50 protein-coding genes and 1 pseudogene (1 of these 51 cut by a window edge) are annotated in these 57289 nt (G+C 67.3%); 18 read left to right on the top strand and 33 right to left on the bottom strand.

Annotated features, from left to right (window positions below):
- From MMB92_RS23980 to MMB92_RS23965, 4 genes are all read right to left on the bottom strand, one after another.
- Positions 1–915: the 5' portion of a succinylglutamate desuccinylase/aspartoacylase family protein gene (locus MMB92_RS23980; protein ID WP_058902388.1), read on the bottom strand. It extends 201 nt beyond the left edge of the window; the window shows 915 of its 1116 coding nt (coding positions 1–915); its start codon is at positions 913–915; its stop codon lies off the left edge, out of view.
- Between the two features lie 225 nt (positions 916–1140).
- Positions 1141–1923: an ABC transporter substrate-binding protein gene (locus tag MMB92_RS23975; RefSeq protein WP_006489206.1), complete on the bottom strand. Its 783-nt coding sequence runs from the start codon at positions 1921–1923 to the stop codon at positions 1141–1143.
- Between the two features lie 226 nt (positions 1924–2149).
- Positions 2150–3070 carry a LysR substrate-binding domain-containing protein gene (locus MMB92_RS23970; RefSeq protein ID WP_006489204.1) on the bottom strand — a complete coding sequence of 307 codons (921 nt, stop codon included), beginning with the start codon at positions 3068–3070 and terminating at the stop codon, positions 2150–2152.
- A 66-nt stretch (positions 3071–3136) separates the two neighbouring features.
- Positions 3137–4084, bottom strand: coding sequence for a helix-turn-helix domain-containing protein (locus tag MMB92_RS23965; protein WP_277562985.1), 948 nt, complete (start codon positions 4082–4084; stop codon positions 3137–3139).
- A gap of 106 nt (positions 4085–4190) precedes the next feature.
- Here MMB92_RS23965 and MMB92_RS23960 point away from each other — a divergent pair, with 106 nt between their 5' ends.
- Both MMB92_RS23960 and MMB92_RS23955 read left to right on the top strand, forming a co-directional pair.
- The gene (locus MMB92_RS23960) at positions 4191–4499 is read left to right on the top strand and encodes a DUF3817 domain-containing protein (protein WP_006482618.1); all 309 of its coding nucleotides are present in this window, start codon (positions 4191–4193) and stop codon (positions 4497–4499) included.
- Positions 4496–4897 carry a CopD family protein gene (locus MMB92_RS23955; RefSeq protein WP_277562984.1) on the top strand — a complete coding sequence of 134 codons (402 nt, stop codon included), beginning with the start codon at positions 4496–4498 and terminating at the stop codon, positions 4895–4897. The genes MMB92_RS23960 and MMB92_RS23955 overlap by 4 nt, the downstream gene beginning before the upstream one ends.
- 9 nt (positions 4898–4906) lie before the next feature.
- On the opposite strand, the gene MMB92_RS23950 is transcribed toward MMB92_RS23955, so the two are convergent.
- The 3 genes from MMB92_RS23950 to MMB92_RS23940 form a co-directional block, all read right to left on the bottom strand.
- Entirely contained in the window at positions 4907–5500 is a 594-nt protein-coding gene (locus MMB92_RS23950) for a hypothetical protein (protein WP_060265476.1), read from the bottom strand.
- A gap of 213 nt (positions 5501–5713) precedes the next feature.
- Entirely contained in the window at positions 5714–7102 is a 1389-nt protein-coding gene (locus MMB92_RS23945; RefSeq protein WP_006494183.1) for an NCS2 family permease, read from the bottom strand.
- Positions 7103–7632: 530 nt separating this feature from the next.
- On the bottom strand, positions 7633–8310 hold the full coding sequence (locus tag MMB92_RS23940; protein ID WP_277562983.1) for a TetR family transcriptional regulator: 678 nt from the start codon (positions 8308–8310) through the stop codon (positions 7633–7635).
- 48 nt (positions 8311–8358) lie between these two features.
- Here MMB92_RS23940 and MMB92_RS23935 point away from each other — a divergent pair, with 48 nt between their 5' ends.
- Positions 8359–9024 carry a class I SAM-dependent methyltransferase gene (locus MMB92_RS23935; RefSeq protein WP_006494185.1) on the top strand — a complete coding sequence of 222 codons (666 nt, stop codon included), beginning with the start codon at positions 8359–8361 and terminating at the stop codon, positions 9022–9024.
- Positions 9025–9146: 122 nt separating this feature from the next.
- Here the strand turns inward: MMB92_RS23935 and MMB92_RS23930 are convergent, their stop codons facing one another.
- The 7 genes from MMB92_RS23930 to MMB92_RS23900 form a co-directional block, all read right to left on the bottom strand.
- Positions 9147–9665 (bottom strand): DUF3455 domain-containing protein, encoded by a 519-nt coding sequence (locus MMB92_RS23930; protein WP_080331379.1) that lies wholly within the window; start codon positions 9663–9665, stop codon positions 9147–9149.
- Positions 9666–9801: 136 nt separating this feature from the next.
- Positions 9802–10764 carry a cyclase family protein gene (locus tag MMB92_RS23925; protein ID WP_277562982.1) on the bottom strand — a complete coding sequence of 321 codons (963 nt, stop codon included), beginning with the start codon at positions 10762–10764 and terminating at the stop codon, positions 9802–9804.
- A 19-nt stretch (positions 10765–10783) separates the two neighbouring features.
- The gene (locus MMB92_RS23920; protein WP_277562981.1) at positions 10784–11899 is read right to left on the bottom strand and encodes an alkene reductase; all 1116 of its coding nucleotides are present in this window, start codon (positions 11897–11899) and stop codon (positions 10784–10786) included.
- A gap of 69 nt (positions 11900–11968) precedes the next feature.
- Entirely contained in the window at positions 11969–12775 is an 807-nt protein-coding gene (gene dkgB, locus MMB92_RS23915) for a 2,5-didehydrogluconate reductase DkgB (RefSeq protein WP_034178340.1), read from the bottom strand.
- Between the two features lie 151 nt (positions 12776–12926).
- Positions 12927–13877 carry an LLM class oxidoreductase gene (locus MMB92_RS23910; RefSeq protein WP_006482591.1) on the bottom strand — a complete coding sequence of 317 codons (951 nt, stop codon included), beginning with the start codon at positions 13875–13877 and terminating at the stop codon, positions 12927–12929.
- Positions 13878–13893: 16 nt separating this feature from the next.
- The gene (locus MMB92_RS23905; protein WP_277562980.1) at positions 13894–14217 is read right to left on the bottom strand and encodes an adenylate cyclase; all 324 of its coding nucleotides are present in this window, start codon (positions 14215–14217) and stop codon (positions 13894–13896) included.
- Between the two features lie 29 nt (positions 14218–14246).
- Positions 14247–15449, bottom strand: a complete 1203-nt coding sequence (locus MMB92_RS23900) for an MFS transporter (protein ID WP_006482611.1) — start codon at positions 15447–15449, stop codon at positions 14247–14249.
- A 101-nt stretch (positions 15450–15550) separates the two neighbouring features.
- Here MMB92_RS23900 and MMB92_RS23895 point away from each other — a divergent pair, with 101 nt between their 5' ends.
- Positions 15551–16492, top strand: a complete 942-nt coding sequence (locus tag MMB92_RS23895) for a LysR family transcriptional regulator (protein ID WP_006482606.1) — start codon at positions 15551–15553, stop codon at positions 16490–16492.
- 69 nt (positions 16493–16561) lie between these two features.
- Here MMB92_RS23895 and zwf read toward each other — a convergent pair whose 3' ends face one another.
- Complete coding sequence (gene zwf / locus MMB92_RS23890; RefSeq protein ID WP_006482600.1) at positions 16562–18037, bottom strand: glucose-6-phosphate dehydrogenase; 1476 nt, start codon at positions 18035–18037, stop codon at positions 16562–16564.
- Between the two features lie 201 nt (positions 18038–18238).
- Here zwf and MMB92_RS23885 point away from each other — a divergent pair, with 201 nt between their 5' ends.
- Together MMB92_RS23885 and MMB92_RS23880 are read left to right on the top strand one after the other, a co-directional pair.
- Entirely contained in the window at positions 18239–18817 is a 579-nt protein-coding gene (locus MMB92_RS23885) for a TetR/AcrR family transcriptional regulator (RefSeq protein WP_105866598.1), read from the top strand.
- Between the two features lie 153 nt (positions 18818–18970).
- On the top strand, positions 18971–19846 hold the full coding sequence (locus MMB92_RS23880) for an SDR family NAD(P)-dependent oxidoreductase (RefSeq protein WP_277562979.1): 876 nt from the start codon (positions 18971–18973) through the stop codon (positions 19844–19846).
- A gap of 28 nt (positions 19847–19874) precedes the next feature.
- Here the strand turns inward: MMB92_RS23880 and MMB92_RS23875 are convergent, their stop codons facing one another.
- Complete coding sequence (locus MMB92_RS23875) at positions 19875–20786, bottom strand: LysR family transcriptional regulator (protein WP_060264860.1); 912 nt, start codon at positions 20784–20786, stop codon at positions 19875–19877.
- A 236-nt stretch (positions 20787–21022) separates the two neighbouring features.
- Here MMB92_RS23875 and MMB92_RS23870 point away from each other — a divergent pair, with 236 nt between their 5' ends.
- Complete coding sequence (locus MMB92_RS23870) at positions 21023–22366, top strand: serine hydrolase (RefSeq protein ID WP_034203220.1); 1344 nt, start codon at positions 21023–21025, stop codon at positions 22364–22366.
- 118 nt (positions 22367–22484) lie between these two features.
- Here the strand turns inward: MMB92_RS23870 and MMB92_RS23865 are convergent, their stop codons facing one another.
- The 4 genes from MMB92_RS23865 to MMB92_RS23850 all read right to left on the bottom strand — a co-directional run bounded on the left by MMB92_RS23865 (position 22485) and on the right by MMB92_RS23850 (position 25669).
- A complete protein-coding gene (locus MMB92_RS23865; protein WP_077021382.1) occupies positions 22485–23063 on the bottom strand; it encodes a peroxidase-related enzyme in 579 nt (192 codons plus the stop codon).
- A 33-nt stretch (positions 23064–23096) separates the two neighbouring features.
- Complete coding sequence (locus tag MMB92_RS23860; RefSeq protein ID WP_059722110.1) at positions 23097–24080, bottom strand: MDR family oxidoreductase; 984 nt, start codon at positions 24078–24080, stop codon at positions 23097–23099.
- Between the two features lie 45 nt (positions 24081–24125).
- Positions 24126–24764, bottom strand: coding sequence for a TetR/AcrR family transcriptional regulator (locus MMB92_RS23855; RefSeq protein ID WP_006494195.1), 639 nt, complete (start codon positions 24762–24764; stop codon positions 24126–24128).
- 89 nt (positions 24765–24853) lie between these two features.
- On the bottom strand, positions 24854–25669 hold the full coding sequence (locus MMB92_RS23850) for an IclR family transcriptional regulator (RefSeq protein WP_062910209.1): 816 nt from the start codon (positions 25667–25669) through the stop codon (positions 24854–24856).
- A gap of 113 nt (positions 25670–25782) precedes the next feature.
- Here MMB92_RS23850 and MMB92_RS23845 point away from each other — a divergent pair, with 113 nt between their 5' ends.
- Together MMB92_RS23845 and MMB92_RS23840 are read left to right on the top strand one after the other, a co-directional pair.
- On the top strand, positions 25783–28128 hold the full coding sequence (locus MMB92_RS23845) for a cytochrome P450/oxidoreductase (RefSeq protein WP_062910210.1): 2346 nt from the start codon (positions 25783–25785) through the stop codon (positions 28126–28128).
- Between the two features lie 66 nt (positions 28129–28194).
- Positions 28195–29529 (top strand): MFS transporter, encoded by a 1335-nt coding sequence (locus tag MMB92_RS23840; protein WP_062910211.1) that lies wholly within the window; start codon positions 28195–28197, stop codon positions 29527–29529.
- A gap of 172 nt (positions 29530–29701) precedes the next feature.
- Here MMB92_RS23840 and MMB92_RS23835 read toward each other — a convergent pair.
- Positions 29702–29815: pseudogene (locus MMB92_RS23835) on the bottom strand (IclR family transcriptional regulator); the annotation flags it as partial.
- Between MMB92_RS23835 and MMB92_RS23830 the strand changes: the two are divergent.
- Positions 29811–30596 carry an MFS transporter gene (locus MMB92_RS23830; RefSeq protein WP_277562978.1) on the top strand — a complete coding sequence of 262 codons (786 nt, stop codon included), beginning with the start codon at positions 29811–29813 and terminating at the stop codon, positions 30594–30596. The pseudogene MMB92_RS23835 and the gene MMB92_RS23830 sit on opposite strands and share 5 nt — an antisense overlap.
- A 10-nt stretch (positions 30597–30606) precedes the next feature.
- Here MMB92_RS23830 and MMB92_RS23825 read toward each other — a convergent pair whose 3' ends face one another.
- The 5 genes from MMB92_RS23825 to MMB92_RS23805 form a co-directional block, all read right to left on the bottom strand.
- A complete protein-coding gene (locus MMB92_RS23825; RefSeq protein WP_277562977.1) occupies positions 30607–31635 on the bottom strand; it encodes a LysR family transcriptional regulator in 1029 nt (342 codons plus the stop codon).
- A gap of 866 nt (positions 31636–32501) precedes the next feature.
- Positions 32502–33884, bottom strand: coding sequence for an MFS transporter (locus MMB92_RS23820; RefSeq protein ID WP_277562976.1), 1383 nt, complete (start codon positions 33882–33884; stop codon positions 32502–32504).
- 452 nt (positions 33885–34336) lie between these two features.
- On the bottom strand, positions 34337–35971 hold the full coding sequence (locus MMB92_RS23815; protein ID WP_062910214.1) for a GMC family oxidoreductase N-terminal domain-containing protein: 1635 nt from the start codon (positions 35969–35971) through the stop codon (positions 34337–34339).
- A gap of 3 nt (positions 35972–35974) precedes the next feature.
- Positions 35975–37471, bottom strand: coding sequence for an aldehyde dehydrogenase family protein (locus tag MMB92_RS23810; RefSeq protein WP_277562975.1), 1497 nt, complete (start codon positions 37469–37471; stop codon positions 35975–35977).
- Between the two features lie 19 nt (positions 37472–37490).
- Positions 37491–38399, bottom strand: coding sequence for an MBL fold metallo-hydrolase (locus tag MMB92_RS23805; protein ID WP_062910216.1), 909 nt, complete (start codon positions 38397–38399; stop codon positions 37491–37493).
- Between the two features lie 334 nt (positions 38400–38733).
- On the opposite strand from MMB92_RS23805, the gene MMB92_RS23800 reads away from it, so the two are divergent.
- Entirely contained in the window at positions 38734–40389 is a 1656-nt protein-coding gene (locus tag MMB92_RS23800) for a methyl-accepting chemotaxis protein (protein ID WP_277562974.1), read from the top strand.
- Between the two features lie 84 nt (positions 40390–40473).
- Positions 40474–41253, top strand: coding sequence for an enoyl-CoA hydratase/isomerase family protein (locus tag MMB92_RS23795; RefSeq protein WP_277562973.1), 780 nt, complete (start codon positions 40474–40476; stop codon positions 41251–41253).
- 30 nt (positions 41254–41283) lie between these two features.
- On the opposite strand, the gene MMB92_RS23790 is transcribed toward MMB92_RS23795, so the two are convergent.
- The 7 genes from MMB92_RS23790 to MMB92_RS23760 form a co-directional block, all read right to left on the bottom strand.
- Positions 41284–41487 carry a hypothetical protein gene (locus MMB92_RS23790; protein ID WP_277562972.1) on the bottom strand — a complete coding sequence of 68 codons (204 nt, stop codon included), beginning with the start codon at positions 41485–41487 and terminating at the stop codon, positions 41284–41286.
- Between the two features lie 56 nt (positions 41488–41543).
- Positions 41544–42275 carry a LysR family transcriptional regulator gene (locus MMB92_RS23785; RefSeq protein WP_277562971.1) on the bottom strand — a complete coding sequence of 244 codons (732 nt, stop codon included), beginning with the start codon at positions 42273–42275 and terminating at the stop codon, positions 41544–41546.
- A 230-nt stretch (positions 42276–42505) separates the two neighbouring features.
- Positions 42506–43687, bottom strand: a complete 1182-nt coding sequence (locus tag MMB92_RS23780) for a CoA transferase (protein WP_062910218.1) — start codon at positions 43685–43687, stop codon at positions 42506–42508.
- An 18-nt stretch (positions 43688–43705) separates the two neighbouring features.
- Positions 43706–45661 carry an AMP-binding protein gene (locus tag MMB92_RS23775; RefSeq protein WP_277562989.1) on the bottom strand — a complete coding sequence of 652 codons (1956 nt, stop codon included), beginning with the start codon at positions 45659–45661 and terminating at the stop codon, positions 43706–43708.
- Between the two features lie 12 nt (positions 45662–45673).
- A complete protein-coding gene (locus MMB92_RS23770) occupies positions 45674–46879 on the bottom strand; it encodes an acetyl-CoA C-acetyltransferase (protein WP_038454915.1) in 1206 nt (401 codons plus the stop codon).
- Between the two features lie 84 nt (positions 46880–46963).
- Positions 46964–47713, bottom strand: a complete 750-nt coding sequence (gene fabG / locus MMB92_RS23765) for a 3-oxoacyl-ACP reductase FabG (RefSeq protein ID WP_062910220.1) — start codon at positions 47711–47713, stop codon at positions 46964–46966.
- Between the two features lie 24 nt (positions 47714–47737).
- Complete coding sequence (locus MMB92_RS23760; protein WP_062910221.1) at positions 47738–48613, bottom strand: MaoC family dehydratase; 876 nt, start codon at positions 48611–48613, stop codon at positions 47738–47740.
- Between the two features lie 241 nt (positions 48614–48854).
- Here MMB92_RS23760 and MMB92_RS23755 point away from each other — a divergent pair, with 241 nt between their 5' ends.
- From MMB92_RS23755 to MMB92_RS23730, 6 genes are all read left to right on the top strand, one after another.
- A complete protein-coding gene (locus MMB92_RS23755) occupies positions 48855–50006 on the top strand; it encodes an acyl-CoA dehydrogenase family protein (protein ID WP_009692199.1) in 1152 nt (383 codons plus the stop codon).
- A gap of 242 nt (positions 50007–50248) precedes the next feature.
- Positions 50249–50443 carry a hypothetical protein gene (locus MMB92_RS23750; RefSeq protein WP_062910222.1) on the top strand — a complete coding sequence of 65 codons (195 nt, stop codon included), beginning with the start codon at positions 50249–50251 and terminating at the stop codon, positions 50441–50443.
- 273 nt (positions 50444–50716) lie between these two features.
- Positions 50717–54235, top strand: coding sequence for a pyruvate carboxylase (locus MMB92_RS23745; RefSeq protein WP_277562970.1), 3519 nt, complete (start codon positions 50717–50719; stop codon positions 54233–54235).
- 471 nt (positions 54236–54706) lie between these two features.
- A complete protein-coding gene (locus tag MMB92_RS23740) occupies positions 54707–55459 on the top strand; it encodes a helix-turn-helix domain-containing protein (RefSeq protein WP_009692201.1) in 753 nt (250 codons plus the stop codon).
- A 7-nt stretch (positions 55460–55466) separates the two neighbouring features.
- The gene (locus MMB92_RS23735) at positions 55467–56255 is read left to right on the top strand and encodes an IclR family transcriptional regulator (protein WP_062910224.1); all 789 of its coding nucleotides are present in this window, start codon (positions 55467–55469) and stop codon (positions 56253–56255) included.
- A gap of 93 nt (positions 56256–56348) precedes the next feature.
- Entirely contained in the window at positions 56349–57062 is a 714-nt protein-coding gene (locus MMB92_RS23730) for a nitroreductase (protein ID WP_062910225.1), read from the top strand.
- The last annotated feature ends 227 nt before the right edge of the window (positions 57063–57289 follow it).

Raw genomic sequence — 57289 nt, 5'->3', positions numbered from 1 at the left:
CGTACGGAACACGATCACGCCCGACACGGGCGCGACGAGCGGATCGGTGCCCGCGAGCGGCGTGGCCGGATGCGCGAGCGGCGGCAGCGGCGCCGGCGTGCCTTCGACGACACCGCGCTCGGTCAGGTATTCGACGATCGCCTGGGCATCCTTTTCGGCGAACTCGTACGACACGTCGCGCTCGCTGCGCAGTTCCACCGTGACGGAAATCGCGCCGTTCGGGATCGGGAAGCGGTCGCCGAAGCGGCTGCGCAGATCCGACCAGCAGAAGCTGTGGATTTCGTCGAATGGATTGCCGACCGAATTCAGCGCGAGCAGCGACGCCTGCGCATCGAGGTAGCGCGCCAGCGGTTCGACGTCTTCCCAGAGGTCGGGGTTCGTGTAGAGGTGCATCACCGCATCGCTGTCGCAGTGCAGGTCGAGCACGATGTCGGCGTCGAACGACAGCTTCTGCAGCGCGAGGCGCTGCGAGTCGAGTTCGGTGCGCGGTTTCTGTTCGTCGAGCGCTTCGCGCATCGCGGTGCGTACGACCGCGAGATTGCGCTGTGCGTCGTTCGTGAGGCGGTCTTCGACGCGCGGCAGCACGAGCGCCGCGAGATCGTAGAAGTTACGGTTGAAGTTCTGCATCGAGCCGAGCTCGAAGCGGCCGAGATGATCGCCGAACACGTGTTGCGACAGGCCGATCGGGTTGGGCACGGGCACGATGACGACTTCGCCGCGCAGTTTGCCGGCCGTCTCGAGCGCGGCGATCTTGCGGCGCAGCAGCGTGGCGACCAGCATGCCGGGCAACTCGTCCGCGTGCAGCGACGACTGGATGTAGACCTTCTTGCCGCCGCGCGGGCCGTAGTGGAAGCTGGTGATCTGGCGTTCGGTGCCGACGGCGGGGGAAATCAGCGGATGGGTCTGCGTTTGCATGATGGGGGGAGTGCGGCGCAGCCGCGAATGATCCGTGTGCGTGGAAGAACGATTGTACGTTGCCTTCGTCGCCGCCATCAAACCGGCGCCAGAACAAGCGGTTTTCCGTTGAGAATCATCAGCTTGGCGCGGAAAAAATAACGGCGCCCGCGTCGTGCGCAAAAAAAAACGGGCTCCGTGCGGAGCCCGTTCCCGTCGCGCCGAATCGCGCGTTCGTCGGCCGTATTACTTGCCGTAGACGTCGAAATCGAAGTACTTCTTCGCGATCTTGTCGTACGTGCCGTCCTTGCGCATCGCGGCGATCGCGCCGTCGATCTTCGCCTTCAGGTCGGTGTCTTCCTTGCGCAGGCCGATACCGGCGCCGTTGCCGAGCGTCTTCGGATCGTCGAGATCCTTGCCGGCGAAGTCGAAGTTCGCGCCGCGCGGGGTCTTCAGGAAGCCGATCTCGGCTTGCACCGCGTCCTGCAGCGCGCCGTCCAGACGGCCGGAGATCAGGTCGGCGTAGACCTGGTCCTGGTTCTGGTAAGGCACGACGTTCACGCCCTTCGAGGCCCAGTACGTCTTCGCGTAGGTTTCCTGGATCGTGCCCTGCTCGACGCCGACCGACTTGCCCTTCAGCGATTCGGCCGTCGGCATCAGGCCCGTGCCCTTCTTCGTGACGAGGCGCGTCGGCGTGTTGAACAGCTTCGCGGAGAACGCGATCTGTTCCTGACGCGCCGGCGTCATCGACATCGACGACAGCACGCCGTCGAACTTGCGGGCCTTCAGCGCCGGGATCATCCCGTCGAAGTCGTTTTCGATCCACACGCACTTCGCGTTCATGCGGCGGCAGATTTCATTGCCGAGATCGACGTCGAAGCCGACCACCTTGCCGTCGGCGCCTTTCGATTCGAAAGGCGGGTAGCTTGCGTCGACGCCGAACCGCACGGTCGACCAGTCCTTCGCGTACGCGCTGCCGGCCGATACGGCGAGCAGGGCGACGGTCACAGCCGCAAGAATCTTTTTCACTCGGTGACTCCTCGTTTTGTTCGATGGGTGCGCGGTTGTGCCGCGCCGTAAGCCTTCGGCCCGCCGCGGCTTCGCGTCGGACAGTCCGTTTCGCCCGCCCGATGGGGGCGCGCGACGTGCGCAAGATTATCAAGACAAAATACCGGCGGGGCGCCTAGGACAAGCCCCGATACCGGGCCCGGCGGCGGCGCGCCGGGTGCGCCGCCGTTTCATCCACAGGAACGATTCAGCCGAGCGTTTCGTTGACCGCGCGCTGCAGGCAGGTGACGAAGTGCGACACGGCGGGCGTGGGCAGCAGGTCGCGCCGCGCGATGATCGACAGGTCGAAGCGTGGCATGCTTTCGTCCAGTTCGGCCGTGCGGATGCCGAGCGGCGCGACCATCGCGGCGAGCGGGCGCGTGAAGCAGCCGATCACGTCCGAGCGCGCGACGAGCCCGAGCGTCACCGCGAACGACATCGGCGAGCGCAGCAGACGTTTCGGCAGCGGCAGCCCGTGCGCCTCGAACATCCCGACCATCACGCTGTGCGGAAACTGCTCGGCGCCGACGGTGACGATCCATTCGGCGTCGAGCAGTTCCTCTAACCGGCGCGCGTGCGCGAGCGGGTGGCCGTCGCGCATCACGATCGTGAATTCGGTCGACAGCAGCGGCAATTGCGTGAAATCGCGGTCGAGCGCGGGCACATGGTGCATTGCAGCGATGTCGAGCGTGCCGTTGCGCAACTGCGCGAGCGCGTCGGGCACCGTCACTTCCTCCAGATGCAGGCTGACGTTCGGCATCGACCGGCGGAACGCCGTCACCGCGTGCGGCAGCGCGGTCAGCGCGATCGACGGCATCGTGCCGACCGCGACGCGGCCCGACATCTCGCCTTTCACCTGCTCGACGGCCTCGACCGTGCGGCGGACGTCGCCGAGCAACTGCTCGGCGCGCGGCAGCAGCGCCTCGCCGCAGGCGGTCAGCTCGACGCCGCGCACGCTGCGCGCGAGCAGCTCCGCGTTGAGCGCCGTTTCGAGTTCGCGGATCGTATGCGTGATCGCCGGCTGCGTGACGCCGAGTTCGCGCGCGGCGGCGCGCAGGCTCTTCAGGTGCGCGGCGGAGACGAACGCCTGGAGCTGCGCGATGTTCAGGGGATTGCGGATGCGGGTCATCGGTCGGGTCCGGTTGGCGCGAAAGGGGGCGGCGGGTTCATGCTTCAGGCGGCGATCCGGACGACGTCACGCATCGGCGCGCGCGCGGAACGCCTGCCGATAGCGCTGTGGCGACGTGCCGACGATGCGCGCGAAGCGCTCGCGAAACGCGGTGACCGAACCGAACCCGGCTTCCGTCGCCACATGTTCGATCGACAGCTCGGTCACCTCCAGCAACTGCTGCGCATGCCGCACGCGCGCGGTCTGCAGCCATTGGCCGGGCGACGTGCCGGTCTGCTCCTGGAAGCGCCGCGTCAGCGTGCGCACGCTCGTCGACGCCTTGCGCGCGATCGCGTCGAGCGTCAGCGGCTGGCGCAGGTTCGCGTGCAGCCAGTCCAGCAGGTCGTGCAGCCCGTCGCCGCCGGCCGGCCATTCGGGCGCGATGAACTGCGCCTGCCCGCCTTCGCGCACGCGCGGCGCCACCGCGCTGCGGGCGGCATCGACGGCGACCGCCGCGCCATAGTCGGCCTGGATCATGTGCAGGCACAGATCGAGGCCGGCCGCCGCGCCGGCCGACGTCAGGATCCGCCCGTTGTCGACGAACAGCACGTTCGGATCGACGTCGACGTTCGGGTAGCGGCGCGCGAGTTCGGCGGCCGCGAGCCAGTGCGTCGTCGCGCGCAGGCCGTCGAGCAGCCCGGCTTCCGCGAGCACGAACGCGCCGCTGCAGATCGACGCGATCCGGCAGCCGCGCGCTGCCGCCGCGTGCAGCGCGTCGAGCACGCGGCGCGACGTCGGCGCGAGCGGCACGGAGGTGCCGGGAACCATGATCGTGTCGGCGTCGGCCAGCGCATCGAGGCGAAACGGCGGGCGCAGCTCGAACAGGTCGCCGCCGACGCGCGGCTGGTCGCTGCACACGCGGACACGGTACGCCTGCGCGACGTTGGGCGCCCGCACGCGCGCGAACGTGTCGCACGCGACACCCAGATCGAACGGGACGACATCGGGCAAAGCAAGCACGGCGACCGTGTGCATGGCATTCGTGGCCGTGGCCAGAATCCGTTGAAAGATGTCATTCTAGCCAATGGCTCGAACCCGCACTACACGCGACAATCGCCGCGGACTACCTGGAGCCCTGCCGATGACACAAGACGATCGCAACGCGTTGCGGAACCTGCAATACCTGTCGCTGCTGGAGGCGACCACCCTCGTCGCGCTGGTGTGCGTGGCCGTGCCGCTCAAGCATCTGGCCGGTTATCCGGTCGCGGTATCGATCATGGGCCCGATTCACGGCATCGCGTTCGCGATGTACGTGTGGGCGGTGGTCGGCACCGCGTCGAGCGGGCTGTGGAGCAAGGGCGAGGTCGCGCGGCTCGTGCTGTCGGCCGTCGTGCCGTTTGCGGGGCTGGCGAGCGCCGGCTGGATCGCGCGCAGGCGGCACGCGCGATGATCTACCTGGTGCTGAAGGCCGTGCATCTGGCCGCCGTCGTCACGTTCGTCGGCGGGCTGCTGTTGTCGTCGGTCGCGGTCCGGATCGCGAACCTCGCCGTGCATCGCGCGGTGCGGCGCTGGGATCGCACGGTGACGGCGCCCGCGCTCGCGATCGTGTGGATCGCCGGCATCGCGCTCGCGCTGAGCGGTCACTGGTTCGGCACCGCATGGCTGTTGGTGAAGCTCGCGATCGTCGTCGCGCTGTCGGTGCTGCACGGAGTCCTGGCCGGCACGCTGCGGCGCATGGCGCGCGACGATCTCGTCGTCGTGCCGGCGCCGTGGCTCGGGCAGACGGCGGGCGTGGCGCTCGTCGCGATGGCGCTCGTCGTCGGGCTGGCCGTGATCAAGCCGTTCTGACGCGGCGAATCAGGCCAGCGCGAGCTCGACCGCCGCCAGCGTACGACGCCGGATCCAGCCGCTTCCCAGCCGGATCGCGAGCCAGTACGGCGCGAACAGGCAGCGCGTGCGTGCGCTCGGGCAATGGACGAAGGTTTCGGTGCGCAGGATGTGCGCGCCCGAGGCGAGCCCGACCACCTCGAACCGGAGTACCAGCTTCGCGTCGCGCGGGTCGTCGTGCCGGACGAAGGCATCGGCATCGGCGATGGTGCGCACGTCGGGCGCCGGGCGCCAGAAGCGCCCGATCAAGCCGAGCGACAGCGACGTGTCGTCGCGATGAAGCGGCGTGAAGGCGTCGAAGCCGAAGCGCGCGCGGCCGGGGCCGGCCGGTACGTTGCGCAGCGCGCCGGCGATGGCCGCCGGGAATTCGCGCACCGTCAGCAGCGTGTCGATGACGGGATCGGCGCGCATGTCGAGCGACGCGACGACGTCGATGATGCGCGCGGGCGGCGCGCCGATCGGCTGCGATTCGTGCACTTCGTGGAAGCCGAACGACGGAATGAACGGCGGCTTGCGCGCCGAGGCCCGGGTGCTCGATTCGGAGACGATGCCGAGGGTGTTCATCGCGACTCCTGAAGGCAAAACGCGATCGTAGCACCGGGCGCGAACGGGCGTCGCGCCGTTTTCACGGAGCGCGTCACGCTGCGCCGCACGGACAAAAAAAGCCTGGAAACTCGCGTTCCCAGGCCTGGAGACCATCAACGACGATGGTGGAGGAGACGATGTCGTCCCGATGCGCGCCGCCCTTCTGCAGGCGACGTCGCGCATGTCCCGGGCTCAGATGGCCCAGCCGCCGAGATAGAACGTGACGAGCACGGCCGCGATGAGCACGGTGCCGACGTTGAGCTTGCGGAATTCGCCGCTGGCGAGGCGGCCGATCACGAGCGTCGAGAAGCCGAGCATGATGCCCGTCACGATGTTCGCGGTCAGCACGATGAACACCGCGCACACGAGGCCCGACATCGCGTCGACCATGTCGTCCATGTGCAGCTTGCTCACGCTGCCGAGCATCAGCAGGCCGACGTACATCAGCGCCGGTGCGGTGGCGTACGACGGCACGAGGCCCGCGAGCGGCGAGAAGAACATCACGACGAGGAACAGCAGGCCGACCACGGCCGCCGCGAGGCCCGTCTTCGCGCCGGCGGCCACGCCGACGCTCGACTCGATGTAGGCCGCCGCCGGCGCGCCGCCGAGGAAACCGGAGAAGATCGAGCTGATCGAATCGGCGGTCAGCGCACGGCCGCCGTTGATGATGCGGCCGTTCTCGTCGAGCTGGCCGGCTTGGCCCGCGACCGCGCGGATCGTGCCGGTCGCATCGAACACGGCGGTCATCACCAGCGCGAGCACGCTCGGCAGCACGGCCATCGACAGCGCGCCCTTGATGTCCATCGCGCCGATCAGCGATGCGTGGCCCGGCGCGCTCAGCGACGGCAGCGCGAAGATGCCGCGGTATTTCACGCCCGGATCGAAGATCAGGCCGAACACCGAGATCGCGATCACGACGAGCAGGATGCCGCCCGGCACGCGACGTTTTTCGAGGCCGAAGATCGCGGCGAGGCCGATGACCGACATGATGACCGGGAACGCGGTGATCTGGCCGAGCGAGACCGGCAGGCCGGCGCCCGGGTTCTTGATCACGAGGCCGACGTCGTTCGACGCGATCAGCAGCAGGAACAGGCCGATGCCGATCCCGGTGCCGTGCGCGACGCCCGCGGGCAGATTGCGCAGGATCCACGAACGCACGCCGGTGATCGAGATGCCGGTGAACACGAGGCCCATCAGGAACACGGCGCCGAGCGCGACCGTCGGAGGCAGCCCCTTGCCGAGCACGAGGCCGAACGCGGTGAACGCGGTCAGCGAGATCGCGCAGCCGATCGCGATCGGCAGCTTCGCCCACAGGCCCATCAGCAGCGAGCCGAACGCGGTGGTGAGACACACCGCGACGAACACGGCGCTCGTGTCGAAGCCGGCCTTGCCGAACATGCCGGGCACGACGAACACGGAATAGACCATCGCGAGGAAGGTGGTCACGCCGGCAATGATCTCGCGGCGCTGCGTGCTGCCGCGCGACGCAATGCCGAAGTAGCGGTCGATGACTCCCTTGGTGCCAAAGTCAGTTTCTTCCGCGCCGACGCCGACCGTCGGCTGCACCGGGGTATCACTCATGAGCTTGCTCCTTTATCAGCATGCTGAAACGGCCCGTAGCGAACCGTCGTCAGGGTGTCTCGTATCTAGTTGGGATTGTTCGGCAACGTCGTGGGGACGCATGACGCGTGATGCGTGTCGTTACGTGCGAATCGAGACGATCGCGAGGGTGTCGCGTCGGACGACGCGTGGTGTGGGCGACCCCGTCACGTGTGCTTTGCCGTAGCGAAGGTTAGGCGAGCCGCCCATCACGTCCCATCGGGCGAAGAGCATGCAGCGCATGTCGCAGCGCTTATATCGGCGTGCAACGGGGCTCCGTCGTGTCGATCCGCGTGTATACGCCTAGTTCGAATCCGTTAAGGCGACTATTTGAATGCAGGGTCGACGGGCGGGGCGCCAGCGGGCGAGGCATTGGATTTTACGAACTGCTTTCAGGATGAATCAGGAAGCCGGTGCGAACCGGGGCGGGTGACGGGGTTCATCGCCGTGCGCAACCTGCATCCGGACGATGCAGCCGGCGCGCGTGCGCGGTTTCCGTGTCGGCACGGGCCTCAAGCGTGCGCGAGATGCGCGAGATACGCACAGAACATGTCGGCCATCGCGGCCGAATAGGCATCGATTTCCGCCGGCGTGCGCGCCGTTTCGGAGAACGCCTTGCCGCCCGTGGTGAGCGTCGTCAGGATCAGCTCGCACGCGAGCACATGCGTCGCGTCAGGCACGTCGGGCAGCGCTTCGCGCATGAACGCGCTGAATGCGCGGTTGCCCTCGACCTTCACTTCCCGCGCCTCGGGAGCGTCGCGATAGAGCGGGGCGGCATCGTCGAGGGCGATGCGCATCGGCGCCTCGTCGCATTCCGAACGGATGAACGCGTGGACGGCGGTGCGCAACCGCTCCGGGGGCGTCTTTCGCGTGTCTTGCAGTATCCCGCACAGCATGTCGTACGTCTGCCGCCACTCGTCGTGCTGGAGCCGGAACAGCACGGACGCCTTGTTCGGGAAGTACTGGTACAGCGAGCCGACGCTCACGCCGGCCCGCTCGGCCACGCGCGCCATCGTGAAGCGCTGCGCACCTTCACTCGCCAAAACCTGAATAGCCGCCTGCAGGACGTCCTCGACGAGACGGGTCGAGCGCGCCTGCCGAGGCTGCTTGCGCGTGGCGATCGGGGCGTTTCGGCGGTCGGTCATGAGCGGTTTGCCAATGCGAATAGTAAAACCTGAATAGTTCGTCATATTCTAGTCGGGTGCAACGACGCACTCAACCGCTACCGGAGATATCGCATGACCACCCTGATGCTCGACCCGCTGGCTTCGCTGCTGGCGCGCCTGTTCGACGAAGCCGACGCGTCGTCGCCCGCGACGAGCCCGGCCTTCGCCAACGTGTCGCGCGACGAGCAAGCGCGGCTGATGCGCAGCAAGACGGACTACGCCGATCTGTATGCGCGCCTGAAGGACTACCCGCTTCCCGTGTCGCGCGAGACGGGCATGCTGCTGTACATGCTCGCGCGCAGCGGCGGCGCGACGGCAATCGTCGAATTCGGTACGTCGTTCGGCATTTCGACGCTGCATCTCGCGGCCGCGCTGCGCGACAACGGCGGCGGGCGGCTGATTACGAGCGAGTTTGAACCGTCGAAGGTCGTGCGCGCACAGGCGAACCTGACGGCGGCAGGATTGGCTGATCTCGTGGAGATTCGCGAAGGCGATGCGCTGCGTACGCTGGCTAACGATCTGCCGGATGCGGTCGATCTGCTGCTGCTCGACGGAGCGAAGGCGCTGTATCCGGAGATTCTCGCGCTGGTCGAGCCGCGGCTCAGGGCGGGAGCGTTCGTCGTGGCCGACAACGCGGAATACAGCCCCGACTACCTTGCTTACGTGCGCGCACCGGAAAACGGCTATCTGTCGGTGCCGTTCGGCGGCGACGTCGAATTGTCGATGCGGACACGCTGACCAGACGGAACGAGGGTGTCGGCGATTTCACGCTTCCCCGCATCGAATATAGGATCACTGATTGAATTGGGACACGTCGAAAGGCGACGGGATGATGCCCGTCGCTTGCGACGCCGTGCGTGTCACTTCAGGAACACGTAGCGCGCGAAGTACGGGAAGCGGCCGACCGCATGCTCGGTCGTGCACGTCGCGGCCGGCGGCGTGCCGCCCGCCGTGTCGAGCCGCTGCACGAAGCGCACGCCGGCGAGCGTGCCGGTTGCGGCCGGCGCCGCCGCGAGCAGCAGCTGCGGAACGCTGGCCGCGCTTGCGCTCGGCATTTCCGCGAGCTTCTTGCCGGTAATGCGGCTGCCGTCGAGCGCTTCCCACGACGGCCCCGCGCCGTGCCGCACGACGAGCGTGCCGCTTTCATCGAACAGCATCGCCTCCGGGCGCTTGAAGGCCCACGCGAGCCGGTGGTCGGCATCGTATTCGCACGCATAGATCTGCACGCCGGTCGCGGTGGTCGTCAGCACCGGCGTGGCCGGTGCCGGCGGCGCGAGGCCGGCGGCCTCGTCGGCGTGTGCGGGCGCGGTGAAAGCCGACAGGGAAAGACTGGCCGCAAGGGCCGGCAGCATGTCGCGTGTCAGGGAGCGGCTTGGCATGACGGGGCGTCCTTTCAAGTCGGGTGACGGTCGTACGGCGTCGATCCCGTCAACGTTAGACGCCTATCGCACAGGCTGCAATACGGAAATGACAATCGCGGCGATAGTCGCCGCGATTGCCGCAGGGCGCGCGCGATCAGCGGATCGCGACCGGATTGATGTTGACCTGCGTGGAGCCGACGTACAGCGGCTGGCCGAGCACGAAGAGGAATTCCCACGCCTTGTCGCGCACCAGCGCGCGGCTGTCGATCAGTTCCAGGTTGTAGATGCCGCGCTTCGCGAGCATGTACTGGTTGATCGGGAATTCGTCCCGCGTGTGCGGATTCGGATAGACCTCCGACGCCCACGTGTCGCCGCCGAACGCGACGATCCCCTGGTCGGCCAGCCATTTCGCGGCTTCCATGCCGATGCCGGGCTCGACCTCGAGGAACTGCTTGTCGTCCTTGCCGACCAGCTCCAGCCAGCCGGTGTTGAACAGCACGACGTCGCCCTTGCGCAGCGTCAGCCCCTGCTTCTTCAGCACGGCCTGGATGTCGGCGACCGTGAACTCGGTGCCGCCCGGCACGATCGGCTTGCCGTAGTAGGCAGTCATGTCGAGCACGACGCCGCGCGTGACGATCGGCGGCACCTTCTCGACGCCGAGCTTCTTCACGCCGTCGACGGTCACGAAATCGGCCGCGCGGTTGCCGTTGTAGTACACGTTGTCGATGCCGATGTGGCCGATGCCGTTGAGCTGCGTGCCGACGCCGGTCCATGCGTTGACGAGTTCGTCGTTGAACGTGAACTTGTTCGGACCGAGGCTCTTGCCGGCCTGCTGGCCGACCTGCACGTTGTACAGCCGGAAGCTGCGGTGACGGAACGCCGGCAGGTTCTTGTCCACCGGCACGGCCAACGGATAGGCCTTGCCGACCTTCACGAGGCCGACCGCCTGCTTGACGACGTCGGGCGTCAGCAGGTTGGCCGCGCCGATTTCGTCGTTCGCGCCATAGACGGACGGATACCAGTCGGCCGCCGGAGCGGACGGGGCGGCGTGGGCCGCTTGCGCGACCGCGAACGGCAGGATCGCGGCGAGCGCGAGCCGGGCGAGCGTTGTTTTCATTTCAGATTCCCGTAGCGTGTTACGCCGCGGCTTGCGCGAGCGTCGGATAGTCGGTCAGGCCTCGGGCGCCCCCGCCGAACAGCGTGTTGCGATCGTGCGGCGCGAGCGCGGCGCCGGTGCGCAGCCGCTCGGGCAGGTCGGGGTTCGCGACGAACGGGCGGCCGAAGGCGACGAGGTCGGCCCAGCCGGCGGCGATCGCTTCGCGGGCGCGCTCGGCGGTGTACGCGCCGGCATAGATCAGCACACCCGGGAACGCGGCGCGCAGTTGCTGCTTGAAGGCGACCGGCATCAGCGGCGCGTCGTCCCAGTCGGCTTCCGCGATGTGCAGGTAGCCGACGCCGAGTTCGCCGAGCAGTTTCGCGGCGGCGAGGTAGGTGGTTTCCGGATCGTCGTCGACGCAGCCGTTCAGCGTGGTCAGCGGCGCGAGGCGGATGCCGACGCGCGACGCGTCGCCGGTGCCGTCGATCAGCGCCTGCGTGACTTCGCGCAGGAACCGCAGCCGGTTTTCCAGCGAGCCGCCGTACGCATCGGTACGCGTGTTCGCGTTCGAGTCGATGAACTGGTTCACGAGGTAGCCGTTCGCGCCGTGCAGCTCGACGCCGTCGAAGCCCGCTTCGATCGCATGGCGGGCGGCGGCGCGGTACTGGCCGACGATCTCGCGGATCTCGTCGATCGACAGTGCGCGCGGCTCGGACGCCTGCACGAAGCCCGGCGTGCTGCCGTCTTCACCGGCGACGAACACGTTCACGCCCTTCGCCTGGAGCGGCGACGACGATACTGGTTGCTGGCCGCCGAGCAAGCTCGTATGGCTCAGCCGGCCGACGTGCCACAGCTGCGCGAAGATGCGGCCGTGCGCGGCATGCACGGCGTCCGTCACCTTGCGCCAGCCGGCGACCTGCGACGGCGTGTGAATGCCGGGCGTCCACGCGTAGCCCTTGCCGAGCGGCGCGATGTAGGTGCCTTCGCTGACGATCAGGCCCGCACTCGCGCGCTGCGCGTAGTACGCGGCCATCAGTTCGTTGGCTTCGTCGCCGGGCTGGCTGGCGCGCGAGCGCGTCATCGGCGGCATCACGATGCGGTTCGGCAGCGTCAGCGCGCCGAATTGCAGCGGTTGGAACAGCGGGTCCTGGGTCATGATGGTGTCCTGTCGGTGCCGCGGCCTGCGGGCCGCGGACGGGTCATATCGGATGAAGGCGCGGTGCGCTCAGTCCCACTTCGGCGCGAGGCCGGCCGGGTCGACTTCGCGGCCGTTGCGTTCGAGCGCGGCGATCTGCGCCATGTCTTCGTCGGTCAGGCGCAGCGTCTGCGCGAGCAGGTTGCTGGCGAGGTTCTCGCGCTTGGTCGACGACGGAATCACCGAGTAGCCGAGTTGCAGCGCCCACGCGAGCGCGACTTGCGCCGGCGTTGCGTCGTGACGCTGCGCGATCGCGCCGATCACCGGGTCGCCGAGCACCTTGCCGTACGCGAGCGTCATGTACGACGTCACGTGAATGCCTTCGGCGTTCAGGAACTCGACCAGCTTGCGGTTCTGCAGGTACGGGCTCAGCTCGATCTGGTTCGTCGCGATCGCATCCTTGCCGACGGCCGCGATCGCTTCCTTCGTCAGTGCGATGTTGAAGTTCGAGATGCCGATCTGGCGCGTGAGACCCTTCGCCTTCGCGTCCGCCAGCGCGGTCATGAACGCGTCGATCGACACGCCGTTGCCCGGGGCCGGCCAGTGGATCAGCGTCAGGTCGACGACGTCGGTGCGCAGCTTGCGCAGGCTGTCCTCGAGGCTGGCCGCCAGTTTCTCCGGCGCGTAGTTGTCGACCCAGATCTTCGTCGTGAGGAACAGGTCTTCGCGGCGTACGCCCGATGCGGCGATCGCTTCGCCGACTTCGGCTTCGTTGCCGTAGATCTGCGCGGTGTCGATCGCGCGGTAGCCGACGTCGAGGCCGTTGCGGACCGAGTCGATGACGACCTGGCCTTGCAGGCGGAAGGTACCGAGGCCGAATGCGGGAATCTTGCTCATCATGTGCTCCTGAAAGAGTTGGAACGATTGCGGTATGGAAGTCATTCTGGCGCTTGAGACTGATGAAATAAACGCCTTTAGAGGTCAAAAATATTTGATTTGAAATCAAATATTGATCGGCCATTCGCCTATCTGAAGGTGCTCGCCGGTCTTATGCGGCGAGCGTCCGTGGATTCGTTTTCGGATGGAACGCAGGCAGCACGTCCGATGCGATCTCGGCCATCGTCTCGTCGAGCGGCCGCTGGTTGCGGCGAAAATGCAGGCCGATGTGCTGCACGCCCGCATCGCGCATCGCCGCGAGTTCCTCCGTCAGCGCGATGCGCCCCGCGCGCGCGCCGAAGCGGTGCCGCTGCAGCGGTTCGTGCGGATCTTCCGCGAGGTCGAGATGGATGAAGCTCACGTACGGCTTGTCGCCCGCCACCGCACGCCAGTTCGCGGCGCGTTGCAGGTGGTCGGCCGGCGTGCCCGGATACGCGAGGCAGCCGTCCATGTGCTCGCCGATCCACGCGGGCGTCTGCTGGGCGAGGCCCGCGACGAGCAGCGGCACCGGCGAACGGGCCGCGGGCAGCACTTCCAGGCCGGGCGGCAGATGCCCGCGCGCGCCGTCGCGCAGCAGCGCGATCTGGTCGCGGAAGTTCGCGCCGCGCGACGCGAAGTCGCGGCCGAACAGCGGATATTCGACCGGCCGGTCGCCGCTCGCGACGCCGAGCAGCAGGCGCCCGCCGCTCAGCTCCTGGATCGTCGCGGCCGATTTCAGCGTCAGCAGCGGTTCGCGCAGCGGCAGCACGACGGCCGCGGTGCCGAGCAGGATGTCGTGCGTGATGCCGGCGAGGTAGCCGAGATACGAGAACGTTTCGAACACCTGTGCGGCGTCGCCGAACGACGGGTCGTACACCGGCACGTCGCGCACCCAGAGCGCGCGGAAGCCGAGCGTGTCGGCCAGTTGCGCGAGCTCCGCGTGGATGCCGAGGTCGGGCACGCCGGCGTGGCGGCCGTCATGCCGGCGTTTGGCGTTGCCGGACGGGGTCCAGTCGTTGTCGAGCGGCAGTTCGATGCCGATGCTGAAGCCGCCGGCGGCGAGCTTGTCGAGGGAGGTGGACATGATCGGGTTGCTCCGTTCAGACCGCGCGCAGGCTGCCGTCGAGGCGGTAGAAGTCGAGCGACGCCGCGGTGAAGAACGAGCGCGACGTGCCGGCGGCGAAGTTGTCGATATGCACGACGGTCGCGCGATCGGCTTCCTGCCACGAGATCGCGTAGGTCTCGCCGGCGATGCGCTGCCACGTGTATTCGACTTCGCCCTTCGCGCCCGCGTACGGGCCTTCGGTGATCGCGTAGCGCATGTGGCGGCCGTCCTCGTCGTACGCGTTGAGCGCGGTGAGGCCGTCGTAACGGACTTCGAAGGTCTTGCCGGCGAACGGCGGACGTTGGGTCGATGCGTTCATGCTGGGTAGCTCCTGCAAAAAAGTGACGTTCAATGGGCGAGTTCGACGGGTTCGGCCGTGCGTTCCGGCAGCCCGTGGCGGCGGTCGAGACGGCCGCTCAGCGCGGTGAGCGCAAAGGCGCCGAGCGTGACGACGGCGGCGATCCACGGCGTGTGGCCGAGGCCGACGTTCGCGACGATCAGGCCGCCGAGCGACGAGCCGCCGGCCACGCCGAGGTTGAAGGCGGCGATGTTGAAGCCCGATGCGACGTCGGTGGCGTCCGGCGCGAAGTGGCGCGCCTGCTTGACGACGTACACCTGCAGCCCCGGCACGTTGCCGAACGCCACGGCGCCCCACGCGAGCATCGTCAGCACCGCGAGCCATTTCACGTGGATCGTGAAGGTCAGCGCGAGCAGCACGATCGCGAGCAGCAGGAAGATCCGCTTGAGCGCCTTCACGGGGCCGACGGCGTCCGCGAGCTTGCCGCCCCATACGTTGCCGACCGCGACCGAGACGCCGTAGCCGACGAGCACGAGGCTGACCTGCGACGGCGTGAAGCCGGCGATTTGTTCGAGCAGCGGCGCCATATAGGTGAACGCGATCAGCGAGCCGCCGTAACCGACGGCCGTCATCGCATAGACGAGCAGCAGGCGCGGCTGGGCCAGCACGCGCAGCTGACGGGCGAGCGGCGCCGGCGGCGTCTGCGGCAACCCGCGCGGCACGAAGGCGACCGCACCGAGGAACGCGACCAGCCCGAACAGCGCGACGATCAGGAACGTCGCGCGCCAGCCGAAGTGCTGGCCGATGAAGGTGCCGAGCGGAATGCCGGCGACGAACGCGACGGTCATCCCGCTGAACATCGTCGCGATCGCGCTGGCGGCCTTGTCCTTCGGCACGAGCGTGGTCGCGATGATCGAGCCGACCGAGAAGAACACGCCGTGCGCGAGGCCGGTGAGGATGCGCGCGACGATCAGCGATTCGTAGCCGGGCGCCTGCCACGCGACGAGGTTGCCGACGGTGAAGAGCGCCATCAGCCCGGCGAGCAGCGCCTTGCGCGGCACGCGGCCGGTGAGCGCGGTGAGGAGCGGCGCGCCGATCGCGACGCTCAGCGCATACAGGCTGACGAGCAGGCCGGCGGACGGCAGGCTGACGCCGAGATCGGCGCCGATCGTCGGGATCAGCCCGACGATCACGAATTCGGTGGTGCCGATGGCAAAGGCGCTGATGGTCAGCGCGAGCAACGCGAGTGGCATGACGGGATCCGGGTTTCAGTAGGAATGGATCGCAGTGTGCCGGCTTTACTTTTGCTGAAAAACTGGTCTATAAACCAAATTGTTTTGATTTCAAGTCAACAATGAAAACCACCCTCGACGAACTCCAGGCCTTTACCGCCGTGGTCGACACCGGTTCGATCACGGCGGCCGCCCAGCAACTCGACCTCACCGTGTCGGCGACGAGCCGCACGCTCGCGCGGCTCGAGGAAAAGCTGAAGACCACGCTGCTGCGCCGGACCACGCGCCGGCTCGAACTGACCGAAGAGGGGCGCGCATTCCTGCAGGACGCGCGCGCGATCATCGAATCGGTCGAGAGTGCGGAAGAGCAGATGCTCGCGCGGCGCGAGATGCCGTCCGGACGCCTGCGCGTCGACGCCGCGACGCCGTTCATGCTGCACGTGATCGTGCCGCTCGTGCGCGGCTACCGCGAACGCTTCCCGAAGGTCGAACTGGAACTGAACAGCAACGAGGGCATCACCGACCTGCTGGAGCGGCGCACCGACGTCGCGATCCGGATCGGCCGGTTGAAGGATTCGACGCTGCACAGCCGGCGGATCGGCAACAGCCGGGTACGCATGCTCGCGAGCCCCGCGTACCTCGAAGCGCATGGCCAGCCGCGCAAGGTCGAGGATCTCGCGAAGCACACGCTGCTCGGCTTCACGCAGCCCGAATCGTTGAACGTATGGCCGATCCTCGGCGCGGACGGCGAAGCGTGCCGCATCGAGCCGGACGTGTATTCGTCGAGCGGCGAAACGCTGCGGCAGCTGGCGCTGGAGGGCACGGGCGTCGTCTGCCTGTCCGATTTCGTGACCGCGCGGGATCGCGAGGCGGGGCGGCTCGCGCAGGTACTCGCGCGCCAGACGCTCGACGTCCAGCAGCCGATTCACGCGGTGTACTACCGCAATACCGCGATTTCGTCGCGGATCGCGTCGTTCGTCGACTACCTGATCGAGGTGCTGGGCGGCGGCAGCGGCGGCGATGCGCCGGCGCGGCGCAAGGCCGCGTGGATGGTGCCGCAGTAGCGATACAGGGCAGGTGGGGCTGCCCGTCGGGAACGGGCGTGCCGCGCGGCGGCACGCCGTCGCGTGCGATTACGCCTCTTCGGCCCACGACATCCCGTCGCGCGCGAGCAGCGCCGACGAAGCCGCGGGCCCGAACGTGCCGGCCGTGTACAGGCGCGGCCGGTCGCCGAGCTGCTTCCAGCCGTCGAGGATCGGCTCGACCCACGACCACGCGGCTTCGAGTTCGTCGCGGCGCATGAAGTGCGTGAGGCGGCCGCGGATCACGTCGATCAGCAGCCGCTCGTACGCTTCCGCGCGCCGTTCCGGGATCGCCTGCTGCAGGTCGAGGTTCAGGCTCACCGGCACCATGTTCATCCCGCTGCCCGGCTCCTTCGCGAGCATCTGCAACTGGATCGACTCTTCCGGCTGGAGCCGGATCACGAGGCGGTTGCCGTAATTGCGCGGACCGGTCGGGATGATCGAGAACGGCATGTCCGCGAACTCGATCACGATTTCCGACTGGCGGCGCTGCAGCCGCTTGCCGGTGCGCAGGAAGAACGGCACGTTCGCCCAGCGCCAGTTGTTGATGTGCGCGCGCAGCGCGACGAAGGTTTCCGCGCGGCTGTCCGCCGGCACGTTGTCCTCCTCGAGATAGCCCTTGACCGGCTGGCCGTCGACCGCGCCGGCCGTGTACTGGCCGCGCACCGTGTCGCGCGCGACGTCCGACAGCGACATCGGCCGCAGCGAGCGCAGCACCTTCAGCTTCTCGTCGCGCACCGCATCCGGGTCGAGCGACACGGGCGGCTCCATCGCGACGATGCACAGCAGTTGCAGCAGGTGGTTCTGCACCATGTCGCGCAGCGCGCCGGTATGGTCGTAGAAGCCCGCGCGGCTGCCGACGCCGACCGTCTCCGCCACCGTAATCTGCACGCTGCGGATGTTCGGCGCCTGCCACAGCGGCCCGAAGATCGGGTTGCCGAAGCGCAGCACCATCAGGTTCTGCACGGTTTCCTTGCCGAGATAGTGGTCGATCCGATAGATCTGCGATTCCTCGAAGTGCTTGCCGACCGCGTCGTTGATCGCCTTCGCGGACGCGAGATCGTGGCCCAGCGGCTTTTCGAGGACGACGCGCGAGTGCGCGTCGACGAGGTGCGCGGCCGACAGGTTGTCGCAGATCGTCGTGAACAGCTCCGGCGACGTCGACAGGTAGAACACGCGGACCGCCTCGCTCCGCGCCGCTTCGGCGAGCCGCTGGTAGTCGTCCGGCGCGTTCACGTCGATCAGCACGTACTTGAACAGGTCGAGGAAGCGGCTCCACGCGTCGGCGTCGAACGCCTTCTCGTCGATGAACGGGCGCGACTGCTCGTCCATGAACTTGCGATAACCGTCGATGCCCCAGTCGCGGCGGCCGACGGCGATGATGCGCGTCTCGGGCGGAAGATTGCAGTGCAGGTGCGCCATGTACAGCGCGGGCAACAGCTTGCGGGCGGCCAGGTCGCCGCCGCCGCCGAAGATGATCATGTCGACGGGCCGGTCGGCCGCGGTCTGGGAAGGCTGATTCGTCATGGGAGGTTCGCGGTTTGAAACGGTGAACGTGAAACGAACGTCGAGGGCATCGGGCGCCGGATGGCCGGCGCCGGTACGGCAAAACGCTAATAGTGCACCGTTTTGATGGATTGCGTATGCGTTCCCCCGGATGTAACAAGACTTGCATTCCTGTCGGCCGCTTGATTATGATTGAGCGCTCACTCATTAAAGGAGTCGAACGTGGCCCGACCGCGCAGTCCCGACAAGCACGAAGCCATCCTCGCCGCGGCCGCGCGCGCGCTCGCCGAGGACGGCGCGAGCGCGACGACCGCGCGCATCGCGAAGCTCGCCGGCGTCGCGGAAGGCACGGTGTTCACCTATTTCGAGACCAAGGATGCGTTACTGAACGCGCTGTACCTGAGCCTGAAGGCCGACCTGCGCGACGCGATGATGACCGGGTTTCCGGAACACGCGCCGGCCGAGCAGGCCGTGCGGCATGCGTGGAACGGCTATGTGTCGTGGGGTGTCGCGAATCCGGACGGCCGGCGCGCGCTGCGGCAGTTGGGCGTGAGCGGCCGCATCGACGACGCGCATCGGGCGGCCGGCTCGGAAGGCTTCGGCGAGATCGGTGCGCTGCTGCGCGAGCAGGTCGCCGCGTCGGGCGCGCTGCACCGCGACGAAGCGCATGCGTTCTGCGCGGCGTTGTTTACGTCGATCGCGGAAACCGCGATGGAGTCGATCGCGCGCGATCCGGCGCGGGCCGATGCGTACCGGGAAGCCGGGTTTCGCGCATTGTGGGCCGTGTTGCACGCGGTGTGAGTCGAGGTTCGTCGTCGTGGCGGCGCATGGCGCGACGACGGGTAGCGCGTTTCAAGCCGGGCGATGCAAGTCATGGATGATCGACACATCGCCCACATTAATGAGTGAGTAATCATTCATTTTCATCGTTTCATCACGCTCAAGGAGCGAAAAATGTCGAAAGTCTGGTTGGTAACGGGGGCCGCACGCGGCCTCGGGCGAGCGATCTCGGAAGCGGTGCTGGCGGCGGGCGACCGGCTGGTGGCCGGCGTGCGCGATCCGGCGCGACTGGCCGATCTGGCCGAACGGTATGGCGACCGGCTGCTGCCGGTCGAACTCGACGTCACCGACGAAGCGGCGGCGGCGCGGGCCGTCGCGGCGGCACGCGCCGCGTTCGGCCGCATCGACGTGCTGGTGAACAACGCGGGCTACGGCCACACCGCGCCGTTCGAGCAGACGCGCGCCGATGCGTTCCGCGACCAGATCGAAACGAACCTGTTCGGCGTGATCAACCTGACGCGCGCGGTGCTGCCGATGATGCGCGCGCAGCGCGCCGGGCACATCTTCCAGGTGTCGTCGGTCGGCGGGCGCACGTCGACGCCCGGATTGTCCGCGTATCAGGCCGCCAAGTGGGCGGTCGGCGGGTTCAGCGACGTGCTCGCGAAGGAAGTCGCGCCGTTCGGCGTGCGTGTGTGCACGCTCGAACCGGGCGGGATGCGTACCGAATGGGCCGCGCAGGCGAAGCGCGGCCTCGACGATCTGCTGCCCGACTATCAGCCGTCGGTCGGCAAGATTCTCGACCTGCTCGGCGCGTATGGCGGCCATGAAATCGGCGACCCCGCACGCATCGCGGCGCTGATCGTCGACCTGTCGCGCCGCGACGACGTGCCGCTGCGCCTGCTGCTCGGCGGCGATGCGCTGTTCGTCTGCGAGCAGGCGGAGCGGCAGCGTGCGGAGGAGGCGGCGCGGTGGCGGGACGCCACGTTGTCGACGCAGTTTCCGGACGCGAAGCTGCCGGACGGGCTCGATGCGTTGAAGGCGATCGATTAACGGCGATCGGCAGCACGGCGCGTGGCGTTCAGCGCGCGCCGTGCTGCCGCTGCGCGGCTTTCTCCCATGCCGCGCCGGCGGCGTCGATCGCTTCGAGGATCGGCGACGGGTTCCACGTGCCGGGTTTCCACACCGCGACGATCGAATGGACGAGGCTGCCGTGCCCGACCTCCGTGTCGATGCGCGTGACGGACGGCCAGCGCCCGGCGTCGAAATGCGTCGGCAGGAAGCCCCAGCCATGGCCGTGCTGGAGCAGGTGACGCACCGTTTCGAGTTCGTTCGCGTACACGAGCCGGTCCGAGACCTGCAGCAGTTGCGCGAACTGCGTGCCCAGCGAGCGGTGCATCACGACCTGCGGCTTCGCGGCGAGCGCGGGGACCGTGACCGGCGACCCGTTGGCCGGAAACAGGTCGGCCGACGCGTAAAAGCCGATCTCGATCGCGCCGACCGCCCGCCATTCGAGCTCGGCCGCGACGAACCGGTTGCGCGCGAGACTGATCGCGACCTGCGCGGCGCCGGACACGAGCGCCGCCTCGGCTTCGTCGCGCGACGCGCTCCAGGTACTGACGTCGATGCCCGACGCGGCGAGATCATCGATCAGCGCATGCAGCAGCGTGCGCGGCACGAACGGATCGTAGGCGATGCGGATCGCGTCGGCGATGCCGGACGGCACGCCTTTCGCCGCGGCGCCGAACGCCTGCGCCTGCCGCAGCAGCAGGCGCGCCTGGCGTTGCAGGCGCTCGCCCTCCGATGTCAGCGACAGCGATCGTCCGCTGCGCGCGAACAGCGCAAAGCCCAACTCGATTTCGAAGAATTCCAGCAGCTCGCTGACGGTCGAGCGGTCCTTGCCGAGATGCGCGGCGGCCTTCGTGATGCTGCCGTGTTCGGCAATGCACGCGAACGCCTCGATCTGCGCGAGCGAGTAAGTCAGTGCGCCCATGATGTCCCTTCCGGCGGATGCGGGGGATTTTCCCACATGTGCCGTTTTGCCTCGTCGACGCGCGCACTCGATACTGGTTTCGAGGGCGCGATGCGGGAGCCGTCGCCGGCGCGATCGACCCGCGTATGCCGCGCGTCCGACGCCGGTGACGATGGTGCCGCCCTCTGAAACGTTCGGGCCGTGCGGCGGAAACTTTCTTGCGCAGGCGCGACCGGACATCGTCGACAAGGACACCCATGAAACCGAGGTTCGATCGTTCATTCGGCATCGCGCTCGCGGCGGCGGTCGTCGCGGGCAGCGCGGCGACGGCGTCGTTCGCGCAAGTCGCGTCGTCTGCCGCGGCGCCGGCCGCCGCGACGTGCGGCGGCGTCGCGCTCGCCACGTGCCCCGCGCCGTTCGACGCGACGCTGCCCGACCCGAAGCGGATGCTGACGTGGAGCCAGCCGGATCGCGTGATCGGCTTTCGCAACGACTATCGCAACTATCCGGGCGACGTGTTCCACCATCGCGCGGCCACGCCGTTGGTCGATGCCGCCCGCATGCTGACCGACGTGTCGTACGAAGTGCACGGCAAGCGCTACACGCTGAAGGACTACCTGAAGCATCAGGACGTGGCCGGCCTGCTGGTGCTGAAGGACGGCAAGATCGCATACAAGTATCTGGGCGACGGCAACACCGATACGACGTTGTGGACGTCGCGCTCGGTCGGCAAGTCGGTCGTGTCGACGCTCGTCGGTGTCGCGTTGCGGGAAGGGAAGATCAAGTCGCTCGACGATCGCGTGACCGATTACGAGCCGGACCTGAAGGGCACCGCGTGGGACGGCGTGACGCTGAAGCAGTTGATCCAGCACACGTCCGGTGTCGCGTGGAACGAGAGCTACACGAATCCGGACTCCGATTTCGCGAAGCTCACGCAATGCGAGGCGCGGCCCGGCACGTACGCGTGCGTGCGCACGCTGGTCAAGGGGCTCGGTCGCGCGCATCCGCCCGGGCAGACCTGGTCGTACAGTTCCGGCGGTGCGTGGCTGCTCGGCGACGTGCTCGAGCGCGCGACCGGCATGTCGCTCGCCGCTTATCTCGAAAAGACGATCTGGAAGCCGTACGGGATGGCGAGCGATGGTGTGTGGCACGCGTATCGCAAAGGGCGGCACGACGTCGGCGCGCACGGCTTCAATGCGACGCTGGAAGACTGGGGACGCTTCGGTGAATTCGTGCTGGGTGGCGGCAAGCTGCCCGACGGCACGCGGATTTTGCCGGACGGCTGGCTCGACCAGGCGTCGGACTGGACGCAGGCGCGGCAGTCGGTGTCGGCCGGGCATCCCGACGGCATCTACGGCTACCAGTGGTGGAACAACGCGGTGCCGGTCGATGCGAAGGGCACGGACCCGACGCCCGCGGCGTCGTTGCGCGGTTCGCTGTGGGCGCTCGGCATCTTCGGTCAGGTCATCATGGTCAATCGCGCCGAGCATCTCGTGATCGTGCAATGGTCGACGTGGCCGAAGGCGGAGCCGTCGTTCGATACGCTGCCGCTCGAAGCGTCGGTGTTCTACAGCGCGATCGCGCGGGAACTGCGGGATTGAACGCGCGTGTCGCGGCCATCCGGTCGCGGCGCATTTCCTGCCGCAACGCACGGAAGGCCGGACGCGTGTACGCCGGCTTTCCGTAGCGACGAGGTGGCGCTCGCCGCGCTCGAGGCCGTCAGCGGCCCAGCGCGTAAAACTCCGCGTTGGGCCGCATGTTCGTCACGTTCGCGAGGCGGTTGGACATCCCGAAGAAGGCCGAGATCGCCGCGATGTCCCAGATGTCGTCTTCGGTGAAGCCGTGCGTCTTCAGCGCGTCGAAGTCTGGTTCGCCCACTTGATGCGCGGCCTGCGACACCTTCATCGCGAAGTCCAGCATCGCCTTCTGGCGCGCGGTGAGGTCGGCCTTGCGGTAGTTGGTGGCGACCTGGTCGGCGATCAGCGGGTCCTTCGCGCGAATGCGCAGGATCGCGCCGTGCGCGATCACGCAGTACTGACACTGGTTCGCGGCGCTGGTGGCCACGACGATCATCTCGCGTTCGGCCTTGCTGAGGTTGCCCGGCTTGTCCATCAGCGCGTCGTGGTACGCCATGAACGCGCGAAACTCGTCCGGGCGGTGCGCGAGGGTGAGGAACACGTTCGGGACGAAGCCCGATTTTTCCTGGACGGCCGCGATGCGTGCGCGAATGTCGCCGGGCAGGTCTTCGAGCGCCGGCACGGGAAAGCGGCTGACGGGGGCGTTGTCTGGAGCAGTCATGAGGTCTCCTGGATAAAGTGGCACGAAGGGCGATCAGGCATTGACGTCGACGACGATGCGGCCGCGCACCTTGCCGTCGATCAGTTCCGCCGCCAGCGGAATGGCGTCGCTCAGGCCGACCTGATGGCCGATGGCGCCCAGCTTCTCGACGTCGAGATCGGACGCGAGCCGGCGCCAGGCTTCCAGCCGCTCGGCGCGCGGACACATCACGCTGTCGATCCCGACGAGCGTGACGCCGCGCAGGATGAACGGCGCGACGGTTGCGGGGAAGTCCATGCCGGCGGCGAGGCCGCAGGCCGTCACCACGCCGCGGTAGCGCGTGGTCGCGCACACGTTGGCGAGGACGTGGCTGCCGGCCACGTCGACGGCGCCGGCCCAGCGTTCCTTGCCGAGCGGCTTGCCGGGTACGCTGAATGACGCGCGATCCAGGATCTCGGCCGCGCCGAGTTGCCGCAGATAGTCGGCATCGGCCGGGCGGCCCGTCACGGCGACGACCCGGTATCCGAGTCGCGCGAGAAGGGCCGTCGCGACGCTGCCCACGCCGCCGGCCGCGCCGGTCACGACGATCTCGCCGTCGTCCGGCCGCACGCCGTGCCGTTCCAGCGCCATCACGCACAGCATCGCGGTGTAGCCGGCCGTGCCGATGGCCATCGCCTGTTGCGGCGAAAACGCGGACGGCAACGGCACCAGCCAGTCGCCGTCGACCCGCGCCTTCTGCGCGAGGCCGCCCCAGTGCGTTTCGCCGACGCCCCAGCCGTTGAGCACGACCCGGTCGCCCGGACGGTGATCCGGGTGCGTGCTCGCTTCGACTTCGCCGACCAGGTCGATGCCCGGCACCATCGGGAACTTGCGCACGACCGGGCTCTTGCCGGTGATCGCCAGCCCGTCCTTGTAGTTCAGCGTCGAATGGCCCACGCGGATCGTCACGTTGCCGGCCGGCAACTGCGCGTCGTCCAGCGTGTGCAGCCTCACGTGCTGGCCGGTCTCGTCCTTGTCGATCACGATGCCCTGGAACATCCGTCCTCCTTTCTAGACCGATCGTCTAGTTAATGGTAAAAAAATTCAGCGGCGAGGCAATCCATTGAAGAAAAACTGCGCGAACAGCGCGAGCGGCTGGTCGCTGCGTTCGAGCTTCGCGCGCAGCACGGCGCCTTCCCAGCCGATCCAGAAGAATGCGGCCAGCTCGGCGGGGTCGGCGGCATCCGCCAGTTCGCCCGCCTGCTGCGCGTCGGCCAGGCATTCGGCGAGGCGGCGCTGCCAGTCTTCGAACGTCGCGCGCAGACGTGCGCGGAAGCTCTCGGGCAGCGTGCCCATTTCCTGGCCGAGGTTGCCGATCAGGCAACCGCGGTGGTACGCATGGCGGGCCATGCCGTCGCGGGCGTCGTCGACGAACGCGCGCACGCGCGCCAGCGGCGAGCGTTCCAGCTGGCTGAAATGGCGGTCGAGCTTGCGGGCGAAGAACTCGGCGTAGCGGTCGATCAGTTCGAGGCCGAACGCTTCCTTGCTGTCGAAGTAGTGATAGAACGAGCCTTTCGGCACGCCGGCGCGCCCGAGGATCTCGTCGAGCCCGGTGGCCGAAAAGCCCTTTTCGGTGAGGATCTCGAGCCCGGTGCGCAGCAGCATGTCGCGCGTGGCGACGAGGTCGTCGTGCTGCTTGGGTGGCCGGCCGCGGCGGCGCGGCGGATCGGTGCGCGTGTCCATGGCCGAATAATAGACCATTCGTCTCAAAAATCAAGCGGAGGGCGAGCCGGCGTCCGGGCGGATCCGCGGACGCCGTAGCGGCGACGGGGTCAGCCCGTGTACCCGAGCTCGGCGCTGATCAGCGTGGCCTCGTGGCGCAGCGCCGTCGCGACCGGCCCGTCGACCGACGCGTCGAAGCCGCCCGTGGCGCCCAGCGCGGTGAGTGCGCCGCACATATGCCCGTTTGCGTCGAATAGCGCTGCCGACACCGCGCTGATGCCCTTCAGGTTCGTGTCGCGGACGCTGGCGAGGCCGGCCGCGCGGATCTCGCGCTGCAATTTGCCGACCGGATCGCGCCGGTCGAGCTGGGCGCGCAATTCGGCCGGCGCCGATGCAAGCTCTTCTTCCGCGAGTTTCCGCACGCGAGGTTCGTCGAGCAGCGCGAGGAACAACCGGCCCGTCGCCGACCACAGCAACGACATGACGGAGCCCGCGCGCACGTTGACCGTCACCGGCAGGCCGGGCTCCTCGAACCGCATGATCGTCGGCCCGCGGTTGCCCATGATCGCGACGAAGCACGTCACTTCGAGGCGCTCGCGCAGGCGCACCAGCGACGGCTCGGCGAGTCGTATCGGGTCGGCCATCCGCATCGCGGCGAGCCCGATCGAGATGCATTGCGGTCCGAGCACGTACTGCTGCGTGCCGCGATCCTGCGTGACGAACGACGCTTCCATCAGGCTCGCCAGATATCTGTGCACTTTCGCGGGATTCTCGTCGAGCCGTGCCGCGAGCGCGGTCAGTGTCGCGCGGCCGCCCGATGCCGCCAGTTCCTTCAGCACGAGAAGGCCGGTCGACGCGGATTGAACGCGTTGCCTGCGGTCCCGCTCGGCGGGTGCGGTCTGTTTCGTTCCGGTGATTTCTTTCATACGGCGGATTCTAGCCCGACGGCCGCCGACGGCGGACCGCCAAGGTTTACCCCAGTCCTGCGATTACGCAATGCGTATTAGATTTACGCTAAATCATCGCACCGGAGTCAATCATGTCCGCCATCGAGCGCCACGCGTCGTCGAAATGTCCGTTTCATCCTGCGCCGGCAGCGGCGACCGCGCCGAACGGGTGCCCGGTCAGCGCGGCCGCGGCCGCGTTCGATCCGTTCGACGACGGCTATCAGCAGGATCCGCCCGAATACGTCCGTTGGGCGCGCGAGCGGGAGCCGGTGTTTTACAGCCCGAAGCTCGGGTACTGGATCGTCACGCGCTACGACGACATCAAGGCCATCTTTCGCGACAACCTCACGTTCAGTCCGTCGATCGCGCTGGAGAAGATCACCCCGACGGGCGCCGAGGCGAACGCGGTGCTCGAGTCGTACGGCTTCGCGCTGAACCGCACGCTCGTCAACGAGGACGAGCCCGCGCACATGCCGCGTCGCCGTGCGCTGCTGGACCCGTTCACGCCCGAAGCGCTGAAGCATCACGAACCGATGGTGCGCCGGCTCGCGCGCGAATACGTGGACCGCTTCATCGACGACGGCCGCGCGGATCTGGTCGACCAGATGTTGTGGGAGGTGCCGTTGACCGTCGCGCTGCACTTTCTCGGCGTGCCGGAAGAGGACATGGACACGCTGCGCGAATACTCGATCGCCCATACGATCAACACGTGGGGCCGTCCGAAACCGGAGGAGCAGGTCGCGGTCGCGCATGCGGTCGGCAAGTTCTGGCAGTTCGCGGGCAAGGTGCTCGACAAGATGCGCGAGGATCCGTCCGGGCCGGGCTGGATGCAGTACGGGATCCGCAAGCAGAAGGCGCTGCCCGACGTGATCACCGATTCGTATCTGCACTCGATGATGATGGCGGGGATCGTCGCCGCGCACGAGACGACCGCGAACGCGACGGCCAATGCGATGAAGCTGCTGCTGCAGCATCCCGATGCGTGGCGCGACATCTGCGACGACCCGTCGCTGATCCCGAACGCGGTCGAGGAGTGCCTGCGCCACAACGGCTCGGTCGCCGCGTGGCGACGGCTCGCGACGAAGGACGTCACGATCGGCGGCGTCGCGGTGCCCGCCGGCTCGAAGCTGTTGATCGTCACGTCGTCCGCGAATCATGACGAAGCGCGCTTCGCGGATGCGGACCTGTTCGACATTCGCCGGGAGAATGCGAGCGATCAGCTCACGTTCGGCTACGGGTCGCATCAGTGCATGGGCAAGAATCTCGCGCGCATGGAGATGCAGATCTTCCTCGAGGAGTTCACGCGCCGTCTGCCGCACATGAAGCTGGCGGAACAGCGCTTCACGTATGTGCCGAACACGTCGTTCCGCGGCCCCGAGCACCTGTATGTCGAATGGGATCCGGCGGCGAATCCCGAGCGCCGCGACCCGTCGGCGCTGCGCGCGCGCACGGCGGTGCGCATCGGCGAGCCGTCGTCGCACGCGGTGAGTCGCGTGGTGAAGGTACAGCGCGTGTCGAGGTGCGCGGATCGTATCGCGCAGGTCCGCCTCGTGTCTGGCGACGGCCGCATGCTGCCGCGCTGGACGCCCGGCGCGCATATCGACGTGATCTGTGGCGATACCGGCATCACGCGCCAGTATTCGCTGTGCGGCGACCCGGCCGAGCGCGACGCGTACGAGATCGCGGTGCTGCACGAAGCGCAGGGCCGCGGCGGATCGGCATGGGTGCATGCGAATCTGCGCGCCGGCGACGTGCTGAAGATCCGCGGGCCGCGCAATCACTTCCGTTTCGCGACCGACGCCGGCAAGGCGATCTTCGTCGCGGGCGGCATCGGCATTACGCCGATCAGCGCGATGGCGCGCGAAGCGAAGGCGCGCGGCATCGACTACGAGATCCACTATAGCGGCGCACGACGCGCGTCGATGGCGCTGCTCGACACGCTCGCCGCGCTGCACGGGGAGCGTCTGCACGTGTACGTGTCGGAAGAAGGCTCGCGTAACGACTTTCGCGCGCTGTTCGCGCAGCCGGCCGACGACACGCACATCTACGCTTGCGGCCCCGCGCGGATGCTCGATGCGCTCGAAGCGAGCTGCGCGCACTGGCCGCGCGATGCGCTGCGTGTCGAGCATTTCGTGTCGACGCGTGCGGCCCTCGACCCATCGAAGGAGCGGCCATTCGAAGTCGAACTGAAGGATTCCGGCATCACGCTGACGGTCGCGGCGAACCAGACGGTGCTCGACGCATTGCAGCACGCGAACATCGACGTGCAGAGCGACTGCCGCGAAGGGCTGTGCGGATCCTGCGAAGTGCGGGTGCTGGCCGGCCGCGTCGATCATCGCGACAGCGTGCTGACGCGCGCCGAACGCGACGCGCACGATCGCATGATGACCTGCTGTTCGCGCGCGTGCGGCGGCGAGCGGCTCGTGCTCGAACTCTGAATCCACGGGCGTCGCCGCGGCGTCGCTCGCCCCATGCAAACCACAAAAAAACCGGAGACATGCGCGATGAAGAAGCGTGCCAACCTGATGTTCGCCTGTACCGTCGGCACCACGCTGGAGTGGTACGACTTTTTCGCGTTCGCCGCGTGTGCGGTGCTCGTGTTCGACAAGCAGTTCTTCGTCGTCGGCAATCCGCTCGCCGCCACGCTGCTCGCGCTCGCGACGTTCGCCGTCGGCTTCGTCGCGCGGCCGCTCGGCGGCATCGTGTTCGGGATGATCGGTGACCGCATCGGCCGCCGCAAGACGCTCGTCGTCAGTCTGCTGATGATGGGCATCAGCACGTTCTGCGTCGGCTTGCTGCCGACCTATGCGTCGATCGGCATCGCGGCGCCGCTGCTGCTCGTGCTGCTGCGCATCGTGCAGGGCATCGCGGTCGGCGGCGAAGCGACCGGCGCGATCCTGATGATCGCCGAGTCGATGCCCGGCGCGCAGCGCGGCTTCTGGACCAGCTTCACGATGTTCGCCGGGCCGCTCGCGAACGTGCTGACCGCGTTCGTGATCGGGATGGTGCAGCGATTCTACGGCGACGCCGCATTCGTCGACTGGGCGTGGCGGATTCCGTTCTTCATCTCCGCGCTGCTCGTGATCGTCGGCTTCTGGACGCGCCGGCGCGTCGAGGAATCGGCGGCGTTCGCCGAGCTGTCGGCCGCGCACCAGACGGTCGAGCGCGCGTCGCTGCGCGACACCTGCGCGAGCAACGGGCGGCAAATGGCGCGTGCGTTCTTCGTGAAAGCCGCGGAGAACACGTTCCTGTATCTGTTTTCGACGTTCGCGCTCGGACTCGCGACCGGCTATCTGCACTTCAGCAGACCGCAGGCACTGTCCGCGCTGATGTGGGCGTCGGCCGTCGAGGTCGTCGTCATCCTGATTGCCGCGCACGTGTCGGACCGGATCGGACGGCGCCCGGTGCTGATCGCCGGCCTGCTCGGCGCGGCGATCGCCGGTTGTTCGCTGTTCACGCTGTCGCCAGGCAGCGACTACGTTCATCTGCAACTGGCGTTGATCGCGTGCCTGACGTGCCACGGCATCATTCTCGGACCGATGGCCGCGTACATGGCCGAACTGTTTCCGACGCGCGTGCGCTTCACCGCGCTGTCGACCAGCTATCAGCTTGCATCGGTGCTCGGCGGATCGATCGCGCCGATCGTCGGCACGCTGCTCGTCAGCTATACGGGTTCGGCGATCTTCGTCGCCGGCTACGCGATCCTGATGGCGCTGCCGGCGTTCGTCGCGGTGATCGCGTCGCGCGAATCGCGCGGCGAGGACTTCCAGTCACGTTCGATGTCCACCGGCCATGCGGTTGTGCTGACGAACGACCGGCCGCGCTCGACGCATGCGTAAGGAACGCCGCCCGCGTCATGCGGGCGAAGGGGCGGGTTGCGCGTGCATGCTCGAGCCGGGCGGGATGCGTACCGAATGGGTCGCGCAGGCGGCGCGCGGCGCGGATCGTCGACCCGTCGCGCCGCGACGACGTGCCGCTGCGCCTGCTGCTCGGCCGTTGCGGAAGCGGCGATCAGGCGCCGTAGACATGCTCGCAGAGCGCGACACTCGCGCCCAGCTTCCGCGATAGATCGGCGGCCGCATCCAGCTGCGGTCGATCCAGTTCACCCGACTCGTGCGCGATGCTGGGCGCGTTGTTCGGGCTGACGCTGTCGCATGTGCTGACGCCCGACGCACTCGCGAGCTGGGGCTGGCGGCTACCGTTCCTAATCGGTCTGCTGATCGCTCCGGTCGGCTATTACATTCGCCGCCATCTGCCCGAAGTGTGCGGCGTCGCGAGCGGTCGCGACACCGTACGGCCGCCGCTGCGCGAGCTCGCATCGTCGCATCTTGCGAAGCTTGTGACGTGCGTGTTTCTGCTGATGAGCAGCACCGTCACGATGTATACGGCCGTCTACTTCATGCCGAGCTATCTGACGCGCGTGATGCACCTGCCCGCGACGACCGGGTTTCTGGCCGCAATGATCGGCGCGATGGTGATGGTCGCGATGTCGCTTGTCTCCGGCGTCCTTGCGGACAGTCTTCGGCAGCGACGGCGTTTCGCGCTGATTTTCACGGCCATTTCCGCCTGTGTGGCGCTTCCGGCATTCTGGCTGATCACGCAGCTGCCGACGCCGGCCATCGTACTGAGCGTGAGCGCGCTATTGACCGGGTTGATGGTGCTCGGCTCCAGCAATCTGGTTCTGATGATGATGGAAGCCTTCCCGCAACGCGTTCGTGCGAGCGGTTTTGCGACGGGCTACGCGTTCAGCGTGACATTGTTCGAGGGCACGGCCCCGTTCGTCGTCACAGCGCTGATCGCGCATGCAAAAGACCCGTTCATGGCCGGCGTGTACGTGTTCGCGTGCAACCTCGTCAGTCTGGCAGCGGTCTATGCATATCGCGAACAGTGGCGTACGAACGCGTGATCGCGCACGGTCATGTCTGGAATTCGATATCCCGGGCGTCGTAGCGAAAGCCGTCACGCTCGACTTTGTTGCGCAGCCAAAGCGCAAAATCGCGCGCGGGCGTCGTCATCAGGTCGCGGTCCGGATAGGCGAGCCGCACACTCATGCGAGGCATCGGGTCCGCGACGATGATGCGGCGCATCTCGCCTTCGGCGAAACAACGCTGCAGGAAATCGCTGCCGGTCGCGGTCCAGATCGATACCGCGCCGACCCTTCGCGCAATGCCGCGATACATGGTCGTTGCCGCGCTGCGGATGATGCGTTCCGGCAGCGGCAAACCTGCCGATTTCATCAACACCGAGATGAAACTGTTGTCGTCTTGAACGAGATCCAGCGTCAGCCACGGCATTTTTTGCAGCGCGGACAGCGACAGCGACGCCGGGCCTGCATAGCGGCTGCTGATCGCGAGCACCATGTCGCCCTGATACAGCAACTCTGCTTGATACGGAAACACGCTCTGGTCGCCGAAGTGCGTGAGCACGCCCACGTCGATCGCACCGTCGCGCAGACTGTCCTCGATCTGCAGCGTGCGCAGCTCGCGAATTTGCAGATCGACATGCGGCCGCTCGTTCGCGAAATCTGCAAGTGTGTCGATGAGCGCCGTACTCATGGTGGGCGCGCTCACCGCAATCGACAGGCGCCCGTTCAGCATGCCGCGGATCTCGTCGACGTACTCGCCGATTCGCTCAATCTCCCGGTGAATCGCGCCGGCGCGTCTGACGATGAGATCCGCATATTCGGTCAGCGTCGCGCCTCGCGTCGTGCGAATCAGCAGCGGCAGGCCGATCTCGCTCTCGAATTCGCGGACGATCCGGCTCACCGCGGGCTGTGTCAGGCATAGTCGCCGGGATGCCTCTTGAATACTGCCCGATTCGGCAATGACCTGTAGCGCGCGGAGATGTTTCAGTTTCATGTCGTCGATGGTGTGATCGAGATCGAGCATATCGGCTGCGATTTCGAAAAGTGCGCGCCATTCGTGTATCAGCGAAATGGTATCCAATCGACGGCTCAGCGCGACAGCGAGCGGTGACCGCGAGGCCGATTAGCCACATCGTGACGCCGGGACGGTGAATTTCAATACGCGGGCTCAAATCGTTCCGTACAATAAAATTAAAGGGCGCGGCGCAATCAGTACGCGTCAAGCGTGCAGGTGAATTGCGAAAGGCCAAACCGAGCATGGCAGCGGGCTGAGATCGCGCTCGCTCGTACACGCCCGCTCAGCTCCACTTCGAGCGCGGTCCATTCGTCTGGAGTATGAGGGTGGGTGTGGGCGATGGCGGACCGAGATCTGCTACAACGACCTAGTTGAATTGGGAAGCGCTCGTCCACGAGGCGACCAACCCGTTTCCTCGGTACTGGGGTTCACAACTCATCATCGGGCATTTTTCAGATTCGCCGAAAGTCGTCGCATTGTCGTTGATCTTCGTATGCTGTGTATTTTTGGTGCGCGAGGATTACTTGGCAGCGATCCAGCATCTGCGTGCTGCCTTTCAGCCCACCGGGCAATGCATCTGAGCGAACTTTACCCAAGTATTTCGTGGTTCGAGACATGCATCAGCGGCATGTAGCTCGCCGAGCGAGCCTTCGTGCGGCTTAGCCGTTGCGTCTAAGTATCAGCTCAAAGTGCCGCAGTGATTAATCGTGAGAAGCTCGTGTTTATTGCAGCAGCGGTTTGAGCCCGCCTGAAGAACATGCGCGACATGATGCCGCAAATTTAAGAGCTTCTCGCCAAGAGAAAATTGACGGAGGACCGATCTTACGTGGTGCAGCGCACGGGGGAGGAACAACACCGCATTACGCCTGAACTCGCGAGGCGAGCGGTATTTCAGGGCTTTGTGCGGGTGGCGCACCCCCGATCACACAGCGTCAACCCACCTGCGCGCCACGTTCCTCCGCAAGCAACCGCCGATAGTGAGGCAGTGCACCGAACAGCAACCACGCGGCAAGCGCGGCCGCGATCGTGCAGATGATGCCGATCGAATCGCCGACCATCTTCGGATCGCCGAACACGCGATCGGTGAAGAGCGCAATTAGCGTCGGGCCCAGTCCAAAACCGATCAACTGCGCGAAGAACGAGTAGAGCGCGCCCACTGTACCGCGCATGCGGCTGGGTGCAACGAGTTGCAGCGCCGCGGCCATACATCCGGTCGGCAGCGAGAAGAAAAACACAGTGCCGCCAGCCGCGAGCAGCGTACCCGTCGCACCGGGTGCAAACGGGGTGCTGGCGCAGCACAGCAGCATCGGGATCATCGCGAACGCGGCCGTGCGCAAAGGTGCGTCCTCATAGCCGCGCCGCTCGAACCGACGCACCACCCACGGGCCTGCCAGTGCACCTGCAATTCCGCAGCTGACCACCACCGTACCGAAACGAAACCCAACGAGCGCGGCAGGCATCCCGTGCGAACGGATCAGGTAAGTCGGCATCCATGCGGGCATGCCGAGCACGACGATCGCGAGCATGCCGACGCCCAGCAGAATACGCGCGTAGAAACCGCGCCGTTCCCACAGGAAGGCGATCGAATCGCGAGTCGAGAACTGGCGGTCGTCCGCATTCCCGCTGACGACCTTGCTGCGCCGCGGCTCGCGCACCGTCAGCCAGACCAGCAACGCGAACAGCATGCCCGGCAGTCCGATCAGCACGAATGCCAGCTGCCAGGTCTCGAACCCAGCGAGCGCCGGAAACTGCTTGTGGACATCGCGGGCGAACGAGATGACGAGACCACCGGCGACGAGCGACAGGCCGCCGCCGAGCATCGGTCCGAGAATGAACACGCTCATTGCGCGCGGCATCTTCTGAGCCGAGAAGCAGTCGGCGATCATCGACAACGCGATCGGAAACACGCACGCTTCGCTGGCCCCGACGCCGAAGCGCGCGAGGAACAGTCCCTGGAACGTTGTGGCCTTGCCACACAGCGCCGTGAAGACACACCACAGGCAAATGCCGACCAGCAGGATATTGCGACGGTTGGTTACGTCAACGAGACGGCCGAACAGCGGCGACGCGATCAGGTACGCGGAAATGAACGCAATGCCCTGCAGGAGGCTGAGCTGTGTGTCGGAAATGGCAAGCGAATGCCGGATCGGATCGACGAGCAGGTTCAGCAGCTGGCGATCGATATACGCGAGCGAATACGCGAGCGTCAGCATGGCCAGGATGTACCACGACCGTAGGCTGTCGTGGACAACCCTCGACGAGGTCCGTTCTGTGCGCGTGTCATCTAGGCCGCCGGCGGGCGGGACTTCATTCATTGCATTCCTCATCATGTCTCCGAGACGGTCATGTCAAACACCCGGGCAGGCAACGTGCTTCCGTTGCATTCATTTATCAAACAATCGTTAGGTAGTTTGCAGCGACCCGGCGGGAAGTGCCATGCGTGTTATCCATTAAGCGTGGCTTCCCGACACGGACGGAACGGGTACCCGCCTGCGGGTTTGACCGGATGGAACTATCGTCACCGCCCGATCAATTTATCGTTCGTTAGTTAGGCAAATGAATCTATGGCTAAGACACCGGATCAGCGTGCCGGCTGTACGATGTTTTGAAGTACGGAAACACGCAATGCGGCAGGTGGAACGTGCGCCGCGCAATGTTACGGAACGGCCCCGGCACGGTTTCCGCGACAGCGCCACGGGCGGCGAAAACGGCAGGCCGCGCAACAGCCCCCGCTTGCCGCCATCAAGCTGTATTGTTAACCGTGTGCTCACAATGCGGTCTTCGCATCCTCGACGAGCATCGCGGCGGCCTTCTCGCCGATCATGATCGTCGCGGCATTGGTCGGACCCGAGATCGGCACCGGCATCACGGACGCATCGGCGACGCGCAGCCCCTGCACGCCGCGCACGCGTAGCCGCGCATCGACCACCGCCATCGGATCGCTGTCGGAACCCATGCGCGCGGTACCGTTGTGGTGATAGACGGTGCCGCCGCGCTGACGCGCGAACGCGAGGATCTCGTCGTCGGTCTGGACGTCCTTGCCGGGGAACATTTCGTCGACGTAGTACGACGCGAAGGGCCTGGCCTGCAACACAGCGCGCGCCATCTTGACGACAGCCACCATCGCGCGCTGGTCCGATTCGTCGGTCAGGTAGTTCGGCTGCACCTCGGGCAACTCGTCGATGTTCGTGGAGCGCGCCTTGACCCAGCCGCGGCTGTCGGGCCGCTGCTTGTGGCCGCCCAGCGTCATGCCTGGGTAGCGATCGAGCAAGCCGGGCAGGCCTTCCTGATAGCTGCCGGGCGTGAATGAAACCTGCAGGTCGGGGCGCGCCAGTGCCGGTTCCGAGCGAAAGAAAAAACGCATCGGCACCGGACCCATGCTCAGGATGCTCGGCTGGCCGAGGAAGTAGCGCGCGATCTCGCGGGCCAGCGGCAGGCCACGCCCCCGCTCGTTGAGAGTTGGGACACCCTGCACCTTGACCGCCACGCGCAGGTTGAAGTGGTCAACCAGATTGGCGCCGACGCCAGGCAGCGCGATCTGGGTCTGCACGCCGATCACGCGCAGATGCGCATCGTCGCCGATGCCAGAGATCTGCAGCAGGCGCGGCGTGTTCAGGGCGCCCGCCGCGACGATCACCTCGCGGTGAGCGCGCACCTCGCGCTCAGGAGCGCCGCTGCCGCCCGCGCGGTATCGCACGCCGGTCGCGCGCCGGCCGTCCAGCAGCACGCGGGTGGCGGGGCTGTCCGTGCGCAGCGTGACGCGACCGCTCCGGATGGCCGGATGCAGGTAGGCGCGTGCCGCGCTCCAGCGGCGCGGCGCATGGCCGCGCGTGTCGATCATGAAATGCCACGGCCCGACGCCGTCCTGCGCTTCGGCGTTCGAGTCGGCCACGTACGGATAGCCGAGGCTCTTGACCGCTTCGACGAACAGGTCGCACAGCGGCGCCGGCATGATCGGGTCGGTGACGATCAGCGGCCCGCTGCGGCCGCGGTAGCGGTCGTCGCCGGGCCCGATGCGCGTCTCGGCCTTCCTGAAGTAGGGCAGCACGTCGTCGTAGGACCAGCCCGGATTGCCGAGCGCGGCCCAGCCGTCGAAATCCGCATGCTGCCCGCGGTTGTACACCATCCCGTTGATCGAGCCCGAGCCGCCCACCACCTTGCCCTGGGTCAGCTCGATCGTGCGTCCGTCGGTGCCCGCGATCGGGCCGCTGCGAAAGCGCCAGACGAGCCGGTCGTTGAACAGGTTCTTGATGTAGCCCGCCGGGATATGGATGAACGGGTTGGTGTCGGGCGGCCCGGCTTCCAGCACGCACACGGTATGGCCGGCTTCGGCAAGCCGCGCGGCCACCACGCTGCCGCCGCTGCCCGCGCCGACGACGACGTAGTCGAAGGTTTCGCTCATGGGTCAGGCATCCAGATTGAAATTGACGGTCTTCAGTTCGGTGAACGCCTCGATCGTCGACCAGCCGCCTTCGCGGCCGACGCCCGAGCGCTTGATGCCGCCGAACGGCGCGTTCGGAATGCTGGCGAAGCCGTTGACGCCGATCGCGCCGCTTTTCACCGCGCGCGCCACGCGGAACGCGCGGCTGACGTCGGTGGTGTAGACGCAGCCGGCGAGCCCGTATTCGCTGTCGTTGGCGATGCGCACGGCTTCGTCTTCCGTATCGAACGGAATCACCGACAGTACCGGGCCGAAGATTTCCTCCTGCGCGATCCGCATGTCGTTGCGCACGTTCGCGAACAGCGCCGGCTCGACCCAGTTGCCGTTGCCGAGCGCGCCGCCCGGCAGGCCGCCGCCGGCGAGCAGCGTCGCCCCCTGCGCGACGCCGCTGTCGACGTACTCGAGCACGCGCGCCTGGTGACGCCGCGAAATCATCGGCGCGGACGTCGTCGCCGGGTCGAACGGATCGCCGAACCGAACCTTGCCGAGCTGTTCGCGCGCGTGATGCAGGAATTCGTCGACGATCGAACGATGCACGACCGCGCGCGACGGCGTGGTGCAGACCTGGCCCGACAGGAACGTCGAGCAGAGGCCCATCAGCGCCTGCGCGGTGGCCGCCACGTCGCGCGTGTCGGGAAACACGAGCGCCGCGCTCTTGCCGCCGAGTTCGAGCGACAGGCGCTTCATGGTTGGCGCGCTGGCCACGGTGATTTTTTCGCCGACGAGCGGGCTGCCGGTGAACGTCACCTTGTCGACGCCGGGGTGCGACGTCAGCGCCGTGCCTGTTTCGGTCGCGCCGGTGACGAGGTTGAACACGCCGGGCGGCAGGTCGCTGTCGGCGAGGATCTGTGCGAGCCGGCTCACGGCGAGGTTGGTGAGCTCCGACGGCTTGACGACCACGGTGCAGCCGCAGGCCAGCGCCGGCGCCACCTTCATCGCGAACGTCATCACCGGGCCGTTGTACGGCAGGATCGCCGCGACGACGCCGACCGGGTCGCGGAAGGTAATGTACTGCATGTTCGACGCGCCGGAGAAGATCGGCAGCGTGTCGCCATTGATCTTGTCGATCCAGCCGAGGAAATGATCGAAGATGTCGGCGGCGGCTTTTGCCGATACGCGCGACTGACGGCTGAAGGTGTACGGAATGCCGTTGTCGAGCGTCTGCAGTTGCGCGATTTCGTCTTCGGCCGCATACAGCTGCTCGACGATCGGCTGCAACAGGCGCTTGCGATCCTGCGCGCGCATGCGTGGCCACGGGCCCGCGTCGAACGCCTTGCGCGCCGCGGCGACGGCCAGCGCGACGCCGCGCGTGCCGGCTTCCGCGAAGCTGGCCATGACTTCGTTGGTGCACGGATTGAGCTGGTCGAAACGCGCCTCGGGCCAGTCGAGCCACTGGCCGTCGATGAACAGGCGGCCCGGGCGCACCCTCAGCGCGTCGAGCCGGGAAACGAGACTGAGCATGGAATCGAGTCGGTCAAGGTCAAGGTAAAGGGCGTGACTTCTGCACGCCGGTGAACACATAGTCGCCGTTCGCGTCCCTGCTGATCCGGCCGAACGACGGCGCACAGAAATGCGTGCAGGTGAACAGCGTCGGGCTGCCGTCGAGGCGCGACAGCAGCGCGTGCCGCGTCGCCGACGATTGCGCGTGATCGTAGTCGAGCACCAGCGCCATGTCGGGCCGCGCGATCTGCACTGGGTGATGCATCGCGTCGCCGCCGATGATGAACTGCTCGGTGCCCGCATCGACCGCGACGGCGATATGGCCGATCGTGTGCCCGGGCGTGGAGAACACCGAGATGCCGTCGCCGAGGTCGGTGTCGCGATCGATGAAGTTGGCGAGTCCCGCATCGACGACGGGCCGCACGGATTCATGGAACGAGGTGTTCTGCGCGTCGTACATCGCGTCGTCGGCGTCGCCCTGTTGCGCGAACGCGTATTCGGCCTTGCCGAAGTGGTAGGTCGCGTTCGGAAAGGTCGGCAGCCAGCGGCCGTCCTGCTTGTAGGTGTTCCAGCCGACGTGATCGAAATGCAGGTGCGTGCACAGCACGTCGGTAACTGCGTGGCGGTCGATGCCGGCCTGTTCCAGCGTGGCCAGGAATTCCAGCTGCAGATTGGCGAACGCGTCGAAACCCGCGATGTCCTTGTCGTTGCCGACGCAGGTGTCGATCACCAGGATGCGCTTGCCGGTTCGCACGATGAAACACTGGCTGACGGCGTGCATGCGGTGTTGTTCGTCCACGTAGGGCGGCTTCATCCACGGAATCGACTTCATCACGTCGGGCGTCGCCTCGGGCAGCAGGGCGCCGAGAATCCCGCTGATGTCCATCTCGACGATCTGCACGACTTCCGCATGGCCGATCCGCGAGCGAATGGTATGCAGCAACGGCATGGTGGTTTTCCTCGGAGTGGGTTGCACGACGGATCACGCTGAACCGCACGCCGGCGGCGCGGCGTGCGCGCCGGTCGATCGCCCATTCGATCACGGCGCATGCCGTTGCCGCGGCATTTCCGGCGCACTGTTTCGTCCTTCGAAAGAGAAAGCCGTGATGCCGTGCAACACGCGCGCTTCCAACCCCCGGAACAACGCGCGCGCCGCATTGCGGATCGCCGCGCACCGGGCCTTTAATGCAGGGCAACGGCAGCGCAACCGCATGTGTTGCACGGGATGGCAAGCGCGCCCGATGCGAGCTGTCCATCCATAACAACGAGGAGATGCCACCACAATGAAGCTGTCATTCAAGCAGAGGCTCGGGTTGCCGCTGGTCCTGAGCCTGTTCTGCCTTATGCTGCTGTCGGTCATGGATGCGTACCGTAATCGCGACGTGCGTCTCGAGGAGCGCAAGTCCGATCTCGTGCATGCAACGCAGATCGCGCTGGCCACGATCGAGTTCTACGCGAAGCGGGCCGACGCGGGAGAGCTGAGCGCCGAACAGGCGCAGAAGCAGGCGATGGACGTGATCCGCGGCCTGCGCTACGGCGAAGCGGGCAGCGGCTATTTCTCGATCGTGAATTCGAGGGGCGTGGTGTTGATGTATCCGTTCGATGCCTCGATCCAGAACAAGCCGTTGAGCGAACTGAATCCGAAGGCCGCTGCCATCGTCCAGCAGCAGATCGAGCTGGCAGCGCGAACCGGCAGCGGATTTCAGCGCTTCGACTATCCGAAGGAAACCTCCGGCGTGACGACGGACGCCCCGCGTATCGCGTATGTCGATATGTACCGTCCATGGGACTGGGTGATCAATACGAGCCTGTTCGTCGACGACATCGACAGCGCGTTTCAGGCGAACCTGCTGCAAAGCCTCGGCATCCTTGCGCTGATCGCGCTGGTGCTGAGCGGCATCGTCGTGGCGCTCAATCGCGGCATCGCGCGGACGATAGGCGGCGAGCCCGGCGATGCGGTCGAGATTGCCGGGCGAATCGCGGCCAACGATTTCACGGCCGCCATCGCGACCGCGCCGGACGACCGCGGCAGCCTGCTCTATTCGATGAAACGCATGCAGGCGAATCTGTCCGGCGCCATCAACGGCATCAAGGCGAGCGCGGATTCGATCGCCTCGGCGGCCGCGCAGATCTCGGCCGGCGATCTCGATCTGTCCCGGCGCACCGAGATGCAGGCCGCGTCGCTGCAGGAAACCGCGGCGAGCATGGCGGAACTCTCGTCGAGGGTCGGCCAGAACACCGACAACGTTCGGCAGGCGAGCCAGGTCGCAGTACAGGCCGTGCAGTCGGCCGAGCGCTGCAATGGCGTGGTCTCGCAGGTGGTCGAGGCGATGGGCAGCATCGATGCGAGCTCCGGCAGGATCGCGGAGATTGTCGGCATCATCGAAAGCATCGCGTTCCAGACCAACATCCTCGCGCTCAATGCCGCCGTCGAAGCCGCGCGTGCAGGCGAGCAGGGGCGCGGCTTCGCCGTCGTCGCATCGGAAGTGCGTTCGCTCGCTCAGCGCTCGTCGTCGGCATCGAAGGAAATTCGGGACTTGATTCACGAATCCGTCGGACGCGTCAGGGGCGGCGTGGAACTCGTGAACGACGCGGGCACGTCGATGGCGGAGATTGTGCAGGCGATCTCGCGTGTGACGGCCTTGATGGAAGAAATCGCAGCGGCCTCGGTGGAACAGGGGCACGGCATCGATCAGGTCAACCAGGCCGTGTCGGAAATGGACCGGGCCACCCAGCACAATGCCGCCTATGTCGAGGAAGTCGCCGCCGCTGCGCAGTCGCTCGACGATCAGAGCAAGCAGCTCGTCGCGATGATTTCGAATTTCGTCGTGCACGAAGTCGACACGCCGCCGACGCCGGAGGTGGCGCCGACGTCGCGGGATGGTGCAGCCGCGATCGCGCGACGTCCGCTGCCCGCGAGCGAGTCCTATGCGATGTAGCGCTGGACGCGCTGCCGCGATCGCCGGGAACGATCGCGCGGCGCCACCCGGCTTAAACCGGCTCGGCCGAACCCAGGAGACAAGATGTCGAACACGTTGCTGACAGACGACTCGACGCCCGGCGTTCGCGTCGTCACGCTGAATCGTCCCGAGCGCATGAATGCGCTCGACGGCGCGACGCTCGCGGCGCTGAACGACGCGGTGCGCACGGCCGACGATCCGGGCCGCGAGATTCGCGTGATCGTGATTCGCGGCAGCGGCCGCGCGTTCTGCGCAGGCAACGACCTGAAATGGCTCGCGAGCGGCGTGCTCGCCGATCCGGCCGCGCACATGCGGCACCAGGACCTGATGCAGGATACGTTCGCGCGGATGGAGGCGTCGCGGCAGATCGTGATCGCGTCGGTCAACGGTTATGCGGTGGCGGGCGGCTTCGAACTGGTGCTGGCGTCCGACATCGTGGTTGTCGACGTACAAGCGGAACTCGGCGACGCGCATCTGCAGCGCAACCTGCTGCCGAGCGGCGGCGGCTCGCAGCGGCTGCCGCGCAAGATCGGACTGGCGCGCGCGATGTATTACCTCGTCACGAGGCGGCGCATGACCGGGCGCGACGCCGAGCGCATGGGGCTCGCGTCGCTGGCGGTGAGCGGCGCGGAACTCGATGCCGCGACGATGCAGCTGGCCCGCGAGATCGCGCGGACCGATGCCGATGCGCTCGCGGCGATGAAGCAGATGACGCGCCGCGCGCTGGAGATGCCGCTGAACGACGGGCTGACGATGGAGCGCTGGATGCAGTATCGCTACCGGACCGAATCGCCGTCGCTGGTGGCGTCGGTGCAGGATTTCGCGCAGCGCGACCGCGGTTGAGCGGCGGCTGGCCGCGCGGCGTGCACGCGGTCAGGACCGTCTGACGCGCCGCTTGCGCGGCGCCGGCGCGACGGAAGCGGCAGGCGCGCCCGCGTGCGTGGCCGTGTCGGCGGCCAGCCGTTCGCGTTTCCCGACGAGGAAATCCATCAGCGCGCGCACCTTCGCCGGCATCTGCTCGCGCGACGGCGTGTACAGGTAGTAGCCGGGAAACGGCTTGCACCACGGCGCGAGCACGCGCACCAGCGTGCCGGCATCGAGGTGTTCGTGCAGCGCGATGTCCTGGTGCTGGATCAGGCCGATACCTTGCAGCGCGCGCGTATCATCCCGTCGTCGTCGTTCGTGACCACGCTGCCCTGCGGCTCGACTTCGAACGCGTGCCCTTCGACCTCGGACGACGTGAATTCCCAGCGATAGATCGCGCCGCTCGTCGTATGGCGATAGCACAGGCAGTTGTGGCCGATCAGGTCGGCGGGCGTGGCCGGCGTGCCGTGACGCGCGAAATAGTCCGGCGAGCCGGCCACGACCATTTCGAGCATCGGCGTGATCGGCACGGCCACCATGTGCTCGGCCAGGCTCTCGCCGAGCCGGATGCCCGCGTCGTAGCCGTCGGCGATGATGTTCGACAGCCCGTCGTCCATCACGAGTTCTACCCGCAGCAGCGGATAGCGCGCCATGAATTCGCCCGGGTGCGGTTCGAGCAGCGTGCGCGCGGCCACGCGCGACGTGTTGATGCGCAGCAGCCGGGACGGTTCGTGGCGGACTTCGTGCAGGTTGCGGATCGCCGCCTCGATCGAGCCGAATGCCGGCCGCAGCGTGTCGTACAGCCGTTGGCCGTCCTCGGTCAGCGACATGTCGCGCGTGGTGCGGTACAGCAGCTTCACGTTCAGCTGCCGTTCGAGCGCTTTTAGGTTTTGCGACAGCGCGGCGCGCGACACGCCCATTTCGGCGGCGGCCTTGGTGAAGCTCAGATGGTGCGCGATGTGCACGAACCAGGCGAGCGAAGGGAGCTGGGACGGATCCATGATGCCATTGTCAAGTGTGACTGACGAATATAGTTGAAATTCGATGGCCAGGTAATCGGCGAAATGCCGATGTCGGCCGGGCGGCGGGAAGGGGAATCAGGCGGGAAGCGGGAAGCGCCGGCGCGGCGCGCCGCGCGGCCACGCGGGCCGTGAACCGGCACGCGTGCATCGAGACAGGCAGAGACCGCGCGCACGGGCCGGCGGCGCGCGCGACGACGCGGCCGGTCCGGTCAGACGATCTTGCGCGATCGCAGCTCGGCCACCGCGCGTGCATCGAACCCGATGCCGGCGAGGATTTCATCGGTATGCTCGCCGGTCAGCGGCGGTCGCATGCGGATTTCCGGCGGCGTGCGCGACAGCGACACCGGCGTCGCGAAGATCGGCACCTTCTTCGGCGCGCCGGGATAATCCACCCAGCGGATCACGTCGGCGGCCTTGATGGTTTCGTCCTCCAGCGCCTGGCGCGGCGAGTTGACCGGGCTGGCCGGGATGCGCGCCTGCTCGAGCGCGGCCAGCGCCTCGGCGAGCGTCTTGTCCGCACACCATTCGCTCATCAGGTCGCTCAGGAACGCACCGTTCTCGCCGCGCAGCGTATCGTCGGCGAAGCGCGGATCGTCCAGCAGTTCCGGGCGGCCCACGAGCTGCGTCCAGCGCTTGAACATCGGCCGGCCGATCACCTGCGTGATGAACCAGCCGTCCGTCGCCTTGAAGATGTCGGACGGCGCATAGCCGGACGCGCGGTTCAGCGTGGCCTGCCGATCGAGCCCGAGCAGCGCTTCCTCGATCAGCGCGCCGCTGGCCATGTTCAGGCCCGTGCACAGCAGCGATGCGCTGACTTCCTGCCCCTGGCCGCTGCGCTGGCGTTCGTAGAGCGCGAGCATCACGCCGAGCGCGCACGAAAACGCCGTCGCGAAGTCGACCACCGGCACCATCGCCTTTTGCGGCCGGTCGGGCGTGCCAGCCATGTAGACGGCGCCGCTGAGCGCCTGCCCGACCCCGTCGAAGCCGACGCGGTCGCGCACGGCTTCGCTGTTGCCGAACGCGTTGGACGCGACCAGGATCACGTCGGGCTTGATCGCGCGCAGGCTGTCGTAGTCGAGCCCGAGGCTCTTGAGCGTGCGCGGCGGCATGTTCGCGATCACCACGTCGGCATCGGCGACCAGCCGGCGCACGATCTCGCGCCCTTCGGGGCTGTCGAGATCGAGCGTCATCGAGCGTTTGTTGCGATTGACCTGCAGGAACAGCGCGCCTTCGCCGTGTTCGGTCACGGGCACGATGAAGCGATCCTCGCCGCCGCCGACGCGGTCGATGCGGATCACGTCCGCGCCGTAGTCGGCGAGCAGCGCCGAGCAGAACGGCCCGGCGATGAAGCGTCCGAAATCGAGGACCTTGATGCCTTCGAGTACTTTCATGTTTCGTTTGCAGTAGGGTCAGGCGGAGGTCGCGGCCGCGCGCACTTCGTCGAGCGCGCCGGGATTGTCGAGCGACGACAGGTCGCCCGGCGACTGCCCGCAGTACATGCTGCGGATCACGCGCCGCATGATCTTGGAACTGCGCGTCTTCGGCAGCTGCGCGACCACGTGCACGCGGCCCGGCCGGAACGGGCGGCCGAGCCGCTTGTCGACATGGCCCGACACGAGTGCCTCGAGATCGGCGCCGGCGATGGCGGCGTCGGGCTTCGGCACGATGAACACGACGAGCTTCTGCCCCTTGTCCGCATCGGCCACGCCGATCGCAGCGGCCTCGGCCACGTCCGCCAGCTCCAGCACGACTTCCTCGACCTCGGCGGGCCCGAGGCGCTTGCCGGCGACCTTCAGCGTGTCGTCGGAGCGACCCATCATGAAGTAGTTGCCGTCGGGCGTGCGCAGCGCGAGGTCGCCGTGCACCCAGATGCCGGGAATGGTCTGCCAGTAGGTTTCCAGATAGCGCTCGTCGTCACGCCAGAACGATTGCGTCATGCCGACGAACGGCGCGCGGATCGCCAGCTCGCCGACTTCGCCGGTCACGCTGACGCCGTCGGCATTCACCACGTCGGCGGCCACGCCAGGCGACACGGTATTGAAGCCGCTCGGCGGAATCGGCCGGATCGGCACGCTCGCGAGCAGTGCGCCCGACGCCTCGGTGCCGCCGGTGTAGTTGATGACGGGCGCGGTGCCGTCGCCGAAGCGCTGCAGGAACCAGTTGAAATGCTCGGGCGCGATGCCTTCGCCGGCCGTGATCAGCAGGCGCACGGTCGAGCGGTCGCCTGCCAGCGCCAGCGCTTCGTGGCTGGCCATGCCGCGGATCAGCGTCGGCGCCGAGCCGAAGTGCGTGACGCGGTGGCGCTCGACCACGCGCGACATGCGCGACCAGTCGGGATAGTCGGGCGCGCCGTCGTAGCACACCAGGGTCGCGCCGCGCAGCAGCGCGCAGCCGAGTACCAGCGTGCCGGCGATCCAGCCCATGTCGGCGGGCCAGCAGTAGACGTCGCCGGGATGCACGTCGAAATGGACGAGCGAATCGTGCGCGATCTTGATCGGGAAGCTGCCGTGCGTATGGACCACGCCCTTCGGCTTGCCGGTGGTGCCCGACGTATAGATCACCATGAACGGCGTGTCGGGCGTGACCGACACCGGTTCGATGGCGTAGCCCGCCGCGGCGCGTGCCGTGTCCCGCCAGTCGAGGTCGCGTGCGTCCTGCGCGGTGTCGCCTTCGCCGCGCTTCCAGATCACGTGTTCGAGCAGCGGCAATTGACGCCACGCGTCGCGCAGCGCGCCCTGGACGTCCACGCGCTTGGTGCGGCGCGAGAAGCCGGTCGACGCGATCACGATGCGCGCTTCGGCCGCCGACAGGCGCGCGACGATCGCATCGACGCCGAAGCCGCTGAACAGCGGCACGACGAGCGCGCCGAGATGCACGATCGCGAGCAGCGAGACGGTCGCCTCGATGCCGTTCTCCATCAGCAGGCCGATGCGGTCGCCCTGCTTGACGCCGCGCTGCGCGAGCCCCGCCGCAAAATCGCGCACGCGCTGTTCGAGTTCCGCGTAGGTCAGCTCGCTCACGCTGCCGTCCTCGCGCTCGGCCACCACGGCCTTCTGCTGCGCGGTAGCGGGGTGGCGGGCCCAGCCGTAGATCGTGTTGACCCAGTTGAGCCTGCCGCCGGGGAACCAGCTCGGAAACTGCGGGCCGCGCGACAGGTCGACGTAGCCCGTGGGCGGCACGTCCCACGCGATCGCGCATTCGCGCATCACGGTCTGCCAGTAGCGCTCGGGCTCGTCGATCGACACGCGCATCAGTTCTTCATACGACGGCACGCCGAGCGCGCGCATCAACGTCACGATGCCGGCGTTCTGCAGCTCGCGCTGGCCGGGGTGCCACGCGCGGGCGGATTCATGGTCGGTCATGATCGGTCTCCTTGCTCAGGCGCGCTCGACGATCATCGCGATGCCCTGACCGCCGCCGATGCACATCGTTTCGAGGCCGTAGCGCACCTTGCGGCGCTGCATCTCGTGCAGCAGCGTGGTCGCGATGCGCACGCCCGTCGCGCCCACCGGATGACCGAGCGAGATGCCGGAGCCGTTCACGTTGAGCTTGTCCTCGAGCGCGTCCATCGAGCTGCCCCAGCCCTTGACGCAGGCGAGCGCCTGGCACGCGAACGCTTCGTTGAGCTCGATCAGGTCCATCTGGTCGAAGCGCAGGCCCGTGCGTGCCAGCACCTTCTGCACGGCAGGCACGGGACCGATGCCCATGCGCGCCGGATCGCAACCGGCAGCGGCCCAGCCGACCAGCCAGCCGATCGGCGTGAGGCCGAGTTCGTCGAGCTTGTCCTCGGCGACGATCAGGCAGGCGGCGGCCGCGTCGTTCTGCTGGCATGCGTTGCCGGCCGTGACGACGCCGTCCTTCATGATGGTGCGCAGTCTGGCGAGGCTCTCCGGCGTCGTATCGCCGCGCACGCCTTCGTCCTGCGCGACGATCAGCGCGTCGCCCTTGCGCTGCGGCACCGATACGGGAACGATCTCGGCGTCGAAATGGCCGGCCTGCTGCGCGGCCGCGGCGCGTCGATGGCTGCGCGCGGCGAACCGGTCGGACGCCTCGCGCGTGATGTCGTACTCGCGCGCCAGCGTCTCGGCCGTCTCGATCATGCCGCTGATGCGGCCGAAGCGGCTTTCCGGCTGCGAGCGCTCGCGGCCGCGGTCGAGCCGGTCGTGCATCGTGACCGAACCGGCGCGCTTGCCCCAGCGCATGTCGGTCGTATAGAACTCGACGTTGCTCATGCTTTCGACGCCGCCGGCCATCACGACGTCGGCCGCGCCGGTCTGCACCATCATCGCCGCGGTGGCGAGCGCCTGCACGCCGCCGCCGCAGCGCCGGTCGAGCTGCATGCCGGCCACTTCGATCGGGAAGCCGGCCTGCAGCGCGACCCAGCGCCCCGTACACGGCGTCTCGCCGCTCGCATAGCTTTGCGCGAACACGACGTCGTCGAGGCGCGCCGGGTCGAGCCCGGTACGCTCGACGATGGCGCGCGCGACGGTGGCGCCGAGTTCCTCGACGGGAACGCCCTTCAACGTTCCGCCGAACGCGCCCACCGGGGTGCGCAGCGGAGAGACGATGGCTGCTCGTTTCATTTGGAATGCCTTGTGAATGTCGTCAATGATCGGCCACCGTCGCGCGCGTGTCACGCGCCGGCGGCCCGGGTCGTGGCGGCGGGATCAGCCGTAGCGTCCGCCGGTCACATGCAGCACTTCGCCGCTGATGAAGCCGGCGCGCTCGCTGGCGAGGAACGCCACCGCGTCGGCGATGTCGTCCGGACGTCCGACGCGCTTGATCGGCTGCGCGGCCACCGCACGTTCCTTGATCGTTTCGTAGGTCGGTAGCGCCTGCACCATTTCCGTTTCCATGAAGCCCGGTGCGACGCAGTTCGCGGTGATCCCGTAGCGGCCTTCCTCCATCGACAGCGCCTTGGCCATGCCGATCAGGCCGGCCTTGGCGGCCGAGTAGTTGGCCTGCGTCGGGTTGCCGAGATACGCACGCGAGCTGATGTTGATGAGCCGGCCCCAGCCCTGCTCGATGAAGTGCGGCATCACCGCCTTTGCGGCCAGGAACGCGCCCTTGAGCATCACGGTCATCACGAAATCCCAGTCGTCCTCGCTCATCTTCACGAGGTACTTGTCGCGCGGCGCGCCCGCGTTGTTTACGAGGATGTGCACGCCGCCGAAATGCGCGACCGTTTCATCGACGAGGCGCTGCACGTCGGCCGCAAGCGTGATGTCGCCGACGATGCAGTGCGCGGCGAGCCCTTCGTCCTGCAGCGCTCGGGTGGTCGCTTGCGCCAGCTCGGCATTGATGTCGGTGACGACGACGCTCGCGCCTTCCTGCGCGAGCCGGCGCGCGGTGGCGGCGCCGAGGCCGCGCGCCGAGCCGGTGACGATGGCGACCTTGCCGGTCAAACCCAGATCCATGTGTGTCTCCTGAAGAATTGCGTGTCAGCGCAGGTCGACCCGCGCATTGCTCAAAACCACCACGTTGCGCTCCACGGCCGTGACGCGCAGCGAAACCGTATGGCCGCGCACCCACATCTCGGTGCGCAGCGTGTCGCCCGGCCACGCCGGCGCGGTGAAGCGCACGCGCATGCCCGCGAAGCGCGTGTCGTCGTAGGCCAGCACCGTGCGCAGCACCGCGTGCGCGGCCACGCCCATCAGCGCCATGCCGTGCAGGATCGGGCGCGCAAAGCCGGCCGCCGAGGCGACCGCCGGATCCGCGTGCAGCGGATTCAGGTCGCCGCTCAGACGATAGATCAGCGCCAGGTGGGCGGGCGTGCTCAGCTCGCACACGTGGTCGGGCGCGCCGTCGGGCATCGCATGGGGCACCGGCAGCGGCTCGGTGCTGCCGCCTTCGCCGAACCCGCCGTCGCCGCGCAGCAGGCTCAGCTGCACGACGGTCGCGAGCAGGCGGCCCGTGCCGGCATCGGCGATCTCGCGCGTCTGCTGCAGAAACGCGCCCTTGTCCGCGCCTTTGTCCCACAGGCCGGTGATGCGCGTCGTGCCCGTGACGCGGCCGCTGGCCGGCAACGGCGCGTGAATCCGGATCTCCTGTTCCGCATGCAGGATCTTTTGCCAGGTGATGCCGGTGTCCGGCTCGCGTGCCCAGAAACCGGGATACGCGAGCACGTTCGCCATGGTCGGCAGCGCACGCAGCGCCGTGCCGTCGCGGCCTTCGTAGACGTAACGCAGTTGTCCCGCGTCGAGCGGATCGGCGCCGAGGCCCACGCCGAGCGCGTAGAGCTGCGTATCGCGCAGCGAGTACGCATGCTCGATGGGCAGGAACGGACGGGACAGCAGGTGATCGGGCTGGAGCGGCATGGCGAACGTGACGGCAGTGGATTCGAGTGCACACGATGGAACCGTGCGGTGTCCGGGTCAACGGATCGGCGCAGATTGTTCCGTACCTTGGCAGGCGCCCGGGCCGCAGTGCTCGCGGGGCCAATGCCGGCCGTGCCGGCGCCATTTCATTCTTCGGAACGTTTTTGGCCGCGCAATTGTTTCGGGCCGGCCGCCGGCGCAGCATCTCATCGTTTTCCTTATCTTTTTCAGGCGCACCGACATGATTCGCGATCAAGAAACGCTCAACGGCCTGCTCGACTCCATCGCCCGGTTCGTGCGCGAGCGGCTCGTGCCCAACGAGGAGCTCGTGGCCGAAACCGACGAGATTCCCGACGACATCGTCGCCGACATGAAGGCGCTGGGCCTGTTCGGCCTGACGATTCCGGAGCGCTTCGGCGGCCTCGAGCTGACGATGGAGGAGGAGGTGCTGGCGGTGTTCGAGCTGTGCCAGGCTTCGCCGGTGTTTCGCTCGCTGCTCGGCACGACCGTGGGCATCGGCTCGCAAGGCATCCTGTTCGACGGCACGCCCGAGCAACAGGAGAAGTACCTGCCGCGCCTCGCGACCGGCGAGCTGATCGCGTCCTTCGCGCTGACCGAACCGGAAGCCGGCTCCGACGCGGCGTCGCTGCGCACCACCGCGATCCGCGACGGCGACGACTACGTCGTGAACGGCACCAAGCGCTTCATTACGAACGCGCCGCATGCGGGCATCTTCACGCTGATGGCGCGCACCAACCCCGACGACAAGGGCTCGGGCGGCATCTCGGCGTTCATCGTCGATGCGAAGTCGCCCGGCATCAGCTTCGGCAAGCGCGACAAGAAGATGGGACAGAAAGGCGCCCATACCTGCGACGTGATCTTCGACAACGTGCGCGTGCCGGCCGCGAACCTGATCGGCGGCAAGGAAGGGCAGGGCTTCAAGACGGCGATGAAGGTGCTCGACAAGGGGCGTATCCACATCGCGGCCGTCTGCGTGGCCGTGGCCGAGCGGATGCTGTCGATGGCGCTGGCCTATGCGATGGAGCGCAAGCAGTTCGGCAAGCCGATCGCCGATTTCCAGCTCGTGCAGGCGATGCTGGCCGACAGCAAGGCCGAGATCTACGCGGCGCGCTGCATGGTGCTGGACGCGGCGCGCCGGCGCGACGACAAGCTGCCGGTCAGCACCGAGGCGTCGTGCGCGAAGCTGTTCGCGTCCGAGATGTGCGGCCGCGTGGCCGACCGCGCGGTGCAGATTTTCGGCGGCGCCGGCTACATGGCCGAATATGCGATCGAGCGTTTCTATCGCGACGTGCGGCTGTTCCGCATCTACGAGGGCACGACGCAGATCCAGCAGATCGTGATTGCGCGGAACATGGTGCGCGACGCGCAATAAGGCGCGGTGCGCGGCCTCGCCATTTCAAAATCAAAACCTCAATTTCAGAATTGAACGAATTTTGAAACCGCTTTTGAACGCTCTCCACGCGAGTCGGGGCTGTCCGCTGGAGATCCGATGTGGCCTGCTTTTTGCGTGATCGAACCTCGACGCATTCGGCGCCCGCCGGTCGCGCAGGAATTCCCTGAGCCGGACGGGCCTGACCGAAGAGCGAAAAGCTTCTATCAACGTAAGGTGATGCAATGACTGGCTACCCAAAGCGAAATGGCGTACCGCAGGACGATGCGCACGGGCTCGAGCACGAGCGCGGGGCGGCACGCGTCCGGGCGACGCCGCAGCCCGGCGACCGCCCGCGCGATGCGAACTGGGCGTGGGCGCGATCCGGGGCAGGTTACGACTGGATGGATCACGCGCCGCTTTTCGAGTACCGCGACTGAAGTCGTAGCGGGCCGCGTCGTGGCGCGAGCCCAGCCTGTGCCGATAGACGACCGGCCGGCCGGTCTCCTTTTTGTCTGCCCGGTTGGTCGGCTGGATGCTGTTCGTCGTCGCGCCGTCGATAGCGGTTATCGGGCGATATGACGACGATGTCGACTGGCGAAAGCCGGGACGAAGCAACCCCGTGTGACCGACGCGACGATCCGTCGCCGCCCCGTGAATCGGACAGGCGGAGGAAGGCGCGTCGGCGAACCCTCATTCAACCATTCACATCCATGGCTGCCGTGACGCCTACCCCCATCCAGTCCATCCTGATCGCGAACCGCTCGGAAATCTCGATTCGCGTGATGCGTGCCGCCGCCGAGCTGAACATGCGTACGGTGGCGGTGTATTCGAAGGAAGACCGCCTTGCGCTGCATCGCTTCAAGGCCGACGAGAGCTACCTGATCGGCGAAGGCAAGAAGCCGCTCGCCGCCTATCTCGACATCGACGACATCCTGCGCGTCGCGCGCCAGGCCAGGGTCGACGCGATCCATCCCGGCTACGGCTTCCTGTCGGAGAACCCCGATTTCGCGCAGGCCGTGATCGACGCGGGCATCCGCTGGATCGGCCCGTCGCCCGACGTGATGCGTACGCTTGGCAACAAGGTCGCGGCCCGCAATGAGGCGATCGCGGCCGGCGTGCCGGTGATGCCGGCCACTGCGCCGCTGCCGGACGATCTCGACGCGTGCAAGGCGCTGGCTGCCGAGGTCGGCTATCCGCTGATGCTGAAGGCGAGCTGGGGCGGCGGCGGGCGCGGCATGCGCGTGCTGGAAAACGCGCAGGACCTCGAGACGCTGCTGCCGGTCGCACGGCGCGAAGCGCTGGCCGCGTTCGGCAACGACGAGGTGTATGTCGAGAAGCTCGTGCGCAACGCGCGGCACGTCGAAGTGCAGGTGCTCGGCGACATGCACGGCACGGTCGTGCATCTGCACGAGCGCGATTGCACGGTGCAGCGCCGCAACCAGAAGGTCGTCGAACGCGCGCCGGCGCCGTATCTCGATCGCGAAGGCCGGCACGCGCTGTGCGAAGCGGCGCTGCGGCTGATGCGCGCGGTCGGCTATACGCATGCGGGCACCGTCGAATTCCTGATGGATGCCGACACGAACCAGTTCTACTTCATCGAAGTGAATCCGCGCATCCAGGTCGAACATACGGTAACCGAAATGATCACCGGGATCGACATCGTGAAGGCGCAGATCCGCATCACGGAGGGTGGCCGGATCGGGCTGGCGGAAGACGTTGCGGACAGCGCCGGCGCGCTCGTCGAGCGCGCGGCCGGCGTGCCGGCGCAGCAGGACATCCCGCTGAACGGCCATGCGCTGCAATGCCGGATCACGACCGAGGATCCGGAGAACGACTTCCTGCCCGACTACGGCCGGCTCACCGCCTACCGCAGCGCGGCGGGCTTCGGCGTGCGGCTCGACGCGGGCACCGCGTACGGCGGCGCGGTGATCACGCCGTACTACGATTCGCTGCTCGTCAAGGTCACCACGTGGGCGCCGACCGCGGCCGAATCGATTCATCGGATGGATCGCGCGCTGCGCGAATTCCGCATTCGCGGCGTCACGTCGAACCTGCAGTTTCTCGAGAACGTGATCAATCATCCGGCGTTCGTCGCCGGTGACGTGACGACGCGCTTCATCGACAGGACGCCGGAACTGCTCGCGTTCGCGAAGCGCGGCGACCGCGCGACGAAGCTGCTGCGCTATCTCGGCGAACTCAACGTGAACGGCAACGCGGAGATGAACGGCCGCACACTGCCGGCGCTGCCGTTGCCGAAGCCGGTGCTGCCGAAGGTCGATACGGCGCGGGCGATTCCCGCCGGCACGCGCGATCGCCTGCGCGAGCTCGGCCCGGAAAAATTCGCGCAGTGGATGCTCGAGCGCAAGCAGGTGCTGCTGACCGACACGACGATGCGCGACGCGCACCAGTCGCTGTTCGCGACGCGCATGCGCACGGCCGACATGCTGCCGATCGCGCCGTTCTACGCGCGCGAACTGTCGCGGCTGTTCTCGCTCGAATGCTGGGGCGGCGCGACCTTCGACGTCGCGCTGCGCTTCCTGAAGGAAGACCCGTGGGAGCGCCTTGCGCAGCTGCGCGAGCGCGTGCCGAACATCCTGTTCCAGATGCTGCTGCGCGGCTCGAACGCGGTCGGCTATACGAACTATGCGGACAACGTCGTGCGCTTTTTCGTGCAGCAGGCCGCGAGCGCGGGCGTCGACGTGTTCCGCGTGTTCGATTCGCTGAACTGGGTGCGCAACATGCGCGTGGCAATTGATGCGGTCGGCGAGAGCGGCATGCTCTGCGAAGGCGCGATCTGCTACACCGGCGACCTGTTCGACGCGTCGCGCTCCAAATACGACCTCAAGTACTACGTCGGCATCGCGCGCGAACTGCAACAGGCCGGCGTGCACGTGCTCGGCATCAAGGACATGGCCGGCATCTGCCGCCCGCAGGCGGCCGCCACGCTCGTGAAGGCGCTCAAGGAGGAAACCGGGCTGCCCGTGCACTTCCATACGCACGACACGAGCGGCATTGCCGCCGCGTCGGTGCTGGCAGCGATCGGCGCGGGCTGCGACGCGGTGGACGGCGCACTCGATGCGATGAGCGGCCTCACGTCGCAGCCGAACCTGTCGAGCATCGCGGCGGCGCTCGCCGGCAGCGAGCGCGACTCGGGGCTCGATCCCGATCGCCTGCACGAAGCGTCGATGTACTGGGAAGGCGTGCGTCGCTATTACGCGCCGTTCGAATCGGAGATTCGCGCGGGCACCGCCGACGTCTATCGTCACGAGATGCCGGGCGGCCAGTACACGAACCTGCGCGAGCAGGCGCGCTCGCTCGGCATCGACCATCGCTGGACCGAAGTGTCGCGCGCATACGCGGACGTGAACCGGCTGTTCGGCGACATCGTGAAGGTCACGCCGACCTCGAAGGTGGTCGGCGACATGGCGCTGATGATGGTCGCGAACGACCTGAGCGTCGACGACGTGCGCAACCCGGACAAGGACATCGCGTTCCCCGAGTCGGTCGTGTCGCTGTTCAAGGGCGAGCTCGGTTTCCCGCCGGACGGTTTCCCGGCGGAGCTGTCGCGCAAGGTGCTGAAGAGCGAACCGCCGGCGCCGTACCGCCCCGGCGATCAAATGCCGCCCGTCGATCTCGACGCGGTGCGCGTGCAGGCCGAGGCCGCGTGCGAGCAGCCGCTCGACGACCGGCAACTGGCGTCGTACCTGATGTATCCGAAGCAGACGGTCGACTACTACGCGCACGTGCGTGCGTACAGCGACACGTCGGTGGTGCCGACGCCGGCGTTCCTGTACGGCCTGCAGCCGCAGGAGGAGGCGGCGATCGAGATCTCGCCGGGCAAGACGCTGCTCGTGTCGCTGCAAGGGCAGCACGCCGATGCGCAGGACGGCATCGTGAAGGTGCAGTTCGAGCTGAACGGCCAGCCGCGCTCGGCGCTCGTCGAGCAGAAGACGGTCGTGCAGGCCGGCAAGGAACGGCACGGGCTGCAGCGCGCCGATCCGGGCAACCCGCTGCACGTGGCCGCGCCGATGCCCGGTTCGGTGGTGACGGTGGCCGTGCAGCCGGGCCAGCGCGTGACGGCCGGCACGACGCTGATCGCGCTCGAGGCGATGAAGATGGAAACCCATATCGCGGCCGAGCGCGACTGCGAAATCGCGGCCGTGCATGTGAAGCCCGGCGAGCGCGTCGCGGCGAAGGATCTGCTGATCGAGCTGAAGGGCGGGGCGTAACGCGGGCGGTGGCGGCGCGGCGGATCGCTGTCGCGCCGCGCTGTCGGGCCTTTTCGGCATTCGTCTGACGTTCCGTACTTTGATTCGTCGCGCCGCGCATGTTCCGTCTCGAATTCGGAGGAAAAGCACCGCTCCGGACTGCGGGCGGCGGGTTCTCACGCTGCAGGCTGTTTCAAAGTACGGAACATATCGGCACTACAATTGACGGGTTTCCCGGTTGGCTTCTCTAATGAAGCCATCGGACGGTCGCATGCCGCGCGCGCCGCCACCCGGCGTGGCGGGCCGCGCCGACCGACCGGTACACGCAAGTTCACGGCCGCTTCCAGAGCCGGATCGAGACAAACGGAGCCATCGATGTCGCCGCAGTCGAACCGGGCAGCGCTGCCCCTGTCAGGACAGGAAAACGCGGGTTGGCACGAGGGGCCCGCCGGAAACAGCGAGCGTCCGGAAGGCGGCCCCGCATCCGGCGCGATGGTCGTTCCGCTCGCGCGCAGCCTCGCGATCCTCGCCGCGTTTTCGCCGCACGAGCCGTGGCTCGGCAATCAGGAACTCGTGATCGAGACGGGCATCCCCGCACCGACGGTGTCGCGGATGGCGCGCTCGCTCGTCGCGCTCGGCTATCTCCACTATTCACCGCAGCGTCGCAAGTATCGGCTGGCCGCGCCCGTGCTGTCGCTCGGCTATGCGGCGATCGCGCATTCGAACGTGCAATTGCTGGCGCGGCTCGAGATGCAGGCGTTCGCAAACGCGAACGAAACCTACGTGATGCTCGGCACGCGCGACCGCCTCGACGTGATCGTGCTGGAGACGTGTGCGGGCAAGCCGGCCTCGGTCGATCTCAAGCTGTATGCGGGCACGCGGCTGCGCATCGCGTCGTCGCCGATGGGCTGGGCCTTGCTGGCCGCGCTGCCGGAACTCGAGCGCTTCTACCTGCTCGGCAATATCGAGCGCAAGACCGGCCGCGACTGGCCGACCCTGCGCCGCCGCATCAGCGAAGGCATTTCCCAGGTGCACAACGTCGGCTACTGCATGTCGCTCGGCGAATGGGAGCCGGACCTGACGATCCTCGCGGTGCCGCTGGTGGTGCAGGATCACACGCCGCTCGTGCTGGCCTGTGTCGGGCGCAGCGCCCGGCTCGGGCGCGCGCGCGTCGAACGCGAACTCGGGCCGAGGCTGGTGGCCGCGGCCCAGCATCTGCAGGAGCAGGCGGTCGTGACCGACTGACACGCCCATGAACCGAACCGACAAGCAACATGGCGTCACGCTGACCGTCGAGCGCGGGCTCGAGGTGCTGCATGCGTTTCGCGCGGCGCGAGCGCCGCTGTCCAACGCGGAACTGGTGCGGCGCACCGGGCTGCCGAAGGCCACGGTATCGCGGCTGACCACGACGCTGATCTCGATCGGCTACCTGCGCCGGGTCGGCGGCGGGCGGCAGTTCGAACTCAGTGCCGGCGCGTTGAGCATCGGCCACGCCTATCTGGAAGCCAATGCGGTCACGCGCCTCGTCGCCCCGGTAATGCAGAAGCTCGCCGACAACCTGAACCTGTCGGTTGCGCTCGCAGTCCCGTATCGGCTCGACATGGTCTATATCGCGTGGCGCGCAAGCGCGCGAATCGCGACGCTGCGGCTCGGCGTCGGTTCGCTGCTGCCGATGGCGACGACCGCGGTCGGGCGCGCCTATCTGTACGGGCTGCCGGAAGCGACGCGCGCGCCGTTGATGGCCGAATTGCTCGATGCGGCGGGCGACGATGCGCCTACCGTACGCGAGAACCTCGATGCGGCGTTCGAGGATCTGCGGCAGTCGGGCGTGTGCATGTCGGTCGGCGAGTATCAGCGCAACGCATACGGCATTGCGCTGCCGATCGTGGTCGGCCGCACGCAGACGCTGATGGCGCTGAATTGCGGCGCAGTGGAACTGGAGCCGGACATGGCGGCGATCCGCGAGCGCGTGACGCCCGAGCTGAAGGCGGCCGCCAGGACGCTGTCGTTCATCCTGAGCGACGTCGACTGCGAGCCTTGATGACGATCGGATTCAGTGTGCCCATGTCGTCGTTATGACTAACTAATGGTAGTTCCAATCGAAATGCATGGTACCGCTAACCGGAGACGTGGGATGCAGGCGCAACGCGACGGGAGAAATGCAGGCGACCGCTCGGCAGCCGATGTGGAAACGCTCGAACGCATGGCCGCCGAGCGCTTCACGTGCCGTGCCTATTTGCCGGACGCGGTGCCGACCGACGTGATCGAGCGCATCGTCGAGATCGCGAAACGTGCGGCGTCGTGGTGCAACGTGCAGCCGTGGCATGCGATCGTCACGTCGCGCGACACGACCGAGCGTTTCCGCGCGGCGCTCGTTGCGCATGCGGCGCAGCATCCCGGCATCGACGCCGACATGCCGTTTCCGGACGAATATCGCGGCGTGTACGGCGAGCGTCGGCGGGAAGTCGGCTATGCGCTCTATGCGGCGCTCGGCATCGCGCGCGACGACCGCCCGGCGCGCGAGCGACAGGTTGCCGAGAACTTCCGGCTGTTCGGCGCGCCGCATGTCGCGCTGCTGACGATCCCGGCCGAGCTGGGGCCGTACGCGGCGCTCGATTGCGGCGCGTTCGTCGCGTCGTTTCTGCTGGCGGCGCGCGCACACGGCGTCGCAACCACCGCACAGGCGGCGCTCGCCCATCATGCGCGGTTCATTCGCCGCTATTTCGGCATCGGCGACGAGCGCCGGTTCGTCTGCGGCATCGCGTTCGGTTATGCGGACATGACGCATCCGGCCAACGCGTTCCGCTCGACGCGCGCCGCCACCGAGGACGTGATGCAGATGGTTTGACGCTCGCCGTTCCCGTCGATTCGCGGCGTGCGAACGCATGGCGCGAGCGAACGGCCCGATCGACGAATTCGACCGGCAGTCACGCATGCCGGCGCCCCAAACAGCAACCATCTTGAGACAGCCCATGTCATGCGCAATTGAAATCCGGCTGCCAACGCTCGCCAGTGCGAGCGATGGCGTTGAGCGTGATGAGCAGCTTGCGCATGCATGCGACGAGGGCGACCTTC

The sequence above is a fragment of the Burkholderia sp. IO2 genome (assembly GCF_029522185.1).
Taxonomy (GTDB): Bacteria; Pseudomonadota; Gammaproteobacteria; order Burkholderiales; family Burkholderiaceae; genus Burkholderia; species Burkholderia cenocepacia.
Note: the sequence above shows the minus strand (reverse complement) of the source record. Positions and strands in the feature narration are given on the sequence as shown.

Coding starts and splice junctions, on each gene's coding strand:
- MMB92_RS23970 (WP_006489204.1), bottom strand. CDS start 3,070: ATGACCCGCATCCGCAATCCCCTGAACATCGCGCAGCTCCAGGCGTTC.
- MMB92_RS23965 (WP_277562985.1), bottom strand. CDS start 4,084: ATGCACACGGTCGCCGTGCTTGCTTTGCCCGATGTCGTCCCGTTCGAT.
- MMB92_RS23960 (WP_006482618.1), top strand. CDS start 4,191: ATGACACAAGACGATCGCAACGCGTTGCGGAACCTGCAATACCTGTCG.
- MMB92_RS23955 (WP_277562984.1), top strand. CDS start 4,496: ATGATCTACCTGGTGCTGAAGGCCGTGCATCTGGCCGCCGTCGTCACG.
- MMB92_RS23950 (WP_060265476.1), bottom strand. CDS start 5,500: ATGAACACCCTCGGCATCGTCTCCGAATCGAGCACCCGGGCCTCGGCG.
- MMB92_RS23945 (WP_006494183.1), bottom strand. CDS start 7,102: ATGAGTGATACCCCGGTGCAGCCGACGGTCGGCGTCGGCGCGGAAGAA.
- MMB92_RS23940 (WP_277562983.1), bottom strand. CDS start 8,310: ATGACGAACTATTCAGGTTTTACTATTCGCATTGGCAAACCGCTCATG.
- MMB92_RS23935 (WP_006494185.1), top strand. CDS start 8,359: ATGACCACCCTGATGCTCGACCCGCTGGCTTCGCTGCTGGCGCGCCTG.
- MMB92_RS23930 (WP_080331379.1), bottom strand. CDS start 9,665: ATGCCAAGCCGCTCCCTGACACGCGACATGCTGCCGGCCCTTGCGGCC.
- MMB92_RS23925 (WP_277562982.1), bottom strand. CDS start 10,764: ATGAAAACAACGCTCGCCCGGCTCGCGCTCGCCGCGATCCTGCCGTTC.
- MMB92_RS23920 (WP_277562981.1), bottom strand. CDS start 11,899: ATGACCCAGGACCCGCTGTTCCAACCGCTGCAATTCGGCGCGCTGACG.
- dkgB (WP_034178340.1), bottom strand. CDS start 12,775: ATGAGCAAGATTCCCGCATTCGGCCTCGGTACCTTCCGCCTGCAAGGC.
- MMB92_RS23910 (WP_006482591.1), bottom strand. CDS start 13,877: ATGTCCACCTCCCTCGACAAGCTCGCCGCCGGCGGCTTCAGCATCGGC.
- MMB92_RS23905 (WP_277562980.1), bottom strand. CDS start 14,217: ATGAACGCATCGACCCAACGTCCGCCGTTCGCCGGCAAGACCTTCGAA.
- MMB92_RS23900 (WP_006482611.1), bottom strand. CDS start 15,449: ATGCCACTCGCGTTGCTCGCGCTGACCATCAGCGCCTTTGCCATCGGC.
- MMB92_RS23895 (WP_006482606.1), top strand. CDS start 15,551: ATGAAAACCACCCTCGACGAACTCCAGGCCTTTACCGCCGTGGTCGAC.
- zwf (WP_006482600.1), bottom strand. CDS start 18,037: ATGACGAATCAGCCTTCCCAGACCGCGGCCGACCGGCCCGTCGACATG.
- MMB92_RS23880 (WP_277562979.1), top strand. CDS start 18,971: ATGTCGAAAGTCTGGTTGGTAACGGGGGCCGCACGCGGCCTCGGGCGA.
- MMB92_RS23875 (WP_060264860.1), bottom strand. CDS start 20,786: ATGGGCGCACTGACTTACTCGCTCGCGCAGATCGAGGCGTTCGCGTGC.
- MMB92_RS23870 (WP_034203220.1), top strand. CDS start 21,023: ATGAAACCGAGGTTCGATCGTTCATTCGGCATCGCGCTCGCGGCGGCG.
- MMB92_RS23865 (WP_077021382.1), bottom strand. CDS start 23,063: ATGACTGCTCCAGACAACGCCCCCGTCAGCCGCTTTCCCGTGCCGGCG.
- MMB92_RS23860 (WP_059722110.1), bottom strand. CDS start 24,080: ATGTTCCAGGGCATCGTGATCGACAAGGACGAGACCGGCCAGCACGTG.
- MMB92_RS23855 (WP_006494195.1), bottom strand. CDS start 24,764: ATGGACACGCGCACCGATCCGCCGCGCCGCCGCGGCCGGCCACCCAAG.
- MMB92_RS23850 (WP_062910209.1), bottom strand. CDS start 25,669: ATGAAAGAAATCACCGGAACGAAACAGACCGCACCCGCCGAGCGGGAC.
- MMB92_RS23845 (WP_062910210.1), top strand. CDS start 25,783: ATGTCCGCCATCGAGCGCCACGCGTCGTCGAAATGTCCGTTTCATCCT.
- MMB92_RS23840 (WP_062910211.1), top strand. CDS start 28,195: ATGAAGAAGCGTGCCAACCTGATGTTCGCCTGTACCGTCGGCACCACG.
- MMB92_RS23830 (WP_277562978.1), top strand. CDS start 29,811: ATGCTGGGCGCGTTGTTCGGGCTGACGCTGTCGCATGTGCTGACGCCC.
- MMB92_RS23820 (WP_277562976.1), bottom strand. CDS start 33,884: ATGAATGAAGTCCCGCCCGCCGGCGGCCTAGATGACACGCGCACAGAA.
- MMB92_RS23815 (WP_062910214.1), bottom strand. CDS start 35,971: ATGAGCGAAACCTTCGACTACGTCGTCGTCGGCGCGGGCAGCGGCGGC.
- MMB92_RS23810 (WP_277562975.1), bottom strand. CDS start 37,471: ATGCTCAGTCTCGTTTCCCGGCTCGACGCGCTGAGGGTGCGCCCGGGC.
- MMB92_RS23805 (WP_062910216.1), bottom strand. CDS start 38,399: ATGCCGTTGCTGCATACCATTCGCTCGCGGATCGGCCATGCGGAAGTC.
- MMB92_RS23800 (WP_277562974.1), top strand. CDS start 38,734: ATGAAGCTGTCATTCAAGCAGAGGCTCGGGTTGCCGCTGGTCCTGAGC.
- MMB92_RS23795 (WP_277562973.1), top strand. CDS start 40,474: ATGTCGAACACGTTGCTGACAGACGACTCGACGCCCGGCGTTCGCGTC.
- MMB92_RS23785 (WP_277562971.1), bottom strand. CDS start 42,275: ATGGATCCGTCCCAGCTCCCTTCGCTCGCCTGGTTCGTGCACATCGCG.
- MMB92_RS23780 (WP_062910218.1), bottom strand. CDS start 43,687: ATGAAAGTACTCGAAGGCATCAAGGTCCTCGATTTCGGACGCTTCATC.
- MMB92_RS23770 (WP_038454915.1), bottom strand. CDS start 46,879: ATGAAACGAGCAGCCATCGTCTCTCCGCTGCGCACCCCGGTGGGCGCG.
- fabG (WP_062910220.1), bottom strand. CDS start 47,713: ATGGATCTGGGTTTGACCGGCAAGGTCGCCATCGTCACCGGCTCGGCG.
- MMB92_RS23760 (WP_062910221.1), bottom strand. CDS start 48,613: ATGCCGCTCCAGCCCGATCACCTGCTGTCCCGTCCGTTCCTGCCCATC.
- MMB92_RS23755 (WP_009692199.1), top strand. CDS start 48,855: ATGATTCGCGATCAAGAAACGCTCAACGGCCTGCTCGACTCCATCGCC.
- MMB92_RS23750 (WP_062910222.1), top strand. CDS start 50,249: ATGACTGGCTACCCAAAGCGAAATGGCGTACCGCAGGACGATGCGCAC.
- MMB92_RS23745 (WP_277562970.1), top strand. CDS start 50,717: ATGGCTGCCGTGACGCCTACCCCCATCCAGTCCATCCTGATCGCGAAC.
- MMB92_RS23740 (WP_009692201.1), top strand. CDS start 54,707: ATGGTCGTTCCGCTCGCGCGCAGCCTCGCGATCCTCGCCGCGTTTTCG.
- MMB92_RS23735 (WP_062910224.1), top strand. CDS start 55,467: ATGAACCGAACCGACAAGCAACATGGCGTCACGCTGACCGTCGAGCGC.
- MMB92_RS23730 (WP_062910225.1), top strand. CDS start 56,349: ATGCAGGCGCAACGCGACGGGAGAAATGCAGGCGACCGCTCGGCAGCC.